This window comes from Singulisphaera rosea, assembly GCF_054877945.1.
The window spans coordinates 1-57671 of the sequence record NZ_JBTYIP020000043.1 but is presented as its reverse complement, the minus strand read 5'-3'; the positions used below and the strand labels follow the sequence as shown (position 1 = coordinate 57671).

Annotated in this window: 35 protein-coding genes (1 of these 35 running past the window's edge); 16 read left to right on the top strand and 19 right to left on the bottom strand. The window is 65.9% G+C overall.

What is annotated here, in order from left to right:
- Positions 1-11211, top strand: the 3' portion of a protein-coding gene (locus ACYOEI_RS38375) for a CARDB domain-containing protein (protein ID WP_462855790.1). It extends 4479 nt beyond the left edge of the window; only the last 11211 of its 15690 coding nucleotides appear in the window; the start codon falls outside the window, past its left edge; the stop codon is at positions 11209-11211.
- A 182-nt stretch (positions 11212-11393) separates the two neighbouring features.
- Here the strand turns inward: ACYOEI_RS38375 and ACYOEI_RS38370 are convergent, their stop codons facing one another.
- From ACYOEI_RS38370 to ACYOEI_RS38355, 4 genes are all read right to left on the bottom strand, one after another.
- Positions 11394-12746 carry a peptidylprolyl isomerase gene (locus ACYOEI_RS38370; protein ID WP_462855789.1) on the bottom strand — a complete coding sequence of 451 codons (1353 nt, stop codon included), beginning with the start codon at positions 12744-12746 and terminating at the stop codon, positions 11394-11396.
- Positions 12747-13251: 505 nt separating this feature from the next.
- Positions 13252-14265, bottom strand: a complete 1014-nt coding sequence (locus ACYOEI_RS38365; RefSeq protein ID WP_462855788.1) for a DUF1559 domain-containing protein — start codon at positions 14263-14265, stop codon at positions 13252-13254.
- A complete protein-coding gene (locus tag ACYOEI_RS38360; protein ID WP_462855787.1) occupies positions 14265-15092 on the bottom strand; it encodes a DUF1583 domain-containing protein in 828 nt (275 codons plus the stop codon). The genes ACYOEI_RS38365 and ACYOEI_RS38360 overlap by 1 nt, the downstream gene beginning before the upstream one ends.
- Positions 15093-15406: 314 nt before the next feature.
- Entirely contained in the window at positions 15407-15538 is a 132-nt protein-coding gene (locus ACYOEI_RS38355; protein ID WP_462855785.1) for a type II secretion system protein, read from the bottom strand.
- A 355-nt stretch (positions 15539-15893) separates the two neighbouring features.
- Between ACYOEI_RS38355 and ACYOEI_RS38350 the strand changes: the two genes are divergently transcribed.
- Both ACYOEI_RS38350 and ACYOEI_RS38345 read left to right on the top strand, forming a co-directional pair.
- A complete protein-coding gene (locus ACYOEI_RS38350) occupies positions 15894-18167 on the top strand; it encodes a glycosyltransferase family 4 protein (protein WP_462855783.1) in 2274 nt (757 codons plus the stop codon).
- Between the two features lie 67 nt (positions 18168-18234).
- On the top strand, positions 18235-19686 hold the full coding sequence (locus ACYOEI_RS38345; protein WP_462855781.1) for a glycoside hydrolase family 130 protein: 1452 nt from the start codon (positions 18235-18237) through the stop codon (positions 19684-19686).
- A 13-nt stretch (positions 19687-19699) separates the two neighbouring features.
- Here the strand turns inward: ACYOEI_RS38345 and ACYOEI_RS38340 are convergent, their stop codons facing one another.
- Both ACYOEI_RS38340 and ACYOEI_RS38335 read right to left on the bottom strand, forming a co-directional pair.
- On the bottom strand, positions 19700-20767 hold the full coding sequence (locus ACYOEI_RS38340; RefSeq protein WP_462855779.1) for a glycoside hydrolase family 130 protein: 1068 nt from the start codon (positions 20765-20767) through the stop codon (positions 19700-19702).
- Positions 20764-21891, bottom strand: a complete 1128-nt coding sequence (locus ACYOEI_RS38335) for a Gfo/Idh/MocA family protein (RefSeq protein ID WP_462855778.1) — start codon at positions 21889-21891, stop codon at positions 20764-20766. Before ACYOEI_RS38335 ends, ACYOEI_RS38340 begins: the two co-directional genes overlap by 4 nt.
- A gap of 481 nt (positions 21892-22372) precedes the next feature.
- On the opposite strand from ACYOEI_RS38335, the gene ACYOEI_RS38330 reads away from it, so the two are divergent.
- Positions 22373-24901 (top strand): CehA/McbA family metallohydrolase, encoded by a 2529-nt coding sequence (locus tag ACYOEI_RS38330; protein WP_462855777.1) that lies wholly within the window; start codon positions 22373-22375, stop codon positions 24899-24901.
- A gap of 292 nt (positions 24902-25193) precedes the next feature.
- Here ACYOEI_RS38330 and ACYOEI_RS38325 read toward each other — a convergent pair whose 3' ends face one another.
- The 3 genes from ACYOEI_RS38325 to ACYOEI_RS38315 are packed head-to-tail and all read right to left on the bottom strand — an operon-like array spanning position 25194 to position 30870.
- On the bottom strand, positions 25194-26393 hold the full coding sequence (locus tag ACYOEI_RS38325; RefSeq protein WP_462855776.1) for a DUF1501 domain-containing protein: 1200 nt from the start codon (positions 26391-26393) through the stop codon (positions 25194-25196).
- A 60-nt stretch (positions 26394-26453) separates the two neighbouring features.
- Positions 26454-27803, bottom strand: a complete 1350-nt coding sequence (locus ACYOEI_RS38320) for a DUF1800 domain-containing protein (protein ID WP_462855775.1) — start codon at positions 27801-27803, stop codon at positions 26454-26456.
- 46 nt (positions 27804-27849) lie between these two features.
- Positions 27850-30870, bottom strand: coding sequence for a sigma-70 family RNA polymerase sigma factor (locus ACYOEI_RS38315; RefSeq protein WP_462855774.1), 3021 nt, complete (start codon positions 30868-30870; stop codon positions 27850-27852).
- A gap of 217 nt (positions 30871-31087) precedes the next feature.
- Between ACYOEI_RS38315 and ACYOEI_RS38310 the strand changes: the two genes are divergently transcribed.
- Positions 31088-32704: a lipopolysaccharide biosynthesis protein gene (locus ACYOEI_RS38310; protein WP_462855773.1), complete on the top strand. Its 1617-nt coding sequence runs from the start codon at positions 31088-31090 to the stop codon at positions 32702-32704.
- A 602-nt stretch (positions 32705-33306) separates the two neighbouring features.
- A complete protein-coding gene (locus ACYOEI_RS38305) occupies positions 33307-34671 on the top strand; it encodes a hypothetical protein (protein WP_462855772.1) in 1365 nt (454 codons plus the stop codon).
- A 142-nt stretch (positions 34672-34813) separates the two neighbouring features.
- Here the strand turns inward: ACYOEI_RS38305 and rsmA are convergent, their stop codons facing one another.
- Together rsmA and ACYOEI_RS38295 are read right to left on the bottom strand one after the other, a co-directional pair.
- Positions 34814-35809: a 16S rRNA (adenine(1518)-N(6)/adenine(1519)-N(6))-dimethyltransferase RsmA gene (gene rsmA / locus ACYOEI_RS38300; protein ID WP_462855771.1), complete on the bottom strand. Its 996-nt coding sequence runs from the start codon at positions 35807-35809 to the stop codon at positions 34814-34816.
- Between the two features lie 207 nt (positions 35810-36016).
- Positions 36017-36610 (bottom strand): riboflavin synthase, encoded by a 594-nt coding sequence (locus ACYOEI_RS38295; RefSeq protein ID WP_462855770.1) that lies wholly within the window; start codon positions 36608-36610, stop codon positions 36017-36019.
- A gap of 287 nt (positions 36611-36897) precedes the next feature.
- Between ACYOEI_RS38295 and ACYOEI_RS38290 the strand changes: the two genes are divergently transcribed.
- The 4 genes from ACYOEI_RS38290 (at position 36898) to ACYOEI_RS38275 (ending at position 40553) form a co-directional block, all read left to right on the top strand.
- On the top strand, positions 36898-37803 hold the full coding sequence (locus tag ACYOEI_RS38290; RefSeq protein ID WP_462855768.1) for an aldo/keto reductase: 906 nt from the start codon (positions 36898-36900) through the stop codon (positions 37801-37803).
- Positions 37804-38048: 245 nt separating this feature from the next.
- Positions 38049-38354: a DUF1016 N-terminal domain-containing protein gene (locus tag ACYOEI_RS38285; RefSeq protein WP_462855767.1), complete on the top strand. Its 306-nt coding sequence runs from the start codon at positions 38049-38051 to the stop codon at positions 38352-38354.
- A gap of 84 nt (positions 38355-38438) precedes the next feature.
- Positions 38439-39398, top strand: a complete 960-nt coding sequence (locus tag ACYOEI_RS38280; protein ID WP_462855765.1) for a DUF4351 domain-containing protein — start codon at positions 38439-38441, stop codon at positions 39396-39398.
- Between the two features lie 744 nt (positions 39399-40142).
- Positions 40143-40553 carry a YkvA family protein gene (locus ACYOEI_RS38275; RefSeq protein ID WP_462855764.1) on the top strand — a complete coding sequence of 137 codons (411 nt, stop codon included), beginning with the start codon at positions 40143-40145 and terminating at the stop codon, positions 40551-40553.
- Positions 40554-40584: 31 nt separating this feature from the next.
- Here the strand turns inward: ACYOEI_RS38275 and ACYOEI_RS38270 are convergent, their stop codons facing one another.
- The 4 genes from ACYOEI_RS38270 to ACYOEI_RS38255 all read right to left on the bottom strand — a co-directional run bounded on the left by ACYOEI_RS38270 (position 40585) and on the right by ACYOEI_RS38255 (position 48527).
- The gene (locus tag ACYOEI_RS38270) at positions 40585-43863 is read right to left on the bottom strand and encodes a sigma-70 family RNA polymerase sigma factor (protein WP_462855763.1); all 3279 of its coding nucleotides are present in this window, start codon (positions 43861-43863) and stop codon (positions 40585-40587) included.
- A 222-nt stretch (positions 43864-44085) separates the two neighbouring features.
- Positions 44086-46701, bottom strand: coding sequence for a glutaminase family protein (locus ACYOEI_RS38265; RefSeq protein ID WP_462855762.1), 2616 nt, complete (start codon positions 46699-46701; stop codon positions 44086-44088).
- A 342-nt stretch (positions 46702-47043) separates the two neighbouring features.
- Complete coding sequence (locus ACYOEI_RS38260) at positions 47044-47265, bottom strand: hypothetical protein (protein WP_462855760.1); 222 nt, start codon at positions 47263-47265, stop codon at positions 47044-47046.
- Positions 47266-47426: 161 nt separating this feature from the next.
- The gene (locus ACYOEI_RS38255) at positions 47427-48527 is read right to left on the bottom strand and encodes a DUF1559 domain-containing protein (RefSeq protein WP_462855759.1); all 1101 of its coding nucleotides are present in this window, start codon (positions 48525-48527) and stop codon (positions 47427-47429) included.
- A 462-nt stretch (positions 48528-48989) separates the two neighbouring features.
- On the opposite strand from ACYOEI_RS38255, the gene ACYOEI_RS38250 reads away from it, so the two are divergent.
- Complete coding sequence (locus ACYOEI_RS38250; RefSeq protein WP_462855758.1) at positions 48990-50282, top strand: XylR family transcriptional regulator; 1293 nt, start codon at positions 48990-48992, stop codon at positions 50280-50282.
- A gap of 83 nt (positions 50283-50365) precedes the next feature.
- Here the strand turns inward: ACYOEI_RS38250 and ACYOEI_RS38245 are convergent, their stop codons facing one another.
- Positions 50366-50641 (bottom strand): hypothetical protein, encoded by a 276-nt coding sequence (locus ACYOEI_RS38245; RefSeq protein WP_462855757.1) that lies wholly within the window; start codon positions 50639-50641, stop codon positions 50366-50368.
- Positions 50642-50973: 332 nt separating this feature from the next.
- The gene (locus ACYOEI_RS38240; RefSeq protein ID WP_462855756.1) at positions 50974-51195 is read right to left on the bottom strand and encodes a hypothetical protein; all 222 of its coding nucleotides are present in this window, start codon (positions 51193-51195) and stop codon (positions 50974-50976) included.
- Between the two features lie 467 nt (positions 51196-51662).
- Here ACYOEI_RS38240 and ACYOEI_RS38235 point away from each other — a divergent pair, with 467 nt between their 5' ends.
- Positions 51663-52235, top strand: coding sequence for a chemotaxis protein CheB (locus tag ACYOEI_RS38235; protein WP_462855755.1), 573 nt, complete (start codon positions 51663-51665; stop codon positions 52233-52235).
- A gap of 117 nt (positions 52236-52352) precedes the next feature.
- Here the strand turns inward: ACYOEI_RS38235 and ACYOEI_RS38230 are convergent, their stop codons facing one another.
- Together ACYOEI_RS38230 and ACYOEI_RS38225 are read right to left on the bottom strand one after the other, a co-directional pair.
- Positions 52353-52805: a hypothetical protein gene (locus tag ACYOEI_RS38230; RefSeq protein WP_462855753.1), complete on the bottom strand. Its 453-nt coding sequence runs from the start codon at positions 52803-52805 to the stop codon at positions 52353-52355.
- Between the two features lie 125 nt (positions 52806-52930).
- A complete protein-coding gene (locus ACYOEI_RS38225; protein ID WP_462855752.1) occupies positions 52931-53188 on the bottom strand; it encodes a hypothetical protein in 258 nt (85 codons plus the stop codon).
- Between the two features lie 1188 nt (positions 53189-54376).
- Here ACYOEI_RS38225 and ACYOEI_RS38220 point away from each other — a divergent pair.
- The 4 genes from ACYOEI_RS38220 to ACYOEI_RS38205 all read left to right on the top strand — a co-directional run bounded on the left by ACYOEI_RS38220 (position 54377) and on the right by ACYOEI_RS38205 (position 57497).
- Positions 54377-55330: a WD40 repeat domain-containing protein gene (locus ACYOEI_RS38220; protein ID WP_462855750.1), complete on the top strand. Its 954-nt coding sequence runs from the start codon at positions 54377-54379 to the stop codon at positions 55328-55330.
- Between the two features lie 948 nt (positions 55331-56278).
- On the top strand, positions 56279-56653 hold the full coding sequence (locus tag ACYOEI_RS38215) for a hypothetical protein (RefSeq protein ID WP_462855749.1): 375 nt from the start codon (positions 56279-56281) through the stop codon (positions 56651-56653).
- Positions 56654-56962: 309 nt separating this feature from the next.
- A complete protein-coding gene (locus tag ACYOEI_RS38210) occupies positions 56963-57334 on the top strand; it encodes a response regulator (RefSeq protein WP_462855748.1) in 372 nt (123 codons plus the stop codon).
- Positions 57335-57347: 13 nt separating this feature from the next.
- Positions 57348-57497 carry a hypothetical protein gene (locus ACYOEI_RS38205; protein ID WP_462855746.1) on the top strand — a complete coding sequence of 50 codons (150 nt, stop codon included), beginning with the start codon at positions 57348-57350 and terminating at the stop codon, positions 57495-57497.
- Positions 57498-57671: the final 174 nt, after the last annotated feature.

The following is a 57671-nucleotide window of genomic DNA, read 5'->3' as shown; positions in this document are numbered from 1 at the left end:
ACCAGCGCCCCGACGACCCCGCTGGCCCCGGGCGCGTCGTATACGATCACGCAGCAGGTCGTGGTCCCGTCTACGGTGGAGGGGGCACGCCACCTGGTCTTCCTCGTCAACTCCAACCAAGAACAGCCCGAGGCCGACCTCGGCAACGACACCTTCGCCCTGCCGGTCCAAGTGGGCACGTCCGACCTGGCGGCGTCGGGGATCATTGCTTCGTCGCAGGCGTTGTTCGGCCAGGCGATCGACGTCTCGTGGGTCGACAAGAACCTCGGCAACACGGCGATCTCCCTGCCGTGGAGCGACTCGATCTACTTGTCGTCGTCGACGTCGATCGACGCGACCGCGGTGCGGCTGGCGACCGTCTCGTCTGACGGCGTCGGGACGCTCGACGGCGGTGCCTCGGCGAACCGAAGTGCCAAGGTCACGCTCCCGCTCGGGCTCAACTCGACGGCGGGCTCGTTCTTCATCATCGTCCGGGCCGACGCGCTCAATCAGGTCCCCGAGTCGGACGAGGACAACAACAACACGAGCCGGGCGATCGCCCTCACGCTGCCGGCCCTGCCCAACCTCGTGGCCACGGCCCTCACCGTGCCCGCGAGCGGGCAAACCGGCCAGTCGTTCCGGTTCTCCTGGACCGACGTCAACCGAGGGGACGCGGACGCGACGACCGCCTGGACTGACACCGTCTACGCGACCCTCGACGGCACGCTCAACCATGCCGTGAGCTTGGGGTCGTTCTCGAACCCCGGCCCGCTCGCCGCGGGGGACTCGCTCGACCGGTCGATCTCGCTCGTCGCCCCGGGGACGGCGGGGACCTACACGCTGATCGTCGTGACCAACGCCAATAACGGCGTGGTCGAAGGGCCCAACGCCGCAGACGACACGACATTCTCGTCCTCGAAGATCGTCGTCACGTTGACCCAACTCCCCGACCTGGTCGTCACCGCGATCACGCCGCCGACCGACGGCGTCCGCTCGGGCCAGGCGGTGCCGGTGACGTTCACGGTCAAGAACGAGGGGGACGTCGCGACCCAGGTCCCCGTCTGGCGAGACTTCGTGATCCTCTCCCAGGACCCCACCCTGACGTTCGACGGCAGCACCGACCAGGCCCTGAACAACCAGCCTGTGCTCGCCCAGTTCGACAACCCGTCGTACCTCGACGCGGGCCAGAGCTACCAGCAGACGGTCGACGTCTCGCTGCCGATCGACGCGACGGGGACGTGGTACGTCTACGTCGTGGCCAACGGGTTGGGGAGCCACTACCCCTTCGCCCTGCCCGAGTCGGACCGCACCAACAACCTCCTCGTCAGCGCAGGGTTCGACGTCCAGTTGGCGCCGCCGCCCGACCTGGCGGTGACCAACGTCGCCGCGCCGCTCCAGGCCTTCTCCGGCCAACCGACCACGGTCGGGTGGACCGTGTCGAACGTCGGGAACGGTCCGACGTTCGCGAGTACCTGGAGCGACGAAGTCTACCTCTCGCCGACCCCGACGTTCGACCCCGCGACCGCGGTCTCGCTCGGCACGTTCGCCCATAACGGGGCCATCGCGGCGGGCGGCGCGTACACGCAGTCGGCGATCGTCGACCTGCCGATCGGCGTCGGCGGCCCGTTCTACTTCATCGTCCAGTCCGACCAGGCGCGACAGGTCTTCCAGGACGGCCTGACCGCGAACGACATCGCCGCGCAGGCCTCCCCGACGACGATCAACCTCACGCCGCCCCCCGACCTCGAGGTCGACTCCGCCACCGCAACGCAATCCTCGGTGCTCGCCGGGCACAACCTCGCGGTCAGCTACACGGTGACGAACGCCGGCTCCACAGCCACGCCTAACGGGAACTGGACGGACACGATCTACCTCTCCACCCAGGCGACGTTCGACCCCGCCCGCTCCACCGTCCTCGCCGACGAGACGCACTCCGGAGTGCTCGACGCCGGGGCCTCTTACACCAACACCTACAACGTCAAGATCCCCGACGGGCTCAACGGCACCTACTACGTGTTCGTCGAGTCCGACAGCAACGACGTGGTCTTCGAAGTCGACAAGACGAACAACGTCAAGGGCCTCGCCACACCACTCGACGTCACCTACAAGCCGGTCGACCTCGCGGTGTCGTCGGTCACCCCGCCGGCGCAGGCGGCGGCCGGGACGGTCGTCAACGTCACCTGGACCGTCGAGAACCAGGGGACCGGCGACACGGTGGCGGCCGTCTGGAGCGACCAGGTCTACGCCTCCATCAACGAGGATCTCTCGAACCCGGTGCTGCTGGGGACCTTCGACCACGTCGGGAACCTGGCCGGCGGAAGCTCTTACACCACGACTCAGCCGGTGATGATCCCGGTCACGTTCCAGGGGACGTCCTTCCTCTTCGTCGCCACCAACCCGGTGGTGAAAGACCCGGGCACCAACGCGCTCATCAACGCCGTCTACGAGTCCGACTACACCAACGACACCTCCGACGCGACGCCCGTCGATGTGGTCCAGTCGCTGGCGGACCTCCAGGTCTCGAAGGTCACCGCCCCGACGATCCCGGGGACGGGCACGACGGCCCTGATCACCTGGACCACGACCAACGCGGGCGTGGGGACGACCTCGGCGAACTCGTGGTATGACGACGTCTGGCTCTCGACCAAGCCCGACGTCGGCCAGGGGGGCACCGACCTCTACGTCGGGAGTTCCTACCACCTCAACGCACTAGCGCCGGGTGCGTCTTACGTCGGCTCGGCCTCGGTGACGCTGCCCCAGGCCATGGCGACGGGCACGTATTATGTCATCGTCCGTGCGGACCGGCCGGCCCAGGTCGCTATCCCCAACAACTTCAACACCTCGACCGTCAACCGGGTCTATGAGTCGGACGAGTCGAACAACGACGCCGCGTCGAGTTCCGTCGCGGTGACGGCGGGCCCGGCGGCCGACCTCGCGGTCTCGGGCGTGTCGGCCTCGTCGACCGCCGTCACGGGCCAGCCGCTCGCCGTCACCTGGACGGTCACGAACGTCGACGCGGCGACCGGGAATCAGCCCTGGTACGACGCCGTCTACCTCTCACTCGACACCGTCTTCGATCGCCAGTCCGACACCTACCTCGGCTTCGTCGACCACGCCGGCGGCCTGGCCGCGGGCGCGAGCTACACCCAGACTTCAGAGTTCACGGTCCCCGCCGGCCTCTCGGGGTCGTACCACGTGTTCGTCGTGACCGACGGCAACAACAACGTGTTCGAGCGGGGCCGGTCGGCCAATGATGTCGACATCTCGGGCGCGGCCGTCTCCGTCTCGGCCCCGCCGCCGGTCGACCTCGTCGCCGGCACGATCACCATCCCCGCGAACGCCTCGCCGGGCGACAACATCACCTTCTCCTACACCGTCACCAACCAGGGGAACAACGGCGCGATCGGCCAGTGGACCGACTCGCTGTATCTGTCGGCCGGCGGGACGTTCGCCTTCACCGACCCGCTCCTGGCGCAGAACCTCCACAAGGGGGGACTGGCCGGGGGCTCGAGCTATACCACCACGCTGACGGTCCCGTTGCCCGGCGTCGCCCCCGGCACCTATTACGTCATCCTCCGCACCGACGTCCTGAACCAGATCCCGGAGACCGACGACACCAACAACATCGGGGTGTCACTGACACAAGCCTCGGTCGACGCGAAAGCCCTGACGCTGGGGACGCCGCAGTCGGGCTCGCTCGATGAAGGGCGCTCGGCCTATTACAAGGTGGATGTCGCGGCCGGCCAGACGTTGCAAGTCGCCTTCAAGAGCCAGGTCCCCGGCTCGGTCAACTCGCTCTACGTGAGCTACGGCGCGATGCCCTCGCGAGGGCAATATGACTTCACCGACCAGTCGCTGAGCGCCAATAGCCAGGTCACGGTGCCGACCACGCAGGCCGGCACGTATTACATCCTCGTGTACGGCTCGAGCGTGCCCGGCGGGCCGGAGTCCGACACGATCACGGCGTCGCTCGTCCCGTTCTCGGTGTCGGGCGTCGCGCCCGGCCAGGTGGGCAACGTGGGCCCCTCGACCATCGAGATCGACGGTGCCCGGTTCGACGGCGGGACGACGTTCCAGCTCGTGGCCCCGGGCGGAGCGGTCGTGTCGGCGACCGCGACCGTGCTCCAGGACGCGAGCACCGCGTTCGCGACCTTCGACCTCACCGGCTTGCCCGTGGGGCACTACACGGTGCAGGCCAAGTCGTCGGGGGGCACGGTCTCCAAGCTGTCCGACGCGCTCGACGTCGTGCCGGGCCTGGGAGCCGACATCGACGTCGAGGTGAACGTCCCGCCGATCACGCTCGCGGGACGCATCAGCCAGTTCATCATCACCGTGACCAACCGGGGCGATTCCGACGCGGCCGCCCCCTGGCTGACGGTGACCTCGTCGACCGGCACGCCCTACGGTTTCTCGCCCGACCACTTGCAGTCGACTTATCCGCTCAAGTTCCTCGCCCTGAGCCCGACGGGGACCGCGGGGGTGATCCGGCCCGGCCAGCAATACACGATCGCGGTCAACTTCATCAGCTCGACCACGGTCGGCGCCCCGTACGAGTTCCTGGTGACCCCGGTGACGACCGACGACCAGACCCCGCTCGACCTCTCGCAGGTCCTGGGCGTGATCTCGTCGCAATACCAGCAGGCACCCGGCTTCGCCGCCGCGTGGGCCGTCGTGCAGCAGGACGTCGGGACGACCTACGGCAGCTATGTTGCCTTCCTCGACAAGCAGGCCAGCCTGCTACCCCCCACCGTTCTCATGAGCGGACAGGCGACCAACACGCAGGAGGGCGAGCTCCTCGACCTCGACATCCGCCGGGCCTTCGCCGCGCTCGGCACCTCGCTGAGCGGGTCCGTCGTCTCCTCCGACCCCTCGCTGAAAGCGGCGGGCGACACGGTGTATGCGACCGACCGCTCGACCAATCAGTCGTACTCGACCCAGGTGCTCCAGGACGGGAGCTTCATCTTCGACCGGATCCTCCCCGGGAACTACACGCTGAGCTTCCCGGACGCCGTCATCGCGTCGAGCTCGACCTCGGGGACGACCCTGCCCCCGGTCGTCTCCGTCGCCGACGGACAGGTCGTCACCGGTGTCAGGCTCGACGTCGAACGCGGCGGGTCGATTATCGGCTCGGTGGTCGCACAGGGGAGCCAGGCGCCGATCGCCGGGGCGAAGGTGATCGCCGTCGACCCGTCGGGCCACCAGACCTCCACGACGACCGATGCCTCGGGCCACTACGCGTTGCCGGGCCTCGTGGGCGGGACGTACACCCTGTATGCGGACGCGGACGGCTACGCCCGGCAAGCCCTGGGCGGGGTCCTCGTCACGTTCGGGCAGGCCTCGTCCGCCAACATCGCGGTCTCCCACGAGGCGACGATCGTGGGGACGGTCACCCTCGGCGCGGGGGGGCCGTCGAGCGGGTCGGGCATGGTCTCCGCCGTACTCGAAGGGGCGACGGGTCCCGGGCGCGTCTACACGACGGCGCTCCCTGTCGGCGTGTCGACCGGCTTCACCCTCAGCGGCCTCCCCGCGGGAACATATGATCTGACGATCTCGCTGCCGGGCTACGTCTCGACGGCGATCGCCGGCGTGGTCGTGGCGGCGGGGGCCGATGTGCCGATCGCGGCGGTCGAGCTCCAGGCCGCGTCGGGCGTCAGCGGGACGGTCACGTCCTCGAACCCGCAGATCCCCGTCGCCGGCCTGGCGCTCGCGGCCTACCAGGGGACGACGTTCGTCACCGCCATCACGGCCGACATCGCGGGCCATTTCAACTTCACCGGGCTCGCCCCCGGCACGTACTCGATCCAGCCCCTCGACGATTTCGACTTCGTGACCCCGGTCACGGTGACGGTCACCGCCGGCCAATCCCTCGCCAATGTCGCGGCGCAGGTCCCCTCCGGTGGCTCGACTCAAGGGCTCATCCAGACCTTCGGTGTGATCTCGCCGACCGCCAAGGCCGCTCCCACCCCTCCCCCGGTCTACGTCGCCCCGCTGACCGACCCGCTGAACCCTTCGGCGGGGTGGACCAACTCGCAGTTCGAGCCGTCGATCGCGGTCAATCCGCGGAACCCGAACCAGATCTTCCTCGTCGGCGCGAACGAAGGGACCATCGAGAACACCGGCGGTTTGTTCACCGCCTACAGCACCGACGGCGGGCAAACCTGGACCCAACGCCTGATCGCCTCCGGACCGGGCGGCGACGGGCTCCCGCTCGCCTCGAACAACGTGAAAGTCGCCTTCGACAACGCCGGCAATCTCTACCTCGTGTATCTCGAGTTGGGGACCTACGCGGTCGATCTCCTGCGCACCAGCGACCCGAGCCAGCCCTGGTCGACGGCGAACCTCATCTACAAGACCATTCACGGGATCGACGCCTCGGCCTCGGCACACTTCGACTACCCGGGCCTGGCCATCGGACCCGATAGCATTTGGATCGCCTACAATGGCCCTGAGGGAGTCGAGGCCACCGGCGCCTCACTCGATAACGGCGTCGTCGGCTCGTTCCGGGACCCGGTGATCGTCGACCCGGATGGCCACTATTCAACCATTGCGATGGGGCCGGACGGCCACGTGGTGGTTGCCGACCTGAACGGGTCCGGCCGAATCGTCGCCGCGAACATCGATCCCAATGCCCCTCCCGGTACCGGATTCGCCCTCTCGGAAGCGGCGGCCACCAACGTGAAGGGAGGGGCCTTCGACATCCCGGCGCAGGAGCAGATCGACACCGTGCCCGGGCTCGCCTGGGACACGAGCACCCGATTCGGGCCGCAAGGGCGGCTCTACCTCTCCTACACGGACTCGCCCGACGACATCAGCACCGCCACATTCGTCGTCGTCATCTCCTCGGACGACGGCGGGGCGACGTGGAGCAGCCCGGTACCCGTCACACCGGTCAAGCAGGCGAACAGCAGCCAATTCCTCCCCAGCATCGCGGTCGACCCGTCGACGGGCAACGTCGCCGTAAGCTGGTACGACACGAGCATCGATCCAGCGGATCACACCCTGACGCAGGTTGCCGTGGCTATCAGTCAGGATGGCGGCCAGCACTTCACGACCGGACTCGCGAGCTCCAACGTGAGCGACCCGATCTGGGGCCAACTCGATCAGCATAGCCTGAACGTCCAATACGGCGACTGGGCCGGGCTGGCCTTCGTCAATGGCGTCGCCTACCCAGCCTGGGTGGAGGACACCAAGCCCGGTGGCGGATTCACCGGCCAGTTCAACATCAACATCGCCAAGGTCGGCATCCAGGGCCTCTCGACCTTCCCGACCGTCCGGGGCCAGGCCTGGTTCCAGGCGATCATCGACGACACGTTCGCCCTCTTCGTGATCCCACCGCTGCCCGACGACGAGAACTGCGACGACTGCGACTACCAGGACGTGCTCGACGCCGAGCAAGAGGCGATCGATGCGGCGAGGGATGCCGTCTTCGCGGCGGGGGTGCTGGTCGCCGACGCCCGCCAGGCCCAGTCGGCCTTCCTGCGAGAGACGGCGGAGTTCATCAAGGACCTGAAGGACCTCGAGACCACCGCCTTCGCCGCCGCCAACGTCGCGGTCGCCAGCCTCGGTAGCGACGCCGACGCGGCGAACCAGTTGACGCAGCTCGTCGACATGGTCAACCAACTCGGCGAGGCCATCGTCGCCGTGGAGGGGGACGACAACCCCGACGACCTGGGCGACGACCTCGACAACCTCGATAGCATCACCGACAACCTCGTCACCTTCGCGAGCAACCTCGCGGACTCGTGGTATCAGGACATGGTCACCGTCGGGACGTCCGACCCCTCGACGATGGGCGACCTGATCGCCGCGTTCAAGACGGCGATCGCCGCCCTCTCGCCCAGCCCCTATGCGGACCTCGCGGGCGAGATCGATGAGCTCCAGTCGGACATCGACGACTTCCTGGAAAAAGGCGAAGAGGCCTTCGACAAGATCGACGACTACATCGACGCCATCCAGGAATACGAGGACTGCGTCGACGCCAATTGCGGCGGCGGCGGCGGCGTCGGCCCGCCCCGCCCCGGCGGCCGTCGTAGACCGCCTAGCGGCGGCGGCCACTCGGGCTCGCCCCACGACCCGAACCAGATCATCGGCCCGGCCGGCTACGGAGACGCGGGGTTCGTGGCCAAGGACGCCACCCTGCCCTACACGATCGACTTCGCCAACGAGGCGACCGCCACGCTCCCCGCGCAGCAGGTCGTCATCACCGACCAGCTCGACACGAACCTCGACGGGCGGAGCTTCCGCCTCGGCAGCTTCGGGTTCGGCGGCAAGACCTACCAGGTGCCGGCGAATTCGGCCTTCTACCAGACCCAGATCGACCTCGAGGCCCAGTACGGCTTCGACGTCGACGTGACGGCCACCATCGACGTCCGCACGGGCGTCGCCACCTGGACGTTCACCACCATCGATCCGGCCACCGGCGCGATCCCGAGCGACCCGAGCATCGGCTTCCTGCCGGCCGACAACGACGCCGGGATCGGCGAAGGGTTCGTGAGTTACACCGTGCTCGCCGGGTCCTCGGCCCCGACCGGCACCGTGATCGGGGCGCAGGCGAGGATCGTCTTCGACACGCAGGAGCCGATCGACACGCCCAGGATCACCAACACCCTCGACGCCGGCGGGGCGACCAGCACCGTGGCCCCCCTGCCCGCCAGCACGCCCGACACCGACATCCCCATCAATTGGGCCGGCACTGCCGAGCCGGGGAGCTCCGGGGTCGGCACCTTCGACGTTTATGTCTCCGAGGACGGCGGCCCCTTCACACCCTTCCTGATCGACACCACCGCGACCTCGGCGACCTTCACCGGCATCCCCGGCCACACGTACTCGTTCTTCAGCGTGGCCTCCGACAACGTCGGCCAGCGCCAGCCGCGGCCCTCCGACGCGCAGGCGACCGTCACCGTCACGGCCCCGCAGCTCACCGAGGTCACGTCCATCTCGGCCTCGGGCACCTTCGGCGGGCCCGGCGGAGTCACCGCCACCCTGACTATCGGCGGGGCCCCCTTGGCCGGGAAGGAGATCACCTTCCTCCTGGACGCCGATGGCGTCAGCCGCGCCCTCGGGACGGCCACGACCGACGACAACGGCATCGCCACGCTCTCGGGCGTGAGCCTCGACGGCATCGACGCAGGGACCTACGCCGACGCCATCCGGGCCACGTTCGCCGGGGACAACACCGGGATCGCCAGCAGCGCGACCGGCCCACTGGTCGTCGCCCAGGCCTCGGCGACGCTCTCCCTCTCCGACCTGGTCTACAGCTACGACGGGAGCGTGCACGGGGCCACCGTGACGACCGCCCCTGGGGACCTCCCCGGCGTGGTCCTCACCTATACCCAGAACGGCACCACCGTCGCGGCGCCGACCGCCGTGGGCAGCTACACCGTCACCGCCTCGCTCGAGAACCCGAACTTCTCGGCGGCGGACGTCGTCGGCACCCTCGTCATCAACCAGACTACGCCGACGATCGCCTGGGATACCCCAGCCGACCTCACCTACGGCACGGCGCTCGGCACGGCCCAGCTCGACGCCACGGCCTCGATCCCCGGCACCTTCAGCTACTCCGTGGCCGCCGGCACGGTCCTGCACGCCGGCCAGGGCCAGTTGCTGTCGGTGACCTTCACGCCGACCGACGCCGTCGACTACAGCCCGACGACCGCCACCGTCCGGATCAACGTCACCCCGGTGGCGCTCGTGGTGACCGCGCACGACGAGACCAAGGTCTACGGACAGGCCAACCCCGCCTTCACCGTGACCTACGACGGATTCGTCAACGGCGACGCCGCGGCTGTCCTCGGGGGCACGCTCGGCTTCTCGACCTCGGCTACCGCCGCCAGCCCGGTCGGCTCCTACGCGGTCACCGCGAGCGGCCTGACCTCGACCGACTACGCGGTCTCGTACGTCGACGGGCATCTGGCGGTCACCCCGGCCGTCCTCACGATCACGGCCGACGACAAGACCAAGGTCTACGGACAGGCCAACCCCGGCCTGACCGCGTCCTACAGCGGCTTCGTCAACGGCGATACCGCGACGAACCTGACCACGGCCCCGGTCCTTTCGACCTCGGCGACGAACACCAGCCACGTCGGTTCGTACGCCATCAACGTCTCGGGGGCGGAGGCGGCGAACTACACCATCACCTATGTCGCCGGCAACCTCTCGGTCACACCCGCCTCGCTGACGATCACCGCCGACGACAAGACCAAAGTCTATGGGCAGGCCAATCCGACCCTCACCGCCTCCTTCAGCGGCTTCGTCAACGGCGACACCGCGACGAAGCTGACGACGGCTCCCGTCCTCTCAACGGCCGCGACATCGGCGAGCCACGCCGGGTCGTATGCCATCAACGCATCCGGGGCCGCGTCGGATGATTACACGATCACCTATGCCGCCGGCAAACTCTCGGTCACGCCCGCGGCGCTGACGATCACGGCGGATGACAAGACCAAGGTCTATGGACAGGCCAATCCCACCCTGACGGCCTCCTATCGCGGCTTCGTGAACGGCGACACGGCAGCGAGCCTGACGACGGCCCCCACCCTCACGACCGCTGCGACGACGGCGAGTCACGTCGGCACATCGGCAATCACCGCGTCCGGGGCGGCATCGGGCGACTACACCATCACGTACTTGGTGGGCAAGTTGGCGATCACCCCGGCGACCCTGACGATCACCGCCGACGACAAGACCAAGGTCGCCGGCCAGGCGAATCCGGCGCTCACGGCGACGTACTCCGGATTCGTCAACGGCGACACGGCCGCCAGCCTGTCGAAGCCGGTCGTGCTCTCGACCTCGGCCACGGCCGGAAGCGGAGCGGGGAATTACGCGATCGTCGCCTCGGGCGCGACGTCGTCGGATTACAGCATCAAGTTCGCCGACGGCACGCTCACCGTGACGGCGGCGCCGGTCGCCCCGACGACGTCATCGCCGATCATCAAGGGGGCAACCGCGGCGGTGATGATCCTCTACCGAGAGTTGCTCGGCCGCGATCCCGAGCCCGCCGGGCTCCGGTACTGGCTGAGTCGACTCGCGACGGAATCCCCCCGCCGCTTGTTGCGGCAGATCGCCGCCTCCCCCGAGGCCCGCGAATATCGCCAGAGTTCGCGAGGCGCCGCGATCCGCCCCGAGGTGGTCCTTCGCGACGTCCTGCGGGCCGAGCGTCAAGGGATCTCCGAGCTCGTCATCCCCCCGAGCGGCCCCGACGCCCTCTTCCCGAAGGCACGGACGAGGAAGTAACCCGGCCCGGACCTGTCCACTCGAGGTCTATCCCGAAACTCGGATGGCCCCATTCCACAAAGCGATCCACGAGAATTTGTACCTGGGTGCCACGGATTCCGTCTTCGGACCCCGTGATATTCACACACATATCCCCATAACTGACATTGAACCGCGAGGCACCCAGGTTTCGGGAGAAGGACTCACCGCTTCGTCGCGCGGGTCGCCTGGGCGGCCGTGACCGTCAAGGTCCGGCCGGTGTCGACGGTCGTCTTCGCGCCGTCCGGGTCGGTGACGGAGACGAGCACGTGATAGGTGCCGACGGGCACGCTCGCCGAGACCTGCTTCGCCGAGAGCGTCACCCGGGCCTGCTTGCCCGGCTTGGTGAGCTTGACGTTCGTGGTGGCCCCGGCGATCGTCACGTCATCCGACGAACTGGTGGTGTCGGTGGAGAGGCTCAGCGCGACCATCTCCTTCTGGGAGACCGTGCCGCCCGTGCTGCTCGTCAAAGACACGGTCTGCTGGATCCTCGCCTTCTTCCCTGCGACGACCGAAGCGGGCAGCGCCCCCTTGGCCATGGGCGTCACGTCCGACGGGGGTGTCGTCGGGGTCGGGGTCGTCGAACTGCCGGACGGAGGGGCCGCCGCGAGCTTGGCCGTCGAATCGACGTTCACGGCGAAGGTCTCGGTCACGGGCGTCCCGTCGGAGCCATAAGCGGTGACCGTGATGTGCGCCGTCCCGACCCCGAGCGGCGTGACCGTCAGGGTGTTCCCCTGGACGGTCGCGACCGCCACGCCGGGCGCATCGCTCGACGTCAGGAAGAGGTCATTGGCCGTGGTCACGTCCTTGATCAGCACGAGGTTCGAAGCCTGGACTGTCGACCCTTTGGTATAGTTCTGCAGGGGGATCGAATCCAGCGGAGAGCTGAGCGGCCCCGGTGACGGCACGGGCACCGCCGCGACCGCGTCCATCACCGCCAGGCCCGCGGCGCCAACGACATGCCCGAAGACCGTGAAGCCCCCGTTCTGGTTGTCGAGGTTGGACGCGTTGCTGTCACTCTCATTGAAGAAGAACTGGCTCGTCGCGCTATTCGGGTCGCTGCCGAGCTTGGCCATCGCGATCGTCCCGCGCACGTTCGACGCCCCGAATTCGTTCGGCACCGCCGCATCCGCCGGGATCGTCGCGAGCTGCGAGCTCGACGAGAGTTGGTATCCGCCCGCCTGCCAGATGAACCCGGGGACCGAACGATGGACGACAGTGTTCGTGTAGCTACCCTTGTTCACATAATTCAAAAAGTTCGTGACGGTCTTCGGCGTCGTCGAAGGGGTCAACAGCACCGGGATCGTCCCCAACGACGTGTCGAACATCGCGAAGTCGGTCGTCGCGTTGGGGTCATTGAAGTAGGAGTTCAGATTCACCGGCGCCACGTCGGCCCCCGCCGTGAAACTCACAGCCGGCAACGGCGCCGTCGCGGCCATGGTCAACAAGGCGCGAGATTCGAGGGACTCGACAACATTCCACGCAAACGGCCGACGGGGACGATGGGGCCTCGTCATTCAATGACCTCCAGAATGCGTAACTTCCCACGCAACCAAGGAATTGGCGCCAATCCGGGGGGACGGATCACGACGAGGTGCGGCGGATGATCATCGATGGGGAAATGCACACGAAGCGAATGGTGAACCTGCACCGCCCCTCTCGGGTCGGCTCAGGTCCCTTTTCTTACTCGCGATCCGGTTCGATTGGTAGGCCAATTCTCGGACAGCCGAGGGAGGGGAACCGGTTCGGGAGTCTGCCGCCAAAAGCATCCGAGCGAGCCATCCCGGATCCCGGGGAGTGGAAATCCGGCGTATTCTGTGATTTCGCGTCTCGTCAGGAAAGTCATGCCCGAGGACGCGGGAATTCGATGGCGTATTCCAGGCTCTTCGAGAATCTCTGGGCGCCGTCGGCCGACGCCAATTCGTCGACCATCCTCGCGTCGAACTCGGTCGCTCCCCTCGGGACATCGCCACGCAATCCACAAAAGACTACCAAATCCCATACAATCATTATTAAATTGTATCAATAATCCCCAACAATTTCGCCGCCAGCGATCGTGGCAGTGGCACTCCAAACGGAGGCATCGACTGACGACTTGACGAACCGGGTCGACCCGTCGCCGAGGAGCAGGTTGACTCCCCCGGGGTGCCAACTCGTGGCCGTCATCGCGACGCCGTTCCAGGTGAGGCCGTTCTTGCAGGAGGGAGAGCCGGGAGGGAGGACGTGGTTGTACCGCGTCCAGTTCATGTTACCCTCCAGCCAGTTCTGTCCCCCGTCGACGTCGTGATAGAGCGTGGCAGCCTGGGCATCGGACAAGGTGATGCACCATTTGCTGAAGGTGTCCTGGGTCCAGACGCCCGGGTTGGCGTAGAGGTCGGCGAGACGGTCGAGGATCTTGGCGTCATTGGTCCCCTTATTCCTCTCGGAGAACGCCGCGGTGTTCGAGAGACCGTCGGTGATGTTGGCGTAATGCGTCGAGCTGATCTGCCCGAACATGCCATTCCCCGACCGCCCCGACCACGTGGCCCCGTTGCAAGAGCGGTAGTTGTCGCGTCCCCAAGGCTGTCCGAGCCGGTCCTCGTCTGACGGACAGAGAAACACACTAACAACCGTGACCGCGGCCGTGCCGTTGACGCCCACGCTGCCGTCGTGCGGGGACACGCTGGAGGTCATGGGGTGGAAGGGGGCCACCATGAAGTTGAGCGCGTTGAAGAGCGACTCGAGCTCGAGGTAGGGGAGCAACTGCGATTGGCAGGAGTATCGCCGAGCATTCAGGCTGCCTTGCGTCGCCACGACCTTGTCGTCGTCCAAGCCCACCCCGAAGGGCAACATGTTGTTCGTGCCATGGTAGGCATGGATCGCCAGGCCGATCTGCTTCAGGTTGTTCACGCAAGTCGCCCGGCGGCTCGCTTCCCTCGCCGCCTGGACGGCCGGTATCAACAGCCCGACGAGGATGGCAATGATGGCGAGGACGACCAACAATTCGATCAGGGTAAAGCCCGAATCCCGGCGTCGCCACGAGCGAGTTGTCGCCATCAGCGTACCCTTCCTTTCGCGAGGTTCGAGAGGGCGGCCGGATATCGTTTCCACGTCGCCAGCGCAAGAAGCACTGCGGCGAAGCCGAGAAAAATGGAGAAGAACCAGGGCCCTGACTCAAACGTCGGCCGGGCCTGCGTCACGGTGGGCTCGAACCACTCCTCCGCACGAATGGTCAGGGATTTGAGGAGGGCTTCGGCGCGACAGGAGCTCGATCCGGTCTGGACCCCGAGCCAGGTGATCCGCGCCTCGGCGGCACCCACGTCCTGCTTACGGAGGAGCACGAACGCCCTATCTCCGTCGGCACAATCGGCGCGGATTGTGGACCCAGTGCGGGATAGCCGGAGCTTGCCCGTGCGCGACCGGGCCTGTACCTGACTCATCCCAAGGCCTGCGTTTCCCACGGTGGATCGCGGGGACGCCCAGGTAAACCAGTCGCCCCCAGCGGGGATGGCCAGCCTTCCCAAAGTGATCGGGCCGATCGGCGCCGTCGGGAACTCGACCTCCAGCACGACGCCAGCCCCAGAGCCCTCTCGCGGCCGGTCATATCGCAGCAGTTCAAACTCCGCGACGATCTCGAAGTCGCCGCGGATCATCTTCCGGGGGGCCAGCCCCACCGGCCCCACGATCCCCTCATTCGGGGGGATCCGGAGGAAGAGGCCGCGCTCGCCCGGCTTGACGAGTTGCTCGGCCTCCAGGCCGACGAGTTGTAGGGCGTCGTTATCGAAGCCCTTGTGCCTAAAATCGACGTGCAACTCGTCGGCCCACGTCGCTCCCTGGATCATCAGGGCGATGCAGGTCAGGACAATGTCAACCCTCGTTCTCATTCGGATCCGATCCAGGAAAGGGCCGTTTCGGACATGATTCGGCCGATTCACCATTAATCCGGCGGGAAGTCCTTGTCTTGAGAGTCGATATCCACAGCATTTGGAAGGATCCTTGATCGATGGCTTCACGGCCGTTGCGAGTCGCCAAGGCCCGTGAGACCGTCGGATCGACACTCGACATAATCACACATACCGAAACATCGACCATCACGAACTGCGTCTGGCCGGAGGGTGGGTCGCCGTAGCTCGAAGGAGATGGGCTCTCGGGGTTCTCCCGTCATTTGCCGGGAGGTCGATCGGCAGGTTGACGTCCATTACTCCAACTCCCGGGCCGACTGGACCGACGACGGGATCAAGGCGACCGGCACGCCGATGATCGCGATGACCGACAGCAGCCCGATCCGCGTGAAACCTTCTCGCCAGTGCCTCGGAAGTGGCATAGGCATGGCTCTCCCTGTCTCCACCAAGGGCAGCGACAAGCAGGACACGAGACATCAACCAGAACAACGCCCTAAGATTTGAACGATTGGCATCCGATGCAGGTTGCTCTTCGACGCTTGTTTGGGGAGGCTAGCAAATCGAGACGATCGTCACAATCCCTTGTTTACGATATGTGTGTCACCCAGGTGGCCGGCGACCCGAAAGGAAGACGCGATCGACGAGGAATCGGCCTGGGCCCGGAGTGCGGCGGGGCTCCCGTCGCGATTGGAGGCGAGGTTGTGGTAGGATTGAGGGTGTGGCGGAGCCGGCTCTCCCCAAATCTTGGGGCGAGCCCGGGTCGACTCGCCACGGAGCCATGCTTTGATCAATTCCGACATTAAGAAAATTGCAATTATTGGCGATTACCTGCCGCGGAAGTGCGGGATCGCCACGTTCACCCACGATATGTACACATCGCTGGCGGCTCGGTTCCCGGAGACCGAGTGCTTCGTCGTACCGGTCAACGACAACCCGCGAGGATACGACTATCCCCCGGAGGTCCGGTTCGAGATCGACGAGCAGGACCTGAACGGATATCTGCGGGCGGCCGACTTCCTGAATTTCGCGAACGCCGACATCGTCTGCCTCCAGCACGAATATGGGATCTACGGCGGCGCGGCCGGGAGCCACATCCTCGGCCTGCTGCGCAACCTGAGGATGCCGATCGTCACGACCCTGCACACCGTCCTGCGAGAGCCGGACGCCAACCAGCGGCGGGTCCTGGCACGCCTGGCGGACCTCTCCGCCCGCGTCGTCGTGATGACCGAGCTCGCGAAGACCTTCCTACGCGAGATCTACGGCGTGCCCGAGGCCAAGATCGACCTGATCGCGCACGGCATCCCCGACACGCCTTTCGTCGACCCGAATCCCTACAAGGTCCAGTTCGGCGTCGAAGGCCGGCTGGTGGCGCTGACGTTCGGGCTACTCTCGCCCAATAAGGGCATCGAGCACATGCTGCGGGCCGTGCCAAAGATCCTCGAGACCTTCCCCAACTTCGTCTATATCATCCTCGGGGCGACCCACCCGGAGCTGGTGCGCCACCAGGGAGAGAGCTACCGGCTGGGCCTCGAGCGCCTGGCGCGTGACCTGGGTATCGAGGATCATGTGATCTTCTATAACCGTTTCGTCGAGCTGGACCAGCTCACCGAGTTCATCCGCGCGGCCGACATCTACGTGACCCCGTACCTGAACCCGGCCCAGATCACTTCGGGCACGCTGGCCTACTCGTTCGGATGCGGCAAGGCGATCGTGTCGACGCCGTACTGGCACGCGGAGGAGCTCCTGGCCGACGGCCGCGGGGTACTCGTACCGTTCGCCGACCCGAGGTCGCTGGCGAGGGAGATCTGCGGGCTCCTGCGCGACGAGCCGCGTCGGCTCGCGATGTGCGGGAGGGCCTACGAGCTGGGCCGCGAGATGATCTGGGAACGCTCCGCCCATCACTACATGGAGTCGTTCCAGCGGACACGCCTCGGCCAGCAGGACCAGCCGTACAAGCCGCTGGCCGTCCGCACGCTCGCCGAGCAGCAGGCCGAGCGTCCCGCCTGGCGGCTCGACCACCTGAGCCAGATGACCGACGCGACGGGGACGTTCCAGCATGCCACCTACACCATCCCGAATTACGCGGAAGGCTACTGCACCGACGACAACGCGCGCACCTTCCTGCTGACGACCCTCCTGGAGGAGCTCGGCCGGGACGGGCCGGAGGTCCGTCGTCTCGCCTCGACCTCCGCGGGGTTCCTCCAGTCGGCCCTCGACGGCGAGCGGAAGCGGTTCCGCAACTTCATGAGCATCGACCGCCGCTGGCTCGAAGACGTGGGCTCGGAGGACTCGCACGGGCGGGCCCTCTGGGCCTTGGGGACGTGCGTCGGCCGCTCGAGGAGGCTCGACCTCCCGGCCTGGGCCGCCATGCACTTCGAGCAGGCCCTGCCGCCGGTCCTGGAGATGACCTCGCCCCGGGCCTGGGCCTTCTCCCTGCTGGGTGTCCATGAATATCTGCGCAGGTTCGGCGGAGATCGCGTCACCGGGCAGGTCCGCGACGCGGTGACGGCCATGCTGGTCGACCTGTACGAGCGCACGGCGACGCCCGAATGGCCCTGGTTCGAGGAGATCCTCTCCTACGACAATGCCCGCCTACCCCACGCCCTGATCGCCGGGGGCCCCGACGGCGGCGATGCAAAGGCCCGGGAGATCGGCCTGACCGCCTTGGACTGGCTGGTCAAGGTCCAGCGGGCTCCCCAGGGGCACTTCCGCGCGATCGGCTGCCACGGCTTCTATCGCAAGGGGCACGAGCCCGCCCGGTTCGACCAGCAGCCGATCGAGGCCAATGCGACGGTCGCCGCCTGCCTCGAGGCCTACCGGGCCACCCAGGACCGGCGATGGCTGGACGAGGCCCGCTCCGCCTTCGAGTGGTTCCTCGGCCGCAATGACCTCGGCCAGGAGTTGTACGACCCGAGCTCCGGCGGATGCTGCGACGGCCTCCAGGAGGATCGCATCAATCGGAACCAGGGGGCCGAGTCGACCCTCGCCTTCCTCCTCTCGCTCGCCGAGATGAACCTCCTCGAAAGCTCACTGGCGGCATTTCGCCAGGCGTGTTAGTGTCCTGACGTTGCTCCTTCTCAAGGACGGGCCGCCACTCTTCGTAATGAGGTCGTAACTCCCCAGCATGGATGTCAAGCGGACAGGCATCATCCTCAAGCCCTCCAACTCGCGCGTCGTGATCCGACCCTTCGAGGTCTCCAGCGAGAATCGGGTCGAGAGGATCATCGCACGCGTCTCGTCGCTCTCCGAACCGGAAGTCGAATACCTGCTCGAGAAAGTGATGCGGGAGTTCCGCGAACGGCACCAGCGGACCCGGGAATTCCTCCTCCATCGCTTCGACCAGGTCCGCGACCACCTGCTGACCGACCAGCCGATCAGCGAAGCCAGGCGGCTGCTCATCGGCTCGTACTTCACCCAGGAATACGCGCTCGAGTCCGCGGCCCTGTTCAACCCCTCGATGGTCTGGCACCCCGACCAGTCCTCCTTGCCCGACGGCTCCCGCCGGTTCATCCTCAGCCTGCGGGCCACCGGCGAAGGGCACATCTCGTCGATCACCTTCCGTTCCGGCGTGATCGACGCCGAGAACCGGATCCGGATGGACGAGCCGACCCGGTTCGTCGAGGCCCCCGAGGTGGTGCCCAACGCCCTCTACGAGAAGGCCCTATTCTACCGCAAGCTGACCGAGCTCGGGATCAACGGCCCGCTGACCGAAGGCGTGATGGGCGCGCTGAACGACCAATTCACGCTCGGCGAGCTCGAGCAAACGATCCAGAACATCCTGCGGCGCAACCGGTCCGTCCAGCGTGAGCTCGAGCCGATCGCCCAGACCATGCTGATGCTGGCCAAGGCCAACTACGAGATCCGCTTCGGCCCCGAGCTCAACGTCTCGGAACGGATCATCTTCCCCTCGTCTCCCACCGAGACCAACGGGATCGAGGACGCCCGCTTCGTCCGATTCACCCACGACGACGGCCGGGCCAGCTACTACGCCACCTACACCGCGTTCGACGGCAAGGTGACCCTCCCCCAGATGCTCGAGACCGAGGACTTCCTCCACTTCAAGGTCGGCACCCTGAACGGCCCGGTGGTCAAGAACAAGGGCTTCGCCCTCTTCCCCCGCATGGTCAACGGCCAGTACGCGATGCTCTCTCGCCAGGACAACGAGAACATCTACCTGATGTACTCCGACATGCCCCACTTCTGGTACAGCAAGGAGTTGATCGCCAAGCCGACCTATTCCTGGGAGTTCGTCCAGTTGGGCAATTGCGGCTCGCCGATCGAGACCGAGGCCGGGTGGCTCGTCCTGACCCACGGGGTCGGGCCGATGCGCAAGTACGCGCTGGGCGCCTTCCTGCTCGAACGCGACGACCCTTCGCACGTGATCGGGCGGCTGGAAGCACCTCTCCTGGAGCCGAACGCCAACGAACGCGAAGGGTACGTGCCGAACGTCGTCTATAGCTGCGGCGCCCTGCCCCACGGCCGCGAGTTGATCATCCCTTATGCGATGGCCGACTACGCCAGCACGTTCGCCACCGTCCCGATCGACGACGTGCTCAACGCCATGACCCGGGCCTGATCGACGACGCCGGTCATCCCTCGTCGACCATGGCGTCGAGCAAGGCCTCTTCCGAGAACTCGGCGACCGCCGAACAGGTATCGGCGGCGCCGTAGTAGACGAGGAGCGTCCCCCGGTCCCGGACCACGCCGGTCGGGAAGACGATATTCGGCACGAAGCCGGAGACCTCGAAATCGGCCTCGGGCACGAAGAAGGGGTCGGGGGAACGCCGGAGCACCCGGCTCGGGTCGTCCGAGTCGAGGAGGATCGCCCCGGCGTAATAGGCCCCGACCTCGCCGGGCCGGCTCGGACGGCGATTGCCGTGATAGATTTCGAGCCAACCTCCCGGGGCGCGGAGCGGCGGGGCGCCGGCCCCGACCCGGCCGGACTGCCACTCGCCTCCCGGGACGGCCAGGGGGGCATGTGCCCCCCAGTGGATCAGGTCGGGCGAACGTGCCGTCCACATCTCCGGCCGGGTGAACGGGGTCCCGCCCACGGGCCGATGGAGCGCCGCGAAGCTCCCTCCGACCCTCTCCGGGAAGAGCACCACGTCCTTGTTCTCCGGGCAGAAGACGATCCCATGTCGCTCGAACGAGCGGAAGTCGACCGTGGACGCCAGCGACGACGACGCACCGTGCCGCGAGACGGACACGTAGGAGAAGAAGAACCGGCCGTCGAGCGGGGTGATTCGCGGGTCCTCGACCCCGAACTCCTCCACCTCGGATTGGGGCCGGAAGGTGACGTCGGTGATCTCCCGAACCGCCCGACCGTCCCCGCAGCGGACTACCCGCAGGTGCGAGGTGAAGGTGAGCCGGACCAGGCCGTCCGCCTTGCGCCGGACCACCCTCGGGTCGACGAGGTCGAGCTCCGCCTCGGGGACCCAGTCGACCGTCAATCCGAGGGCCGGATCCCATCGCGGAAGGCCGGTGAACCCCGCCCGGCGCTCACGAGGCCGCTCGGCCACCCGGACGAGGAGCACGACCTCCTCTCCCGCCCGGACCGCGCCGGGGTTGAACACGCTGACGACCTCGAAATCGTCGCGGGAGGGGGGCACGTCCCCGGGCCGGAGCAAGAGCCGGGTGGAGAGTCGCGGGAGGCTCATGAGGACTGCCCCGCCCGTTGATGCGCCAGGGCATCGGCCCGGCAGGCCACCGCGAGGGAATCTCGGCCATTGGCCTCGGTCACGACCCGACGATGGTTGCGGTCCCGGATCCAGGCGACCTGATCCTCCATCATCGACCGGAGCAACCGGCAGTAAAGCGGCGACTTCGCCTGACCGTCCCCGAACGAGAGATCGATGGCCTGGTAGACGTCGAGCTCCTTGCCTCGGCCCCGGCACGCGCGATCCTTGCCGGCATAGGAGGCGATCACGTCGAGCCGGGCGCCCGGGAAGAGGTCGCATAGCTCCTTCGTCCGACGCTCGTCCGCCAGCGCATGGATCCGGGCCCGGGTCGGCACCCAGTCGTAGAGCGTCACGTCGCCACGCTCGAACACCAGCCGGAGTTCTTGCCGGTCCATCCGGCCGACCTGGTGGAAGCCGTGGTAGAAGTTGACCAGGGCCTCGCCGTAGCAGACCGTCGCGTGGACGTGCTCCTCGATCGCGGTCCCGGGCCGGACCCCGACCTGCGCGGCCTCGACCCGCCCTTGCCCGAGCCAGCCGGCGAAGAGGTCGAAGAAGTGGACCCCGTGCTCGACGAAGATCCCGCCGCTCTTGGCGCGGTCCCAGAACCAGTGCTCGGCCGGCAGGCCCTCGTCCGAGGCGTAGTTCTCGAACGACCCGTGGAGCAGGTCGCCCAGCAACCCGGCCCGGACCAGCTCGGCCACGGCGCCGAAGAGCGGGTTGTACCGCTGCATGAGGTTGGCGACCACCAGCCGATCGCGTCGACGGGCCTCGGCGAGCAGCTCGTCGGCCTGGCCGACGGTCATGGCCAGCGGCTTCTCGACGATCACGTGCTTGCCGGCCTCCAGGGCGGCCATGGCCTGGGAGTGGTGGAGGAACGGAGGCGTGGCGATGTAAACCACGTCCACGTCGTCCCGTCGAAGGAGCTCTCCCACGTCGTCGACATTCTCGATCCCGAACCGATCGGCGGCGGCCAACGATGCGGCGCGGTGGGTGCCGGCCATGCCGACGGCCTTGACCCCCGGCACCTGCGTGAACTGCTGGAGCGCGAACAGCCCGAACCCTCCGCAGCCGATCACCCCCAATCCGATGAGGTTGTCGTCCATGTTTGTCGGCCTTTTTCGATCTGAAGAGCGGACCGCAACTCGCCTTCGAGAAGACTCGTCGAGTCCCGAGGAAGGGCTATGTCTACGGGCATTGTAACCGAGGGGAAGCGACGAATTTGCATAAATGGCAACCAAATCCCAAAAAATCGAAAACTTTGTACCTTTCCCAATCCGACGACACTCCGGGCCCAGGCCGAAACTCGCAATTCAATATTTTTTAAATGTTAGTATTTTTATTTTTTAATTTTACTTTGGAAGGATGAAATCCTCGTCTGCCACCCCATGGGAGCCGCGAGGTGCGAGTATGGTGCGGTCTTAACGGAAATTTTACTGGACCGCGGCCCCGATGAGCGGTCATGCTCCAGGCCTCCCCGAAATCCGAGATTTGCGAGAGAGGCCCGGGCGGGTACGCGGCATTGATCCGAGGCGCGAGCTCGGGGCGCGTGGCCCTTTGTGCGAGGCGATGGAGATCGACACGAACATGAGACCGATCCATACCCTTTGTGCGTTCGCGCTGCTGGCCGGCACGGCCGGGGCCGCCGACCTGGTGGCCCTCTCGCCGGAGACGTGGGAGCGCTACGCGCCCCACGGCAAGGAAGCCGACGCGATCTACGGGGACTTCGCCCTGGTCAATGACAAGATCGTCGCGGTCGTCGGCCAGCCGAAGCCGAAGCGGAACGCCAACATGACGGTCCGCAAGGTCGGCGGCGGCCTGATCGACCTCACCCGTCGCGACCAGCAGAACGACCAGCTCTCGGCCTTCTACCCCGGGGCGCACATCCGAGACCTGCGGTTCGCCGGCATCGACGTCGACGCGCCCGAGGTCTACGAGGTTGCCGAGCTCGAACGGGCCTTCGTCAAGGCCAAGCGGATCACGCTCCGGTTCGTCGCCGAGCCCCGAGCGAAGACCCCCGACGTCACGGTCGCGTACACCCTCGAAGACGGCTGGCCGTACGTCCTCGTGACCACGACCTACGCCAACCACAGCAAGGTTACGCTCGGCGACGAGCTGCTCGACTCCGTCCGCGCCGACCATTCGTTCGACGAGGCCCCCGCCGGGTCGACGGACCTCTTCTGGGTCGACGACCGCTGGTTCGGCCAAACCTACGGCTGGGTCGCCGAGGGGCACGAGGTCCGCGCCTCCAAGGGCCGGGAATTGCTCCTGCGATACGCCGGTCGCGACGGCAAGGTCCGCGTCGAGCTCGCCCCGGGCGAGTCGTACAAGCTGACCCGTCGCCTCATCCCCGGCGCGAACATTTTCGACATTCGCCGCGTCGCCGACCAGATCGCCGGCCGCAAGGACCAGCCCATCCGCCTGGAGGTCAAGGAACAGTCGGGCAAGCCCGTGGCCGACGCCGAGGTCGCCCTCAAGGTCGATGGCAAGTCGCAGGCCCGGGGACGCACCGACGAGAAGGGGACCCTGGTATTTGGCGTCCCCGGCGCCCAATCCGAGCTGACGGTCACGTCCCCCTCGCGGGGCACGGCCACGGTCACGGTCGCACGCGAAGCTAAAGACGTCGTGGCCGTCGAGTTGCCCGACGGGGGTGCGGTCGCCGCGAAGATCTCCGACGCGCAGGGCGGGCCGATCCCGTGCAAGGTCCAGTTCATCGGTAAGGGCGGGGTCGCGAGCCCGGACTTCGGGCCCGACTCGGGCGAGTTCGGCGTCAAGAATGTTCAATACAGCAACGACGGCCGCTTCCGCCGCGAGCTCGCGCCGGGGTCGTATGACGTGATCGTGAGCTACGGCACGGAATACGACGCCGTCTTCACCAAGCTCGACGTGGCGAAGGGCAAGGACACCCCGCTCGAGGCAACCCTGAACCGATCGGTGCGGACCCCCGGCTGGATCAGCGCCGACTTCCACAGCCACGCGAGCCCCTCGGGCGACAACACCTCGAGCCAGCTCGGCCGGGTGCTCAACCTGCTCTGCGAGCACATCGAGTTCGCCCCCTGCACCGAGCACAACCGGATCTCGACCTACACCCCCCACCTCCGCCGACTCGGGGTCGAGGCCCTCATGGCCACGTGCAGCGGGATGGAGATGACCGGGCAACCCTTGCCGATCAACCACCAGAACGCGTTCCCGCTCGTGATGCGTCCCCACACCCAGGACAACGGCGCCCCGCCCAATGACGAGGACCCCGAGGTCCAGATCGAGCGGCTCGCGCTCTGGGACGCGCACGCCGAGAAGCTCGTGCAGGTGAACCATCCCGACATGGGCTGGATGTTCTTCGACCGCAACGGCGACGGCACCCCCGACGGCGGCTATTCGGGGATGCACAATCAAATGGATGTCATCGAAGTCCACCCGCCGCACACGATCTTCGAGAAGGCGTTGATCCAGTACGAAGGGCGGACCCACAACAACCCGATCCTCAACTGGCTCCAGTTGCTGAACCAGGGGCGGCGGATCCCCGGCGTGGTCAACACCGACGCGCACTACAACTTCCACGGCTCGGGCTTCCTCCGGAACTATCTCAAGAGCCCGACCGACAACCCGGCCGACGTCGAGACGCTCGACATGGTCCACGCCGCCGAGCAGGGCCACGTCATCATGACCAACGGCCCCTACCTCGAGGTCAAGCTCCGCGCCCGGAACGGCTCGGGCTCCGAGGCGAACCCGGGCGACGACCTGGCGATCTCCGGCGGCAAGGCGAGCGTCCGGGTCCGCGTCCAGTGCCCGAACTGGTTCGACGTCGACCGCGTCCAGGTCTTCGTCAACGGCCGGGCGGTCGAGTCGCTCAACTTCACGAGGGAGAAGAACTCCGATCGGTTCTCCACCGAAGTGGTGAAGTTCGAGCAGGACATCCCCTTCACGCTCGAGAAGGATGCCCACGTCATCGTGGCCGCGATCGGCGAACACTCGAAGCTCGGGCCGGTCATGGGCCCCGACCACGAGAAGGACCTCCCCGTCGCCGTCTCCAACCCGATCTTCGTCGACGTCGACGGCGGCGGGTTCACGCCCAATAAGGACACCCTCGACGCGAAGCTTCCGGTCAAGGCTCGCTGAGTGTGTATCCCGAAACCGAAACCCGGTGTTTTCTTCAACACCGGGTTTCTGAGCCGCTCGACGCCGACATCCCCCCAGTCACTGAGCTGAACGATCGATGATGCGTCCTACCACGCGGCATGACACTCGAATGACAAAACTCAAACCCCGCGGTGGCCCTCGATGCGGAGGACCATCGCGGGGTTTGATCGTGGGACGTCAAGGTTACCCTCCTGGACGACCTGGCGGACGCAACGTCTCCTGGGACAGAATCCCGGTGTTGAAGAAAACACCGGGTTTCGGGAACAGGGAATCAGGCTCGGAACAGAGGCAAGGGGTCGGAGGAGGCACCGAGGGCAGGCTCAGCGGGGAGCCCCAGCCAGTCGCGGAGGACCGCGGCATAGACGCTGCGAAAGTCGACGGTCATCTTCAGGTCGCCGTCATCAAGGTCGCTGAGGCTGGGATACCTCGACGCCAGGCCCGGACGCACCCCTGACCCCGCGAGGAAGACCGGCCCGGCAGTCCCGTGGTCGGTTCCTTGCGAGCCGTTCTCCTTGACCCGACGCCCGAACTCGCTGAAGACCAGGACGGTGACGCGGTCGGCGAGCCGAGAGGCTTCGAGGTCATCGAGGAAGACTCGGATCGAACCGAAGAGGTCTTCCAACAGATCGCCGTGGCTGGCGAATTGCTGGCCGTGGGTGTCATAGCCCCCCTGGTCGAGGTAGTACACCCGCGTCCCTAAGCCGGCCTTGATGAGCGTCCCGGCGAGGCGAAGCTTGCGGCCGAGCTCGGAGTCGGACGAGGATCCGTCGGTGTCGCGACCCCCGGCTACGGAGTTGAGCCGGTCGGCCGTGGCGTAGGCGTCGAGCAAGCTCCGTCGCAGGAATTGGCCCAGCCCGTCGTCGTCTGTGGTCGTGCGTGGGATCTCCGAACGGTCGGCCAGGACATAGTCGTCGAGCCGATCGAGGGCCGCGCTCACAGATCGTCGCCCTCGGATCGCGGCCGGAGGTTCCTCGTGGCCGATCAGGAGTGCCCCCGGCGCCCCGGCGAGGGGAGGCGGGCCGTCGTCAAGGGCCCGGCCGATCCAGCCGAGCCCGTTCTGCTCGAGCGGGTCGAACCGGGCCGACTGCCAGATCGCCTGACTCCGGGAGTGGGAACGGTCCGGGTTCGGATACCCGACGCCCGGGATGATCGCCAACCGCCCCGAGTCCAGGAGGCTCGCCGCGTCGCGCATCGACGGGTGTAGGCCGATCTCCGAGGTGACCTTGTGGAGGCGTTTCTCGGGCAGCCGGAGCACCTTGCGAGACCGCGCGTACCCGTCATCCCGGAACGGGACGACCGTGTTGATCCCGTCGTTCCCCCCGTCGAGCTGGATCACGACCAGGATCCGGTCGTCCTTCTTCGCCTCCGCCGCCCGGGCCGTCCGCTCGAGGAACCTCGGCAACGTCGGGGCCAGGGCGATCAATGACGACCCCCGCAGGCCATCGGCGAGAAACGTTCGTCGCGTGCTCATAGCAAGGAGTCCTCTGACGTTATACGAAAGACTCGTCAGAAACCGGGTTTCAAGAGGCGTTCAGCCCCGTTGTGCCTCGGGAGAGGCCAGAAGCCGAGAAACCACCTGGCGGACGGAGGCCCCGTCGCCCTTCATCGGGACTGCCGGGGCGTCGATGCCGAAGAGGAGTTGGGCGAAGAACGACGGGTTGCTCGCCTGGCCGTGGTGTTCGGCGAGGGCGATGAGGTCGGGGACACCTGGCAGTCCAACCTCGACCCCGCCGACGAGTGCCGAGGCGAAGTTGGCGCGGCCGATGGCCGAGCGGGTCGTGATCCAGGACCGGCCGCCGGGCCAGCCGGAGACGTTCGGGGGATAGAACAAGTCCTGACCGAGCCGGCCGCACCAGTCGGCGAGGACGGGCGTGCTCGGGGGCGGGTCGAGCCGTTCGAGGGCGCGGGCCGTGCCGATCACGAACTCGGCGGGGCCCACGACGCGACGGCCCAGTTCACCCTCGGCGAAGAAGGCAAGGGAGCGGAGCACTCGCGCCACGCCCCAGCCGATGTCCAGGTCGTGGGCACGCAGGTCCTCGGCGAGTGCGTCGATCGCAGCCACCGATACGCCCCCTTCGCCCAGGAACTCGCGGCAGAGCCGCCAGGCGAGTCGGCGCGAGGTGGACGGGTGCTCGACCAGCCTCCGGCCGAGCGAGGTGGCGTCGAACGCAGAGGATTGGCCCATGACGGTCTTCGGCCCTGCGTCGTGGCGAGTCGGGACGAAGCGGGCCTCCTCGCCGTCGACCTTCCAGCCGGTCAGGGCGCGGGCGCATTCCTTCACGTCGGCTTCGGAGTACGGGCCGACGCCGACGGTGAAGAACTCCATCACCTCGCGCCCGAGGTTCTCGTTGGGATGGCCCTTGGTGTTGGCGGAGGCGTCGAGCCAGACGAGCAGGGCCGGGTCGCGGAGCATCGCGTCGAGCAGCCGGCCGAACGGGGCGCGGGCCTGGGCCCGGAGGGTCTCGTTCTGCCGGAGCATCAGGACGAGGTCGTTGACCTTGAGGTTGCTGGTGGCGAAGTGGTTGTGCCACATCAGCGTCAGCCGTTCGCCGAGCGCATCGGGCCCGCAGAGCATCCGATACGCCCACCAGCCCTTGAGCCGGCCCGGGTCGGGGGTCGCCAGGGCCAGCTCGGCCAGGCGGTCGGAGACCGAGGCGAAGTCGTCGGGGACGCCTCGGAGCCTCGACGTCCCCTCCAGCACACGGCGCACGCTGGCTTCCGGCCCGTCCTTCAGATCACGCTCGATCTCTTCCCAGGTCGCGGCGAAGCCGGCCCGGCGGTGGAGGTGGACGACGCGCCTCCGGTCCCAGGGGGCGGAATTGTCGGGGACGTAGGGCGCCCAAGGGTCGCCCGACGCCGGCTTCTCTCCAGGGGATCGCATCGGCAGTCTCCATCGAGCGAGAGGGTCGATCAGCCGTCGAGGCCGATCACCGGTCGGGGCTGTCTTTCACCGTGAGATCACCCAGGTCCCGCACTTCCTCGGGGCGTTCGAGGATCAGGTTCCGGAGGACATTGGGTGCCTCCAGCTCGTGATTCGGTCGGCTCCTCTTCTCGACGCCGATCATGCTCTTGATCCCCGGCTTCAGCCCGACGATCTCGAACCGGCCCTCGGAGTCAGTGGCATAGGGCGAGCTCTCCCAGAAGCCGCCGTCGGGCCAGAGGCTGTCCCGCCTCGCAGCCGGCAGGTTGTTGCCGTCGAGGCCATAGCTCATCACCCAGAGCTTGGCGTCCGGCAGCGGTGTCCCATCCTCGTCGACGATCCGGCCCTTGACCGTCCCGGCGGGGACCAGGCGGACCTCGAGCGGTGTCGAATCCCTTGCAGCGTCACCCGCGATAGTGATCGAGCCGACCAGTCGGCGGCCTTCGTGGGCGAAGATCAACTGACGAGGGTGCTCCGGCTCCAGGCCGAGCGCCTCGAACGTGTCCCCCTCGAGAGTCTTGAGCTGCCCCCAGGTCGAGAGCAACCCGTAGCACCGCGCCCCGTTCACCGGCTGGCCGTCCGGGCCGACGACCCGCCCTTTGCGGGAGAGGCCGCGGGTGACCTTGAGCTCGATCGAGACGGGCTTCCCGGTGTTGGAGATATCGAAAATCTTGCAGACATGATAGGAACCCAGAGAGGTCGTCGTCACCTCCCCGTCGCCCTCGCCGCCGATCCCTTTCCCCTTGTCGTCCTTGCTGAGCCGGGCGCGGGCGTAGGGGGCATCAGGCCCTCGGGCCGAGGCCAAGAACATCCCTTCGCCTGGCGGGACGATCATTCGGAAGGATGGTTCGGTCGGGCTCAACTCGGCCGAGTAATTGTTACCCCCATCGTTCTTGTTCGACGCCAGCTTGAAGTAGCGGATGTCGGAATTCGCCCAGACAGGGAGCCCGGTCTCCGCATCCACGAGGCGTCCGATCACGAGGACACCGACCCGTTTCGGCAGGTCGAAGTTCGTCTCGATCGGCGTGAGGCCCTCGGTGTCGGTCACCATCGTCGAGGCGCCGAGGAAGGGCTCGAGATCCGACCTGGGACCGGCCCCCACCTGGTACACCTCGCCCTTGGGCAGCCCGAGGAGGTGGAAACGGCCCTCCGCGTCGGTCGTCGTCGACGCTTGCGTCCATGTGGCCGACTCGGATCCGCTGACTCTGATTCCGGCCAGCGGCTTGCCGGTCTCCTTGGATCGGACGACGCCGGTGATCGGCTTGGTCGGGCCGACGACCTGCTCGAACGTCGCGCCGACGAGCGGCGGGACGGGGGGCGGCCCGTATGAGGCGTTCAACCTCATGGAGACGGGGAGCTGTTTCGGCCGACGCCTCGGCTTTGGGGGGACCTTGGCCGCGTGGGTCATGGCGTAGAGGTTCAGATTCGCCAGCCCGGGACCGTGGATTTCCAACTCCGCGAGGCGGTCGCGGCCGATCCCCCGGATCTCGAACCGGCCGTCGGCGTCGGAGGTCCAGGTGTTCCGGCCCTCCGCCCAGACCGCGCCGGTGCCGAAGCCACCGTCCCAGTTAGTCGCCACCGAATCCCAGAATTCGTCCGAGGCCAGGAGCTTGTCGAGGTCGACCCCGGGCTTGACTGAAGCGACCCGGGCGAGCCGGATGGAGGCACCGGCGATGGGGCGGCCCTGGGTGTCGAGCACCCGGCCACGAATCGGCACATCGTCCCGGGCCAGCCGGAGGTCCGCCTCACCCCCTCGTACCAAGGACCCGACGTCGACCCAGGCCAGGCCGAACCCGGGCGCCATCGCCGCGACCTCGGCCTTGTGCCAGGGGGGCACGCCGTCACTGTCGGGCGGCCAGTTGCTCGAGGCCTTGTCGAGATCGAATCGGAACCGGCCTTCGGCGTCGCAGGCTGTCACGCGGCCCGACGACTGGGAAGGCGTCGCTTCTTCGGAGAGCCGGTTGGGGTTATAGATATGGCGGAGGTAGATCTCAGCATTGGCGACCGGCTTGCCGTCGGGGTCGAGCACCCGCCCCCGGACCGGGAACGTGCCGACGACGTCGGGCATCCCCGGCAAGGCCTTAGGCACGGACGCAGCCGCGACCTGGCGACCTTCGGGGGGCGACTCGGCCGGGACCGGAGCCTTCGAGGGCTCCTGCCCGAGCGAGACCAACGCAGCGGACGCCCCCCAGCCCACGAGGCCGACGGACAGGAGCGCGGCCGAGACAAGTTTGAGTTTCTGGAAGATCATCATCCGGAGCACCTCTCGGGTCAGGGTCGCCGCCGCCGTCGAGACCGCCACGTTGGCGGTCGTCGGGTCGAGGGTGGCCAGGGCCGCGCGGAGGGTGGAGTCACCCCAGCCCGAAGGCAAGGCCGCCCGGGATTCGCGGAGGAAGGCCGCCGAGAGGGCACCCTCACCTGCCAGCCCTCGACGGTTCAGGCCGGCCTTGAGCCGCTCTCGCCCCTCGCTGAGCCGGCGTCTCAAGGTGCGTTCGCTCAGGCGAAGTTCCTCGGCGGCCCGGTCCTGGGAGAGGCCCTCGAGGTCGCAGAGGACGACCGCCAGGCGGAGCGTCTCGGGGAGCCGGGCGATCGCCTCGTGCAAGGCCCGCAGCGAGTCGTCCCGGTCCGCGGGCCCCGAGGTGGACGTCGTCGACGCCATCTGTCCCGCCCGCCTTTCGTATTCGCGCCGCCGGGAGGCGGCGGCGTTGGCCCGGACCGCCACGCGATGGGCGACCTGGTAGAGCCAGCCCCCCAGGGCGTGCTGGTTCCGCAACGTGTCCGCCTTCTTCACCAGGACGAGGAACGCCGCCTGGAAGGCATCCTCGGCGTCGTCGGGGTCGCGGAGGATCCCTCGGCAGACGCTCAGGACCATCGACCCGTGCCGGGCCACGAGGGCCTCGAACGCCTCGGGGTCGCGCCTGGCGACGAAGCGGTCGAGGAGTTGGGCATCGGACAGCCCCGCGACGCCCCCCCCGGCGAAGAGCCGGTCGATCAGCCTCAGCGCGGTCCCCATCGTCTCGTCGGCCATCGCTCGAAACTCCTCCTCGGCCTCGCATCCTCACGGTAAAAGAGACCCGACCGGGGGACGACCGGCCAACGAAATTCGAGGGCCCCGCGACCGGGCGTCTGGGGCCGGCGACCCGGCCGGGAAGGTCAAGTTGGCCTTTGGCGGGGAGTCTGCGGCCGCTATGATGGAGGCCCGCACCTCTGTGGAGTGAACGGACGCACCGCGAAGGAACGTTGATGTGACCTCGGCCACCGCTCCCCCCCCTCCCCGTCCGCTCCCGCCGGTCCTCGGCCGATTGATGAGTGGGACCTTCTGGCTCGCGTTCCGCACGCCGATCCAGGTCGTCCTCACCTTGTGGCAGACGCGCCTGATCCTCGAAGCCTACGGGGTCAAGCAGTCCGGGGCGTACGGCTTCGCGTGGGGGTTCGGCTTCCTCCAGTTCCTGCTCGAGTTCGGCATCGGCTCGGCGCTCCAGCGGCATATCTCCGACACCTGGACGCGAGGCGATCGCGAGGCCGTCGACCGCACGATTGCCTGCGGCATGAACTTCTACGCGGCGATGGCCGTCTTCCAGGTCGCCGCCCTGATGGGTGTCGCCTACTGGGCCCTCCCGCATCAACACTACACGGGCGATTCGTATCAGCTCGTCGTCAAGCTCCTGTGGCTCCAGGCCGTGACGGCCCCCTGCTACGGGCTCACGATGGTCGTCTCGAGCGTCTTGCAAGCGGCGAGGCGATACGACTTCATCCCCAAGATCGAAGTCTTCGTGGTCCTCCTCCGGTTCGCCCTCCTCTGGGGAGGCGTCCGCGTAGGCCTCGACTTCTTCACAGTGGTCGTCCTCCAGACCGCCGCCCAGGTCTTCCTGTCGCTCGGGCCGGCGATCTGGATCATGGCGAGGGAGTTGGGGCACATCCCCCACTTCCGGGGGGCTCGGCTCGCCGACTTCGCCGCGTTGTTCCATATCAGCTTTTACATGTTCCTGATCCAGTTGAGCGTCGTCCTCGCCGACAAGATCGACACGACGATCCTCGGGTTCGCCCTGACTCCGGAGGTTGGGCTCGAGGCGAACGGGATCTATTTGGTCATCAGCAAGCCGTTCACCCAGGTCCGCCAGACGGGTTGGATGCTCGCCTCGATGGTGATGCCCGCGGTCGCGAGCCTGGCCGCCGCGTGCGACGAACGGGCACTGGACCGGGTGAAGTATGACGGCCCCAGGCTCCACATCGCCGGCCTCGTGCCGGTGGCGCTTTTGGGCTGGATCTACGCGGCCCCGTTCCTCTCGCTCTGGATCGGCAAGGACCTCGGCGGCGACGCGGCGAGGGTCGCCTGGCTGATGCGGCTCTTCCTCGTCGGCGTGCTCCCGCTATTCATCGCCGTGCAGGTCCAGATGGCGATCGGCATGAACCGGATCTCCGTGATCGGCATCGCGGCCCTGGCGGGCTCGCTCGTCAACCTGCCGATCAGCTATATCCTGACCCGTCGGCTCGGCGTCCACGGCGCGGAGTGGGGGGTGGCCGGCGTGATCCTGGGCACCGTCCTGACGACCCTCTTCTCGAACCTGCTCATCCCGGGCATCTACGTCTTCCGGGTCCTCAACATCCGGTTCGGGACCTACCTTGTGCGGACCCTCGCCCCGCCCTTGACCGGGGCTCTCGTCCTGATCGGGGCGACCTGGGCCTGCCGAGTCTGGGCGCCGATTAACTTAACAGGCTCGACCCTCCTCGTCCGTGCGATCCCCCTCTTCGCCCACCTGAGCGTCGGCTGCCTGGCCTACGCCATCGGCTATCTGGCCATCCCCTCCGGCCGCTCCGACCTGGCGATGATCACTCGAAGGTTCCGGTCCCGCACCACATGACCCGGATCGGGCCTCCCCCGATCACAACGACCGCCCTCCTACCAATCCGACAGATCCCCATCCCCGCATCGGGATCCCAGGGCATCGGGCTTCTCCGACCATTCCAGCCGAACCCATCAACAAATCCACACTTTTATATTTCCAAGTCAAACAAACCCCTCTCGGAGCCGCCACGACGCCAAATCGAGGCTCCGCAAGCATTCATAGATTCTTTGTTTCTCGTAATCTTAGAAGAGGTTACGTACGCAGGAAACAATGACAGGCGTAGGACAAGGGGTGTCTGGAAAAATAATCAACCTGGGAAGATTGAGCAAAATTTTATGACAGACTCTTGACAGTTTGCAAGTTCGCGACGATTTTACTTCTTGTGAGATTATTCGGAATTTGGACGATTTCGCGACTTTCAGGGCTCTAGAGAGACTGAGGTGGACAGGCGATCCACGTCAAGTCTCCGGGGGCCTTTGTCGCCTGGGGCATCGTCTTCCGAACGGAACGAACCGGACCAGGTTTCGGCGGCATCGACGTAAGGGCCATCCCCGTCGCGCGTCGGGGATCGCTCTCCGCGCTTTCGCATCATGACTATCCGCAGGAGTACCGAAGCCATGACTCTGCTGGTGAAATCCCTCAAGCTGTCGGCGGCCGCCCTGGCCTTCTTCAGCGCCGTGCCGACGGCCTTTGCCGGCCATGGCCGGGCCGGACACTGGTGCTCGCCGGCCGCCCAGTGCGCCCCGACGGCGGTCGCCTGTTACGCCCCCACGCCTTGCTACACGCCGACGATGGTCCCCTGCTACGAGACGGTCTACCAGACCATCTACGAGACGGTCTTCGAGAACCAGCCCTACGTCGAATACCAGACCCGCTACCGCACCGAGTATCGGACCGAGAACTACACGATCTGCCGCCCGGTCTACGAGACCGTGAACCAGCAGCGCACCTACACGGTCACCAAGGCCGTCCCCCAGACGACCTACCAGCAGCGCACCTACACGGTCACCAAGGCCGTCCCCCAGACGACCTATCAGCAGCGCACCTACTGCGTCACCAAGGCCGTCCCCCAGACGACCTACCAGCAGCGCACCTACTGCGTCACCAAGGCCGTCCCCCAGACGACCTACCAGCAGCGCACCTACTGCGTCACCAAGGCCGTCCCCCAGACGACCTACCAGCAGCGTTGCTACACGGTGATGAAGCCGGTCACGCAGACCAGCTACGTCAACCAGTGCTACACCGAGAACCAGGCGGTCACGACCACCCGCCAGGTCGTCGAGCAGGTCCCCGTCGCCAGCGGCCAAGTCGCGCCGAGCGGCCAAGCGACCGCGAGCGCGCAGTCGCCCGCCCCGGCGTACAAGACGGTCGTCCGCAACGTGACCGAGACCCACTACGTCCCGGTGACGAAGACCCGGCAGGTCCCCGTCCAGACCACCTGCTACGTCCCCGAGCAGAAGGTCGAGACCATCCCCGTCCAGACCGTCAGCTACGTGAACGAGCAGAAGGTCGAGACCGTCCCGGTCCAGACCGTCAACTACGTGACGGAGCAGAAGGTCGAGACCATCCCCGTCCAGACCGTCAACTACGTGACGGAGCAGAAGGTCGAGACCATCCCCGTCCAGACCGTCAACTACGTCACCGAGCAGAAGGTCCAGACGATCCCCGTCCAGACCATCAACTACGTGAACGAGCAGAAGACCGAGACCTACCCGGTCCAGACCATCAACTACGTGAACGAGCAGAAGACCGAGACCTACCCGGTCACGACGGTGAAGATGGTCAGCGAAGTGGCCTCCCGCCAGGTCCCGGTCTGTGTCCCCGAGCAAGTGCCGGTGACCTTGAACCGGACCGTCTGCCGGGTCGTCCCCAAGCAGATCGCCGTGCAGCAGGTCCGGATGGTGCCGGTCGCCCCGGTCTGCACCACCCCCGTCGCGGCCCCCGCGCCCGTCGCCTCGCCCCAGGCCAGCGCCCAGAAGTAATCCCTTGATCGAGCGAGGCCCGAGGTTCTCCGCATGAGAAGCCTCGGGACACGATCCTGGCGCGGCGTCCCCACCTCGGGACGCCGCGTCGGCGTTTTCCTACCCCTCGGTTCGCCCCCACTTCCGCCGATCCAGGCGGTACTTATTCCTCGACCTCTGACGGCTCTTCTTCCTGATCCTGATCCTCATCCTCACCCACATCTTCGTCGACATCCGGCGCATCGCGGTCGGGGTTATCGCCCAGGCGTTCCTTGATGGCTGTGGCGAGCGAGAGGAACTCCTCGACGTTCATGGTCTCGGCGCGGATCAGGCCGGTTAGGCCCAGGCCTTCGAGCATCGCGTCGACCTCGGGCTTCGTCCAGCGGCCGCGCCAGAGGCTGTAGAGGACGCGCCTCAGGTTCTTCCGGCGGTGGAGGAACACCTGGCGGACGACCTTGTGGAACCATTCGACGTCGCCGATCGTGGCGCGTTTGGCGGGGTCGGGGATGATCGAGATCACCGCCGAATCCACCTTCGGGCGTGGCCAGAAGACGCTCGGGGGCAAGGTCCGCACGAGCGTGACGTCGGAGAGGGCGCTTAACAGGACCGACAGCGCCCCGTATGCATCGGTCGCCGGCTCGGCGCGCATCCGATCGGCCAGTTCGAGCTGGATGGTGACGACCATCGCGGTCGGGCAGAACTCGGGATGCACGAGCAGGTTGCTGATGATCGGGGTCGCGATGTTGTACGGGAGGTTCGCCACGAGCTTGAGCCGCTTCTCGGGCCCGATCGCCAACCCCGAGCGTACCGTGTCGAGGACCTGCGGGTTGAGCGTGTTCTTGTTCGCCAGCGCGTCGATGTTCAACACGCGGACGTTGGGCCGGCCCTCGACCGCCTCGGACGTCAGCCGGGCCATCGCGGGATCGATCTCGACGGCCACCACCGCCGCCCCGCGCTCCGCCATCAACGCCGTGAGCGCCCCGGCCCCCGGGCCGACCTCCAACACCACGTCGTCCGGCCCCACCCCCGCCGCGTCGACGATCAACTCGTGGATGTTCAAATCAATCAGGAAGTTCTGCCCATACCGGTGCTGCGGGGCAAGCCCCCGCTTCGCGAACAGGTTCCGGAGATACGTCTGCGTCTGACGGCGGGGAGGCATAGTGTTCTCGGTCGCGATGGAGATGGATCAAAGGAGACGGATCCGAAGACGTTCGATCAACAGATGACGCAGATCAACGCAGATAAAAACAGAGATCAAAAATTACAATTTTAAAATTCTTTAACAATCATTTTTTATCATCTGCGTTCATCCGCGTCATCGGTTGATCAAACCTCTTGCTCTCTGAAGACCAACCTTCGGCAATGATCAGCGGTTGTGGGCCATGAGCTTGGAGACGTGGCGGGCGATCATGTCGGTCTCGATGTTGACGCGGTCGCCGGGCTTGAGGGTGCCGAGGGTGGTGACGGCCAGGGTGTGGGGGATCAGCATGACCGAGAAGCCGTCGGCCGTGACGTCGACGAGCGTGAGGCTCACGCCGTCGACGGCGATCGACCCCTTGGGGACCATCAGCGCCGTCCACTCGGGCGCGATCGCAAACGCGAGGAACTCCCATTCGCCGTCGCGCCTCCGCTCGACGAGCGAGGCGGTGGTGTCGACGTGCCCCTGGACGAAGTGGCCGCCAAGCCGGTCGCCGACGCGAAGCGACCGCTCGAGGTTCACCGGGGCGCCCGCCGCCTTGCCCCCGAGGTTGGTCCGCAAGAGCGTCTCGGGCCCGGCCTGGACGTCGAAGCCGCTCCCCTCGGCCGCGACGACCGTCAGGCAGCAGCCGTTGACCGCCACGCTCTCGCCGATCGACATCGCCGCGTCGAGGCCCGGCCACTCCAGCGCAAAGAGACGCCCCGAGCCTTCCTCTTCCACCCGCACGACGCGGCCCAGGGCCTCGACCAGACCTGTGAACACGATGCATGATCCTTACGACGGGACTGCCGGCGTCTCCCGGCGCCCGTGAACGACACCATCCACGGGTCGACCGTAGGCCTCTCGTAGGGTGGGCATCGCCCACCGATCGGATCGCCGGAATGCGGTGGGCGATGCCCACCCTACGAAGGAAGTTTGGTTATGGTAGCACAGCGCCTTCCGCGTTAGAATCGGAGAAACCTCGGCCGGTCCCGCTGAAGAAGGCCGACGGCATCTCACTTGCACCCCATCTCGAAGACGAACGCAAACCCAACGGAGGCCCAAGCGCCATGACTCCGCCCCTGAACCGCCGCGACTTCATCGCCCAGGCGACTGTGGCGACCACGACCTTGGCCGCCGCGACGTCGGCCTCGACCGCCCAGGCCGCCCGGGCGAACCTGCCCAAGTCGCCGACCGACAAGGTCACGTTGGGCAAGACCGGCATCCAGGTCTCGCTCGTCGGCATGGGGACCGGCAGCGTCGGCAGCGGCCAGGCGAGCAACCAGACCCGCCTGGGGATCAAGGGATTCACCCGGGTCGTGCGCCACGCGCTCGACCGCGGCGTCTGCTTCTTCGACGTCGCCGACCAGTACGGCTCGCACACCTACCTCCGCGAGGCCCTCAAGGGGGTCGACCGCGACAAGTACGTCATCCAGACCAAGACTCACGCGACCGACTATGCGAACGCACGCAGCCACCTCGAGCGCTACTGCCTCGAGCTCGGGGTCGAATACATCGACATCGTGCTCCTGCACTGCATGACCAAGAGCGCCTGGCCCGCCGACCACACCGGGGCGATGAAGTATCTCCGCGAGGCCAAGGAAAAGCAGATCATCCGCGCCCACGGCACGAGCTGCCACGGCATGGACCCGCTCCGGACCTCGGCCAAAGATCCGTTCGTCGAGGTCGACCTCGCCCGGATCAACCCCGAGGGATTGATCATGGACGACAAGAAGCCCGACGAGGTCGCCTCGCAACTCGAGGAGATGCACGCCGCGGGTAAGGGCGTCGTTGGCATGAAGATCCTCGGCGAAGGCCGGATCACCGACCCCGAGCGCAAGGACGCCTCTCTCCGCTTCGTCCTCGGCCTCGGCACGGTCGACGCCTTCATCATCGGCTTCGAATCGACCGAGCAGGTCGACGACATCCTGACCCGCACCGCCAACGCCCTCACCGTCGTCGGCAAGCGGGGTTGAGATCCCCTATCGAAGATCATCGCAGACTCGATGCATGACGGCGATTGCAAGATCAGTGTCGGGAGTCTCAGGTCGGGGAATGCGAGACCCTTTGAGTCGATGGCGAAACGCAAGATCTCCTCAACGCCAAAGGCCCCCGACCTGATCCCTTCGGCCGATCCACTCCTCGGCGAACTTCGCGAGTTGATCGAGTCAGCCCGTTTGAGAGCCGCCACCTCAGTCAACGCCGAATCAACTCGGCTCTATTGGCGGATTGGGCGAAGCCTCCATTCCGAAGTCCTCTCTGGAGAGCGTGCCCCTACGGCGGGCCGATCATTTCGGCCAAATCGCGTCAGTTCGTCGCGGAATACGGGCGTGGGTTCACTTGCACAGCCTTGACTCGAATGATCGGCTTCTTCGAAGCATTCCCCGACGAACCGATTGTTGCGACACTGTCGCAACAATTGAGCTGGAGCCATATAACGAAGAGGGAACGGCGGAGTGGCTCCCGAGAAATCTTATTTATGAACAAATTTCACACCCTTGGCTATCTCCATTATCGATACCCATGAAAACCAACCGTGCTCATCCCGTGTCCATCAAGTCCGTCGGTTCGAGCGTAGACATCCTGCTCACCGCATTTCGAGGCTCGAGCCGTGGTGGACCACGACCAACGCTTTAAATCACTCCTGAAGACATTCTTCGCCGAGTTCTTCGAGACATTCTTCCCGGTCTGGGCCGATCGGTTCGACTTCTCCAGCGTCGACTGGCTCGAGCAAGAGGTCTTCACCGACCCACCGCGGGGAGAACGCCGGTCCCTCGACCTGGTCGCCCGGATGTCGCTGCATCCGGGCGTGCCCCCTCCAGTGCCGACGCAGGCGATCGTCGTGGATCGCTGCCTGACGTTGATCCACGTCGAGATCGAGTCGCAGGACACGGTGGCGCCGTTGCGCCCTCGGATGCTCTCGTACTACGAGCAATTGCGTCGCCAGCACGGCTTGCCCGTCTTGCCCATCGCATTGTACCTGCGGGTGGGCCTGGACGGGGTCGGCTGGGACGTTTATGAGGAATCGTACTGGGACCATCGGCTGGTCTCCTTCACGTATGCCTACGTGGGCCTGCCGGCCCTCGACGGAGAGCAGTACGTGGCCGGTCCTCATCTCCTCGGTGTGGCGCTGACGGCCCTGATGCGTGTGCCGGCGACCCGTCGAGCGGTGGTTCACGCGGAGGCGTTGCAGCGCCTGGCGGAGGCGCGGGAGAATGACTATCGCCGCTATCTCCTCCTGGACTGCCTGGAAGCCTACGCCAGGCTTGACGAGGAGCAGGCGGAAGAGTTGCAAACGCTGCTACGGACCGAGCGGTATCAGGGGGCCCAAGCCATGGCGATGACGACGTACGAGAAGGGCCAAGAGCAAGGGCTGCAGCAAGGCTTGCAGCAAGGCCTGGAGCAAGGCCAACGAGGTCTGCTCCGGAAACTGCTCGAGGGCCGGTTCGGACCGCTGAATCCTAGGGTCAGTCAACATCTAGACAGCCTCAGCTCCTCGCAACTCGAGGCAATTGCGCTGGCCGTGTTGACGGCGAGGTCGCTCCAGGAATTGGGCTTGGAGGATGTCTGACGGGACCTACCCTGGCGACGCTGGACGAGGTGCAGGTGGAAGAGTTGCCATCGGTACTGCGGACCGAGCGGTATCCGGGGGCCCAAGCCGTGGCGATGACGACGTTCGAGAAGGGTTTCAAGCAAACCCAACGAACCTTACTCCGGAAGCAGCTCGAGGCCCGATTCGGTCCGCCAAATCGCCTTGCCGAATCCCGAGACCCGCGGACCTCTGAATGCGCGATCATCCCAAGCCGACGAGTGCGGACCGACCTCGTGGCTCGAAGCCGGAGTGATCGTCATTCGCATGCCTGATTGCATGCTGCATGACCCCACACGTCCCGGAATTCGGCAAAGCTGTTTCAAAGTTAGATCGATCCTCAATCCATGTTGTGGAATACTTGACAACCCTGCCTTCGCGTAAAGTGTTAAGTGAAAAGTTGCACCTGGCTGCCCTCCGAGCCAGGCAACAGTTGAATAATCACGTCTTTTCACTTGGTGTCGAGGCGCAAACGACTGAAGATCGCATCAGAGCACCCAAAGGTGCGAAGAAGAGAATCATTCCGAAAGAAAGTCGATCCCTCGTCATGGATCCTTCCCCAAAGCCAATCTCTTTGCTTGGCCCGAGCTTTGCTCAGGATGATAAAAGCAACGCACCCCACAACCGGGCGGTTTCGCCGAAGATTCCAGTCGTGACTGAACATTTCGAACGCTCGTGCGAAGTCCTTGATGTGGGGAACGTGATCTCGAAGGGGGGGGACGAGGGATGACGAACCGACTCTCGCGGATGTGGGGCAAGGGTGAAGGGTTCCGGGCCGAGGACTACGTCGGCGCCGACGAGGCGAAGAACGAGCGGATCGTTCGCGACGGGTTCGGGGCGAAGGCGAAGCGCTACCTCAACCGGCTCCCGCTGGCGCAGGAGACGGTGGCGATGTACTTCTGCCTGCTCGACCCCAAGACCCCCATCTGGGTCAAGGGGGCGGCCGCGGCGGCCCTGGCCTACTTTATCCTGCCGGTCGACGGGATCCCCGACTTCCTGCCGGTCGTCGGCCTCGGCGACGACGCGAGCGTCCTGGCCGGTACACTCGCCGCCGTCTCGACGCACATCACCGAGGAGCACCGGGCCCGGGCCCGGGCCTGGATGCAGGAAGAGATCGTGATCCCCTCGGCGACCTGATTCAAATACCACCGACGCCCTCCGGCCGGGTTCAATCCCGGCCGGTCGACGACCGCAGCCAGGCGGCGGCGGCTTCCACGACGGTGTCCTTGCCGTCGGCCAGGTCCTTGGCGCGACACCGGACCGCGACGTCGGGCTCCAGGCCTCGCCGCTCGATCGGCCGGTCGAGGAAGCCCGTGTAGGCCTTCACCGGGACCACGACCCGGTAGAGGCCGTTGCTCATCGTGTAGTTGGCCTTCCGCGACGAGGCCCCGGCCGTGGCCGTGCCGAAGAGCCGGGCACGCTTCGTCGCGACGAACCACGACGCCCATCCTTCGCCCGCGCTGATGGTGCGCTCGTCGATCAGGAGGGCGATCGGCCCTCGATAGCGAGGCCGCTCCGGCTCGGCCCTGTTCTCGGGCGACGGGTCGAAGTTGCGGACCGCCGTGCTCGTGTCGAACCCGCCGCCGCTGTTCCCCCGGACGTCGATGATCAGGCCCTTCACGTCGCCGAGTTCCTTGAGCGCCCGGTCGAGCGACCCTTCGAGCCCCCCCTGGATCCGTCGGACGTAGATGTAGCCGAGGCCGTCGTCCAGGCGAGTCCACGAGACGTTCGCCGAGTCCGCGATCCCGGACCGGAGGACCGGGAGCCTCGGGAGGTAGCGTCGACGGAAACCGGCCGGGACCTCGACCGTCTTCGGCGAGCCCTCGACGTCTTCCAGCACCAGGGTGACCTTCGCACCCCGTCCCGGGTGTTGGAGGAACAGTCGCGCCGCGTCGTACTCGAGGGTCCGGTTGCTGGAATAGCCGTAGTAGGTCCGCTGGCGCGTCATCCAGCGGTCGATCAACTCCCGGGCCGGCGTCCCGTTGGCCGAGACGACGGTCATCCCGGGCCGGACCCCGGCCTTCTCCGCGGCCGATCCGCGCTCCACCGCGTAAACCACCGGCCGCCCTTGGTCGTCGATCAGGCAGGTCAGGCCGGGCTCCCACTCCGGCAGTGACGGTTGGGGAGGGTTCACGCTCCCCGGTTGGACGACCGCGTGGCTGTCCTCCAAACGAGCCACCAACTCCAGGACCAGGAGGCCGAACTGGTCCTCGGACTTCGCCTCGTCGACCCGAGGGATCAACTCGCGGCCGACCTTCGGCCAGTCGATCCCTTTCATCTTGAAATTCGGATAGGCCTGCCCGAGGTAGTCGAACAGATCCTGAAACGCCTGGACATCCTTCGCCCGGGAGACCGGCTCGCCCTTGGACTCGAGAGGCGTATTTCGACCGGTGATCTCCCGGTAGTGCTTCCGCGCGGCCTTGGCGGCCGAGAGATCGTCGCCGGCCAGGTATTCGTCGAGGACCTTCGCCGCCGCATCGCGGTCCTGGCTGAGACCCCAGGCAATGCGACTCCAGTCCACGAAGGGGTCCGAGACCACCATTGCCATGAGCCTGCGAACGACGTCATCCGTCTTGTCGACGACCGTGGACAGGCCGTAGTAGACGGTGGTATTGCGGACCTCGCGGTCCTCGTCCTTCGAGAGTCGAAGCTCGAGTTCGATGGCCTCGGGCTTCTGGGGTTGGGCGCCCCAGATCCAGCGTTGGCCGACGAAGCGGGCGACCCCCTCGCGGACCCTGGCGTCAGGGTCGTCCGCGGCGGCCTGGAAAGCATCGAAGTCGGAGTCGTCGATGAGCAGAATGACCCCGTTGCGGCCCACGAGGGTCAGGGCGTCCCTCCGTTCCCGCGAGGTCCCGGCCCGGAGCACCCGCCTGGCCTCGGGGAGTCGGGCGCCGAACTCGGCCTGCGCCCGCTTCTTGTTGCGTGCGGCCATCGCCGTCATGGCGTCGGGGGCGTCAACGAAGACCTTCTCCAGGATGCCTGCCCGCTCGCGGAGATCCGGGTCGGTCCCTTCGGCGAGATAAGGTTTGAGGTACGCGAGGAGCTCAGTCCGTTGCGTCGCCGCACCCCAGGCGACGCGTCCCCAATCGTTGTAGTCGTCGATGCGCATGCACAAATCGACGAGCGTGCGCAGGATCGCCGGGGTCTTGGGCTGGACGACCGAAAGGCCGAAGTAGACGGCGTAGTGCCGGGTTCCGTAAGGGTCGGCGTTCGGGCCTCGGGAGTCGGCCGCGTGGTACATGAGCTCGATCGCGTCGGGATTCTGGGGCGACTTGTTCCAGACGAAACGGTTGCCGATCCAGGCGAGGATCAGCGTCCGATGCTGCGTCGTGCGCCGCAGGCCCCGGCGGACGGCCCGGAGGACCTCGTCGTCCGGCCGACGGTCCTTGTCCTTGTCCCCCCAGAGGGCATCAAGGGCCTTGCCCCCATCGAGATCATCGGGGAAGAACCGCTCGAAGTCGGGGGCTTCGTACGGGTCGGCGCGTCGCCAGGCATACGGGTCGGCCTCCTTGGCCTTTGCGGGCGTCTTCGCGGCCTCGGGCCCCGAAGCCGCGAAGACCTTGGCGTCGTCCGCACCGGGCCGGGCGAGTTGGGCCCCGCCGAAGGCGAGGCCCCCAAGCGCAAGGCCAACGCACAGAGTTAAAGCAGCCGTGGATTTCAAGTGTGTCAGAAACATAGACCTCAACACCCCCTGGACGATGGCAACGACGGTCGCGTCAGCGGTCGGAGGACCCAAGGCAGACCGGATCGTGATCTCCACCAGGGCTGCGGGGAGTGTCGCCCGGGTCGGGTCGAAGGCCGAGGCGCCGAGGTTGAACGCTCCAGGGGCGAGCCCTCGACGGGTCAAGCGTCCGCGGAGCCGCTCGCGGGCCCGAGACAGTCGGCTCTTGACCGTCCCGACGGGACACCCCAGCACCCGCGCCGCCTCTTCTTGTGAGCGACCCTCGAGCTCGCAAAGGACGACGGGGATCCGGTATCGGTCCGGGAGCCGGTCGATCTCCTCGTGGAGCAGCTCCCCGAGCCCATCGACGCTCGGGCCAGGTTCCTCCGAGGCCGTCTCCGCCATCTCGGCCGCCTTCCGCTCGATCGCCTTCCGCCGCCCAGAGACGCGCCGGGCGCGGGCCGAGGCGTGGCAGGCGACCCGGTGGAGCCAGGGGCCGACCGAATCCCGCACCCAGAGCGAGCCGCCCCGGCGCACCAGGATCAGGAAGGTGGCCTGGAACGCATCCTGCGCATCGTGCTCGTCATGCAAGGCCGCCCGGCAGGTGCGCAGGACCATCGGCCCGTGCCGATCGACCAGGGCCGCGAAGGCGAGTTCGGAGGCCTCCTTTCCCCCGGTCGCGAACCTTTCGAGCAACGGCCCGTCCGTCAGGCCGGCCACGGTCCCCCGGCCGAACAGCGTGCCGATCGGCCGGAGCCCGGCGTCGCCGCGTTGCGATGATGCCACCAGTCGGATCTCCCCGGGTGCCTCGTGTCCTCCTCCAGTAAAGCCGAGCCGGGGTCCGAGGGTTCCAATTTTTTCCCGTGCCCTGAAACCCGGTGTTTTCTTCAACACCGGGTTTCAGTGGGAGTTGACAGGGAGATCCCAAAGAGAGGATGGCAGCGACCGCGGCAGAAACCCGGTGTTGAAGAAAACACCGGGTTTCGGAGAGAGCGGGCGGCTACGACGTTAGCGAGGGCTCTGCTCCTTGACCTCGACGAAGCCGACATCGATGAACTGCCCGCCGCCGGTCTGGTGGCAGTGGACGGCGAGGTGGTTCTTGCCGGTGTGGAGCGTGGCGCGGGCCTCGGCGGTCATGGGCGTGGGGTCGTAATCCGTCGAGTAGCCCGAGACCTTGGCGGCCAGGACGCCATTGATGTACACCTCGGAATCTTCGTCATGGTACAGGGAGAGTTGGAGATCCGTGACGTCCCCTTCGGGGAGGGTGAACTCGCGGCGGATCCAGATGTCCGAGGTAGTCCAGTCGGTCCGCCGTCCCGGGGAGGTGTTCGGGGTCCCCTCGGAGCCGAAACCGCCCTGGGCCTCCTTCCAGCCCGCGTCGTCGAAACCCGGCCGGAACCAGTCATCCGCGGGGCGTTCCAAGGTCATCCGCCACGTGCTCGGCGCCCGCTGCGCGTTGGGGACGACCTCCTTGACGATCGGCGGCGGGGGAACGGCCGCCCAGCCGGAGGGTCGGGCCCTGTCACGGCCCGACCACTTCGTCCAGGTCGCGCGGTCGGACAGCAGCTTGATGAAGACGCCGCCGACGACGGATCGGGCCTGGAATCCCACATGCTTGGAATCCTTGGTCCAGTACCAGTCGGACATCGGGACGCGGTCGGGCGAGTCGTTCAGGAAGTCGTAGAGCGGCCCCACGATCGCCTCGAACTCGGCGCGGGTGTCGGCCATCGTCGCGGTCCAGACGGTCCAGTCGAGCTTCGCGTAAGGCTGGCGGTTGTCGAGCGGCAACCCATAGCGATCCTGGTTCTTGAGGTAGAAGGTCAGTTCCTTCCGGATCACCTCGGCCGGGAACAGGTCCAGGCCCAGCAGGCGGTCCCAGACCAGGTTGTACTTCTGGCTCCAGGTCCCCGATCGGTCGAAGGCGAGGCGAAAGTGATCGCCGTCATCGGCGGTTTTGGCCCACTTGCCGGCCAACTCCTTCGCCAGCTCGTGATATCGGGCCGCCTCCGCCTTCTCACCGCGGAGGTCGCAGAGCAGACCATACGCCCCCATCGCAAGGATGGCCTTGGCCGAGAGATTCACGTTGTGGGCCAGGTGGCCGGCGAAGTCGTCGGTGCAGAGCTGGTTCTCCGGGTCGAAGCCCTTCTCTTCCAGGTAATGCGCCCACTTCGACAACTGCGGCCAGTACGCCGACGCGAAGTCGGCGTTCCCTTCCAGCCGGGCGAGCGCCGCGACGAGGAGGATCATGTCGCCGCTCTCCTCGACGGGCATCTGGTTCTCCTCGGTCCGCTCGCCCCCGCCGTAGACCTGGCCGTTGGCCTGGGGGTAGGTCCCCAGATCATGCGGGGCGAACGGGAACTTCCAGCGCTCCGAAGCGGCGTAACTCAAGACGGGCGCGAGCGAGGCCTTGGTCAGGGTCGGGCTGAACAGGAGGAAGAATGGGTCCATCGGGAAGAGTATGTCGACCGTGGCGATGCAGCCGTTGCTGAAGTTCTCTTTAGGGAAGAGGAGCGGCTGACCGTTCGAGTCGGCCACCAACTTGTTGGCGGCCAGGCACTGGCGATACGCCAAGGCTGCGAGTTGGGCGTACTTCTCCCCCCCCGCTTGCTTCAGGTCGGCCATCAATTCGTCGTCGAAGGCCTGGCAACGGGTCCGGAGCGACTCGTACTCGGCCTCGCTCCGCCGGAGCAGGTCGGCGGCCTGGGCACCGGAGCGTCGCCAATAAGGACGCAGCGGCTTTCCGAAGTAGGTGATCGCATGAAGATCATCATAGGCGAGCACGACATGCCGCGAGACCGGCGTCCCGGCCACCGTCCCCAGATCGAAGACGAAGGCCATCACGGGCCGTTCGTCGTCCACGGCGCGGGGCATGCGGGTATCGTCCGCCTCGGGCAACTTGCCCCCCTCGTTGAAGGCCTGGGAGCAGGCCCGGTCGGAGCCGACCTTGGCGTTGGCGGTGCTCGAAGGGGCCGCGGCGTAGGCATAGCCCCAGTCGATCCGGAGGTCATCCCCCCTCTTCCGGAGGACGGCCTGTTCCTCCGAGCCCATCTGAAGCACCTTCAATTCACCCGAGGCCGGAGACGACCAGACGACACGCTGCGACGGCACGTCGACGGTCAGCTCGGCACTCGCGCCGAAGTAGATGCGAACCGCGTGCGGCTTCCCGTCGAGCGAGCGGACGTCCCAGGTCAGGTACGTGACCGGTCGAGAGAGGATGTCCAGGTCATGGGGCAGCGCCGGCGTCAAGAACGTCAGGCGGACATGCAACTGGGCCCCTTCGAAGTCGTAGATCGTCCGGGTCGGGAGGACGACGACCCCAACCTGGGTTAAGGCCGGGACGGCCTTCGGCTCATTCCCCATCAGCCGGTACGTCTTCTCGTCGACCCGGATCATGCTGGCGAGCGCCTGCGGCTTGCCCGTCCAGTGCCGGGTCACGTCATCGGTCAACCGATCGGCGAGGCTCCAGACGCTGAAGTACGGGTCACACGCGACCAGGGGCACCGCGGGGGGGCGGAAGGCTTTGGGCTTGGCCTCATCCGCCGCCGAGACACGACCCGGGTCCAACAATCCGAGACCCACGACGACGGCAAAGAACACAAGAATCACGGGGTCTCGTCGAGCCATCGATCCTCCAAAGGCTTTCGTGGGTGGCACGGTCAATGAGAGGTGTCTCGTGCTGCGGCCGAGCGAGGCCATCCCCCCTCCCCGACGGTGTGGATTGGGCTCGATCACGTTCCTTGATCGATCGAGCCTCCAGGGAGGACGGTCGCTCCCACGACGCACCGAGGGAAACCGCAAGGCTCGCCGGTTTGGTTCGTCGAGAGGGGCCGGAGCCGTCGCGCACGTCTTCTAATGAGGAGCGCCGAGGGCGCAAGGGTCGCCGTCCGGTGGCGGGCCGCGACCCTCGCCACTCCCCACAGTCTGCCCCCAGCCCCGTTGAACGACAAGGGCCTGGCGGAGGGATCGTCAATGCTTCTTCACGCCCCTGCGAGCCTTGTGGGCCGTCTTGTAGGTCAACTTGGCGTTGGCCTCCATGGCCTTCCGAGAATCATCGTTCCACTTTGCCTCCTCGGTAGTCACCCCGCCGTAGGACACGCTTTGCGGGCCGCAACCGCTGTTGAGCAAGGTCAGGCCGAGGGAGACCGCCAGGATCCGGCAAGCCATCAAAGCCCAAGCGATAGATTTCATGAAAATCTTCCAATTCTCTCAAAGGGTGGTGTAAAAGGAGAGGGCACGAAGCCCCTTGTCTGCCCCCAACTTCCGTTCTCCGGCCTGCGAGTGGAACCGGCCCGTCGCCTCGACGAGAACGCCGAGGGCGACGGGCGAAGGCCACCTCGGGTTTCGAGAGGTCAGAAACTGCTGGCGTCGATCACTTCGCCGCCGCTCCTGGTCCCGAGCCCCCACCAGGTTTGCGTGTTGACCGAATCCTTGATGAACCTGACGCTTCCGTCGGCCATCAGGACATTGACCCCGCCGGGGTGATAACTCTGGGCGTTGGAGTAGTCCATGCTCGCCCCGTCGCAACCACCGTTGCAGTCGGTCCGGCAGGCCGACCAGATGTACCGCGTGTTATTGGGCGTGACGATGGTGTTGAACAACGTGGCGCCCATGCTGCCGATACCCCAGTCGTGGCCGTGGCCGACGGAGATGTTGCCCGAATTGCTGGAAACGTATTGGTTCGAGCACGTCTGCAGATCCGAGAGGACCTGCGCGGGGTTCTGGAACGCGCTCAGGAAATACGCACTCCCCGACAGGCCGGCATTCATGACCATGTTGCCGGGGCTGACGGTCTGCGCCGCGTTCCCGGCCTTGCCCTCGGAGAACGCGATGGTATTCGACGTGCCGTCGGTGATGTCGCGGATGCCGTAGGCCACGCGGAACGCGAACACCCCGGACGTCGGGGTCGCGAAGCTTCCAGGGCCCGTGCATCCCGGGCTCGCATTGCGCGGGGGGACGTCGCCCCCGGCGTTGGTCGTGGGCCCGACGCTCCCGTAATAGCAGTTGTCGTTGATCCGGCCGCCATTCGTGTCCGAGGGGCAGAGGAAGACGGCAATCTTGGCGTTGTAGCCCGTGGAATTCGCCGCGCTCGCGTAGTCGGTCCCCCGGCCCTCCATCCCGAAGTTGATGGCGTTGTAGAGCGAGCCTTGTTCCAGGTAGTTGAGCATCAAGGCGTGGGCCGACCAGTTGTTCCAGGTCGTGCACGGCGATCCCCCGCCGTAATTGTAGTAGCACTGCGACGCGCCCATCGGGAAGACCTCGGTGGACGAGTGGTAGTTGTGCATCGCCAGGCCGAACTGCTTGAGGTTGTTGACGCATTGCGCCCGGCGGGCGGCCTCGCGGGCGGCCTGCACGGCCGGCAGGAGCAGGGCGATCAACACGGCGATGATGGCGATGACGACGAGGAGCTCGATCAGAGTGAATCCTTGACGAGTCGACGACTTCAATCTCATGTGCGGCCCCTTTTACGTACGAACGAACGTGCGACGACCGAAAATGAATCAAGAATCCGAGACGTGAGCGACCGAAGCGAGGGCACTCGCGGTGACCTGAGCCCACCCCAGTGGCTTCACTCGGCTTGTTCCGCGATCAGGAAGCGCGCAGCCCCGAATCGAAGTGCCCCGGGGCACCCCGCGTTCAACCGATCCAGGATCACATCAGCATAAAACTGCGTCGAAATCCCCCATCCGCTCGCCCGACCACCGCGCAACACGCCACCATGCCCCGAGAGGGGGGGGAGACTGACGTTCTTTTTTGGGGGGTGTTGACCGTGATGCCCGAGGCAGCGGAACCGACGCACAGCCGAGGATTTCGGCCCTAATCCATTTGACGCGCAAAACCCGGGGCCGCCAATGGCGATTCCGGTCAAAGTTTGTAGAATTAAGGTCAGAGCTTAGGGGTCGGAACGGGGCGGCATGGGGCCCGATCCCGCGGGTTGGTCGGGCCCTCGTGCCGCAGCGTCGGACGACGACGCCCGGGGGGAGCCGGTGAGGACTCGCAACAAGAATCGCCAGGTGAGGGCCATACCCCACATCGCCCTCGTGGTCGAGACGTCGCTGGCGTCGGGCCGCGACATCCTCCGCGGGATCGCCCGCTACGCGTGCGAGCACGGGCCCTGGTCGTTCTATCACGAGCCGAGGAGCCTCGAAGAATCCGTCCCCGGCTGGCTGCGCAACTGGGACGGCGACGGGATCATCGCGAGGCTCCAGAACGCCCGGATCGCCGAGGCCGTCCTGGCGGCGGGGGTCCCGGTCGTCGACGTCCTGGGGGTCGACCGGCGGCCCGAGTTACCGCTGGCGCACGTCGACAACGCGGCGATCGCGCGATTGGCCGCCAAGCATTTCTTCGAACGAGGGTTTCACCACTTCGGCTATTGCGGCCTCGAGGGGGTCAACTGGTCCGAGGAGCGGCGTGAGGCGTTCGTCAACGCCATCGCCGAAGTCGGGGGGACGTGCCCGGTCTTCTCGTTCCGCGACCAGGTCGCCTGGGAAGACGAGCAGGACCGGCTGGCGTCGTGGGTCCTCGCGCTGCCACGCCCCTGTGCCGTGATGGCCTGCAACGACCCGAGAGGCCAGAAGGTCCTCGAGGCCTGCCGACGAGTCGGTGTGCGGGTCCCGGACGAGTTGGCGGTCATCGGGGTCGACAACGACGAGCCGATCTGTGCGATCGCCCACCCGCCGCTCTCCAGCGTCGTCCCCGATCACGAGCGGGTCGGTTACGAGGCCGCGGCGCTGCTCGACCGGGTCCTCGCCGGCGAGGGCCAGTCGGGCGAAGCGGTCTTCGTCCCGCCGCTTGGCATCGTCGCCCGGCCTTCCAGCGACGCCATCGCCCTGGACGACCGCGAGGTCGCCGAGGCCATCGGCTTCATCCGGATGCACGCCTGCCACGGCCTCTCCATCGACGAGGTCTGCCGAGAGCTGGGGATGTCGCGGAGCACCCTCCAGCGCCGGTTCCGCGCCGTGCTCGGCCGCACCGTCCACGACGAGATCGTCCGGGTCCGCCTGAAGCGTGCCCAGGAGCTCCTCGCCGAGACCGATATGTCCATCGGGAAAATCGCCGTCCAGTGCGGGTTCGGCCACCAGGAATACCTCGGTGTCGTCTTCCGCACCCGCCTGGGCCAGACCCCCGCGAGCTATCGACGCTCGGTCGGCCGCATCGCCGCCGGCGACCAAGCCGCCCTTTCCCCTCGCCATCCCTCGGCGCTTTGATAGAACGTCATCCGGTGAAGAGACGTCTGCGATAGGAGGCCCCGGCGTTGGAGAGGGCGCCGGGGCCCAGAACCGTCCGGTCATCAGTCCTTGGCGGGGACGACGAACGGGGCGGGATCGTTGCGGGTCAGGAGGGCGCCGGCCTCGGTGTCGTCGATGAACGACTCGCTCGAGGGGTTGATCCGCAGCTTGCGGCCGACCCGGTAGGCGATGTTGCCCGGGTGGCAGAGGGCGCTCGAGCGGTGGCCGTCCTCGATCGGGGCGTTGAGCCGGCCGGGGTCGCGGGCCTTGACCGCCTCGAGGAAGTTGGCGAAGTGGTCGCCGCCACCGTCGCCGCCGGGGCCGGGGCCGGGCTCCATCTGCCCCTGGCCGGAGGGGAAGTAGGTCTGCTAGCCCTAAACCAAGCGTATCGAAAACCCTCTCACGCCCCTCCAACTTGGATTTAAGGGGTTTTGGCAACGGCACTTGCGCGAGCGTGTGCGTTTTCGAGTGAGCGCCTCTTCGATTTCCATAGTTTCGTGGCATGCCTTGTTTTATAGGGCGCAGACCGCTGTCATCCCTATGTCATCGTGTTGGGTACGCTTGTTTTAGGGCTAGCTCTGATGACACCCATTGGGTGTCAAAACGAAGAGGCCCCGGGCAGCGTCGCCCGGGGTCTCATGACCGAAATCGGTGTCGACTCGGCTCAGCATCAACGGGAAGATTCGGCAGCCGCTCCAGCTTGCAATAGAGCGACGATCTTGTGGGCGTCGTAGCTCTCGCGGAACCGCTCGGGTCGGGCCGCCTTCATCAGGAACATGAGCAGGGCGTCGGAGTACTCGCGGATCGCCCCGCACTTCTGGCCGCGGTAGAAGACGGGCTTCTCGACCCCATCCAGAGCTCGACGGCGAGCCTCGCTCTCGAGGGTGTCCACGGCTGCCTCGTTCGCGGCGTCCCACGCTTCGGCGAATTCGGGGTCCTACATCCGGTGATCGTACGCCGTCGTGTAATGGATCCCCGTTTGGATGCACGCCGCTCGGATGACACCGCAGTTGGAGAGGGCTTCGAGGAACCGGCCCTTCCAGGCGGGTTCCCAGACCTTCGGTTCGGTGAAGGGCGTCTCCGCGACTGCCGGCTCCCTGAGGAATTCCTCGACGACCTTGCGCTGCTTGGCGGTGGGGGGGTTCGCCTCGCCATCCTGGCCTCCTTGGCTCGACCTGTTGGCACTCGACCCCGCAGGCTCACCTTGGCCTCAACGGGACGCATCGGGTGCCTATCTCAGTATCGCTCCGGAGGCCGATCGTGGGTCGGTCGTCGCGACCCTCTACCCCCTCTGTACCGAATGCCATAGGATGTCGGTTTGGCAAAGAATGACATTCGCAAGAGGTGCTAATGGAGGCGATGGGTAACTTCGACGTCGTTTTGATTGGGGGATCGCTCGGCGGCATCGAGGCCCTGGGCGTCATCCTGGGGGCCTTGCCTGCCAACTTCCCGGCCGCCATCGCCGTGGTGTTGCACCGTTCCCCTCACGGACCAGGCATACTGGCGGAGATAATCGGTCGAAGGACGCGACTCAGCGTCAAGGATGCCGCCGAAGGGGATCATCTGGTGCCGGGGACGGTCCACATCGCCCCGCCTGACAGGCATCTCCTGATCGACCGAGGTGGCTCGCTTTCCCTCTCCAATGCGGCGAAGGTCCGCTTCTCCCGACCGTCAGTCGACCGGCTATTCGAGTCGGGGGCGGAGAGTCTGGGGGGGCGCATCATTGCCGTCGTCCTTACGGGCTACGACGGCGACGGGGCCGATGGGGTCCGAGCGGTCAAGCGGTGGGGCGGCATGGTTCTTACCCAGAACCGTGAGACCGCCGAAGTCTCCGACATGCCACTCGCAAGTATCGCGACGGGCACGGTCGACCTCGTCCTCCCGCTCGAGGCGATCGCGGGCACCCTACTATCGCTCGTTCGGGCGAATTAGGGATGGGTGAAGGGCGATTGTCGACCCGCCGAATGACCAGGCTACCCCGCGACGGCCGGTGACACCCAATGGGTGTCTTGTCCCGATGGGCTTGGCGTGGATGCGATCCTTGTCGTCTCAGGGAATAGTGACTAGCGCCTCGAATTGTTCAGCCAGAGAGACCAGTGCGGCAAGGCGGCCTCGATGCTGGGAGACGAGGCCGTCGAGCGTCGACTTGCCCAGTCGTTGCACCTGGCGGTAGAAGAGGACGTCGTCCGTGGAATTGTCTTCGTCGCGACAGTACATCGCCACCAGACACTCCGCTTCGGGTTCTGTCATCCACGGGTGGGCCTTGCGAAGCGACGCTTCCAGGATGGCCCGCAACGATTCGAGGCACTGTTCCAAATCCTCGACCACCAGGCTCTCATCCCGGCCTCCGCCTTGGATGAACTTCTCGATGCTCACCCGGAGTGAGCCCGCCATCGGAAGCAACCGGCCGCGATAGAGCTCATCAAGGTCCTGATGATCGAGCGGGGCGAGCCTGAAGGCCACGCCATCGACGAGCCAGGTCAGAGATCGTTTGGCATTCAATGGGGCCTCCAAGGCGGCGGAGTCTGGCCGGGGTCAGGGACCCAGATAGCCGCCGGCCGGTTGCAAACTGTAGTGAAGTGGGGAACGTACCTCGACCGTCTACCGGTAGGTCGAGGTGATACCGATCAGGTAAATTCCTTGGCCTCGGCCATGCCTCGGGCCCGGGCTCCTACGGATTGTTCGGCTTCGTCGGCGGTGTCGTGGGGGTTGCTCCCAGGCCCGGCTTGAGAAACCATCAAGGGGTAAGGTCTCGTATACCACTTGCCGGGGACGTGTCCGGACGGATCACCCATCACCAATGCGTTGTAGATGAGATATCGACGTCCGTTCTCACCCTCGACCTTATACAGTAAGCGAGGCGACTCGTCGGGATCGGGAAGCATGGGCGGGCTCCAAGGTGGAATGGATTCAAACGGAATCATCTGCAAGGAGTGTCTTTACGATCCGAAGCAACCGTTCGCCTCGGGGAGTCGGGCTATAGACAGCGGCTCTACCGACTGTCTGTCTCTCGACCAGCCCCGGGAGCCTCATCTTGGTAAGGGCATGGCTGATTGCGCTCACATCGACATCAATATCGCTCCACGAGTCAGTGACGCACCGTCCGCCTGTACCAAACAGCGAAAGGATCGATAAGTTTGTAGGGCTCGAGATGATCTGAAATGCCGCGGCGGCCCGTGAGAGGGCCTCGACGGGGTGTTTCTCGGATTCTTGGGATCCCGAAAGATCCGGCATCATGCCCCCGATGCGCAAGGACGCGGTCCGATGGTGTGGGGGGGGCTCGGGTCTGATCGAGGCTAGACGGAGATCAGAGGGAACCGACGACACCACTTCCGCCGAATCATCAGCCCAGATTGTCCGTCGAGGCCGAGCAAGACTGTATCAGAATTTACAAAATAATATTTCAAAAATATTTCCTTATTTTTTATTTGTATTCCCATTTGCGTTTCAATCTCGCAGGTGATTCACCTTCCCCTCCGATTGGCAAACCTCGACAGCGAGCGAGCCCGACAGGATGGGAGCGGGCTCTTTGCACGCCAGACCAACCCCTGATACCCCGTAAACCGACACGACCCCGGCATGCCCTTGCGGAGAGGCCGAGGTCGTGAGGGAGGAGTGATAGCCGGCGAGCCGCTCCCAGTATCGCCCACTCCCCAATACGTAACCCGACTGCCTCAGGCGACAGCAGCCTCAACGGCCGGGACAGGCTTGCCCTTGTTGCGGGCGATCTTCGGCAGGTCCTCGGCCATCTCCGTCAGGTCCCACCGGTCGAGGCAGTACGCGGCGAACGTGCCTTGTTCCTCGGGGTACAGATCCCCGTCGCGGATCGTGGCCAGGGCCTTGGCGGACGACTTTGGACACTCTCCAGGCGTTGGTGTACGAGCCGTAATGCTTGCGCTTTTGAACTTTCCGGAAATCCCAGGGACCGTCGTCCGGGGGTTAGAGGATTTGGCGTTCCTGAATTGTTGCCATCGCGTCGGCGGGATGTGCTCGAAACCTTTCTGATCCCGGACAAACTTCAAGGGAGCGAGATGATGAGAAAGCAACTTCTATCGAAATCATCAACAATCCGAATGATTGTTTGCGCGATTGCCGTCGCCTGCGGGATGTCGGCGAGTGGCCAGGAGCCCGACGTTCCGATCCTCTTGACGCTGAAGATTGAGCAGCCTTGCTGGTCGTGCAGGTTTACTCCCGACGGAGAAGGACTGGTCGTCGCCGGACAAGATGAGAACGTCCAGTTCTGGGACTTGAAGGACCGTAAGGCCACTCGATTGCGGGGGCACAATCGAGGCCTATCTCGCGTCAGCATGGCCCCGGACGGTAAGCACTTCGCCTCGGCCGGTGAAGACACCCAAATCGTGGTCTGGGACGCGGAGAGCAAGGAGGAAGCCTTCACGTTGAAGAAGCACTCGAGAATCGTGAAAGGCTTGGAATACTCCCCAGACGGGAAATTCCTCGCCTCGGGCGGCAATGATTTTCTGGCTCTGATCTGGGACGTGCAAACCCGGAAGGTTGTTGCCTCGCTCGAGGGCTTCGGGCCGATCTCCTACCTCCGATATGCTCCCGACGGATCGACCATCGCCCTGGGGACTGAAGACGGCCGGATCGGGGTTTGGGACCTCGAGGAGCCGAGGAAGGTGCTTCACATGCCGATGCGCCACAGCGGCCAGGTCTACCGGATCGATTACTCGCCCGACGGCAAGACCCTCGCCTCGACCGACGATCATGGGACACTCGTCCTGTGGGATGTCAATACGGGCAAGGTGTTGCGGGAGCGACAGGAGATCGGAGCCGAGGGAGTCGCATACTCCCCCGATGGAGGAACCCTCGCCCTGGGACACAAAGACGGCATGATCCGACTCTGGGATGCCCAGGGCCGCGAGGAGAAGGGGACTCTCAAAGGGCACGAGGGTGAAGTCCTCATGCTCACTTTCACGAGGGACGGAAAATCGTTGGCCTCGGCGTCCCTTGACGGGACGGCGCGGATCTGGAACACATCAAAACTCGTCAAGCAAGGGGCGAAATGAGCCAGCTTGGATCGCCGGAAGTAGACCCGAGGTGCCCCGAGTTGGATACGCGGGGTGCACGGCGCGAACCGGCAGCTATTGGCCTCGGCGTCAGCTTCGTCGTTTGACACCCGTGGGTGCCATTTCGCCCATCGTCGGATCGTCGGGGTGTATACTGGAGTGTTGGTGGTGACCTTGCCGGAAAAAAACACCTCCTCCACGACCCGGTTTCCTCGCAAGAGGACGCCGGGTCGTGTCGGTTGACGGCCATGCTGAAATCGTGGGGGCGAAACTGAATTGGCGGGCAGAGGTGTCGGCACGGTAAGGTCACCGTCGCCTCACGGATGAGCATGCGGCAAAAACGCCCTGTCAAAGTTGGTCGGGTATCCGGGTTGGGGCCCGGTGGGCCGACCCACGGGTTTCCCTGGGCGATTTCCCCATCAGCCGCTCTCGTCTCCGAACCGCGCCTTGGCCCGATAGGGTCGGGGGGGTGTCAAGCAAGGTCCGGCGAGTCAGCCCACAGGCTCGCCGGTTAACGACCTGGGACGTGCGTCTCCATTCACCCAATCCAGGCAACGTCTTCCCCGGCGACCTGGGGGCCATGACCCGCATCGGCGGGCGAGACGTATCCAGGTCGGCTTAAGCGGTCTGAGGCGGAGACTGATCCCGAGCGGCAACGCCGGGAGCCGAAATATCCCTGGGGCCTGCCCCTGACCCTGACCCTGAGCGGCTATCATGGCCCGTAAGGGGAGTGGTTTGCGCCGGGCGAATCCAAGGCCAATGTAAGCATTTTATGCATTAAACTTTGGACAAATTTAAAAACAGCCTTAGTTGGTCCGCCCTGCCTCTGCTATGGTGAGCATGCCGCATCCCTCAAAGCACCCCTGCGGAGCAGAGACGGCAGCGAGGGCGACGGTGATTACCCCGCTCGAAGGCACGCATGGATGGCGAGTCGCAAGGGGCTCACTCATGGTCACCGAACAGCAGGTCCGAGGAACGATCGCTAGTTGCCTAGCCGCCCTGGACCGTTACCATGACACCGAACGGCTGTCACGCTCCAAGGCAATGATGGCCGCGGAGGTCGCGGTTGCCGTGGGATGGATCTCGGAATGGGGGATCCCGCTCTGTGACGCCGTGGAGTTAGTCGCCAGGCCAGTTGAGTGGGGGCTCCTGAACCGTTACGGCCATGAACTCGGCCGACGCCTCGATGCCGAGTTCATGGAAGCCTTCGAGTTCGCCTTGGCCGATGCCCGGCAGTCGAAGATTTCAGGATCGTCCGACCGGGGCGGAGCGAGTCCAATCGGCGGTGGCGTCGAGCCTGCCTCCACATCCCCGCGGATGTGATCCGGTCATTGCCCATGACACCCATTGGGTATCATGGGCAACTCGCCATCGGGCCAGGGTCGGCGTATCTGGCGGCCTCTCCCGATCGCACTCGCGGACCCTCCAAGCCTTCCGAGGTACCGCCCTCGCAGGTCTGCGGCCTTATAGCTCCCGATGCCGCGATGACTTGGGCTATAGCTTGAAAACCTGAGAATGCGACGATATGGCCTAGCATTTGCGAAGGTGTCGAAAAAGAAACGGTCGCAGGCGAGTTCACACGGGGTTCGCTCACCGAGATGGCCGATCTAAGGGATTATGGCGGCTCCCTCCATGCGACTCCTGCTGGCCGAGGATGAAGAGGACTTCCGCTACCTCCTCTCGAGATATCTCCGCTACAGGGGTTTCGTCGTCAAAGCCGTGGCCGATGGCCACGAGGCGTTGGAGGTTGCGTGCGAGTTTGGGCCGGATCTGGTCCTGACCGACTTCCGCATGCCGGGGGTCGATGGGATCGAGTTGATTCGCAGGTTGCGAGAGGCCCCAATCTTGCTCCGGGTTCCGATGGTCGTATGTACCGCGGAGGCGGGGGCGGATCTGGATCGGTTGGCCCGAGAGGCAGGTGCGTCGGAAGTCATCAGCAAGCCCGTCGACATCTTTTTTCTCGTGGATAAGCTCCTCCAGTGTCCAGGCGAAGCAGAGGTCTGAGCGGTATCGCCAGATGGTCCGGTCCGTCGGGAGCCTTTTCCTTGGCCGAAGGTATCGCCCCGAGCTCGTCTACGGCGTCCTGGAGGCCTGGCACGGGCATTACTCAGGTCGGAGGAGGACGAGCCTCGGCGCGGGCATGGCCGAGGTCGTGGACGTCATCTGAGGAAGGGCGAAGGAGCCGGCTCGATCGCCGGGGGGAGAACGTGCGTGCTAGCCCGGATATTTCATAGGCAGTTCGAAGGAATTGGTTGCGCGGCGGCCCTACTCCTTGTAGGATTTGGTGTTGCACAAATCCCTACCCTACCAGGAATCGAGCCGCCGCTATGACAGACTGTAC

What these genes read in the sequence shown, in the direction of transcription:
- ACYOEI_RS38370 (WP_462855789.1), bottom strand. Translation starts at nt 12,746, where the DNA reads ATGACGAGGCCCCATCGTCCCCGTCGGCCGTTTGCGTGGAATGTTGTC.
- ACYOEI_RS38365 (WP_462855788.1), bottom strand. Translation starts at nt 14,265, where the DNA reads ATGGCGACAACTCGCTCGTGGCGACGCCGGGATTCGGGCTTTACCCTG.
- ACYOEI_RS38360 (WP_462855787.1), bottom strand. Translation starts at nt 15,092, where the DNA reads ATGAGAACGAGGGTTGACATTGTCCTGACCTGCATCGCCCTGATGATC.
- ACYOEI_RS38355 (WP_462855785.1), bottom strand. Translation starts at nt 15,538, where the DNA reads ATGCCTATGCCACTTCCGAGGCACTGGCGAGAAGGTTTCACGCGGATC.
- ACYOEI_RS38345 (WP_462855781.1), top strand. Translation starts at nt 18,235, where the DNA reads ATGGATGTCAAGCGGACAGGCATCATCCTCAAGCCCTCCAACTCGCGC.
- ACYOEI_RS38340 (WP_462855779.1), bottom strand. Translation starts at nt 20,767, where the DNA reads ATGAGCCTCCCGCGACTCTCCACCCGGCTCTTGCTCCGGCCCGGGGAC.
- ACYOEI_RS38335 (WP_462855778.1), bottom strand. Translation starts at nt 21,891, where the DNA reads ATGGACGACAACCTCATCGGATTGGGGGTGATCGGCTGCGGAGGGTTC.
- ACYOEI_RS38330 (WP_462855777.1), top strand. Translation starts at nt 22,373, where the DNA reads ATGAGACCGATCCATACCCTTTGTGCGTTCGCGCTGCTGGCCGGCACG.
- ACYOEI_RS38325 (WP_462855776.1), bottom strand. Translation starts at nt 26,393, where the DNA reads ATGAGCACGCGACGAACGTTTCTCGCCGATGGCCTGCGGGGGTCGTCA.
- ACYOEI_RS38320 (WP_462855775.1), bottom strand. Translation starts at nt 27,803, where the DNA reads ATGCGATCCCCTGGAGAGAAGCCGGCGTCGGGCGACCCTTGGGCGCCC.
- ACYOEI_RS38315 (WP_462855774.1), bottom strand. Translation starts at nt 30,870, where the DNA reads ATGGCCGACGAGACGATGGGGACCGCGCTGAGGCTGATCGACCGGCTC.
- ACYOEI_RS38305 (WP_462855772.1), top strand. Translation starts at nt 33,307, where the DNA reads ATGACTCTGCTGGTGAAATCCCTCAAGCTGTCGGCGGCCGCCCTGGCC.
- rsmA (WP_462855771.1), bottom strand. Translation starts at nt 35,809, where the DNA reads ATGCCTCCCCGCCGTCAGACGCAGACGTATCTCCGGAACCTGTTCGCG.
- ACYOEI_RS38290 (WP_462855768.1), top strand. Translation starts at nt 36,898, where the DNA reads ATGACTCCGCCCCTGAACCGCCGCGACTTCATCGCCCAGGCGACTGTG.
- ACYOEI_RS38275 (WP_462855764.1), top strand. Translation starts at nt 40,143, where the DNA reads ATGACGAACCGACTCTCGCGGATGTGGGGCAAGGGTGAAGGGTTCCGG.
- ACYOEI_RS38265 (WP_462855762.1), bottom strand. Translation starts at nt 46,701, where the DNA reads ATGGCTCGACGAGACCCCGTGATTCTTGTGTTCTTTGCCGTCGTCGTG.
- ACYOEI_RS38260 (WP_462855760.1), bottom strand. Translation starts at nt 47,265, where the DNA reads ATGAAATCTATCGCTTGGGCTTTGATGGCTTGCCGGATCCTGGCGGTC.
- ACYOEI_RS38255 (WP_462855759.1), bottom strand. Translation starts at nt 48,527, where the DNA reads ATGAGATTGAAGTCGTCGACTCGTCAAGGATTCACTCTGATCGAGCTC.
- ACYOEI_RS38250 (WP_462855758.1), top strand. Translation starts at nt 48,990, where the DNA reads ATGGGGCCCGATCCCGCGGGTTGGTCGGGCCCTCGTGCCGCAGCGTCG.
- ACYOEI_RS38245 (WP_462855757.1), bottom strand. Translation starts at nt 50,641, where the DNA reads ATGGAGCCCGGCCCCGGCCCCGGCGGCGACGGTGGCGGCGACCACTTC.
- ACYOEI_RS38235 (WP_462855755.1), top strand. Translation starts at nt 51,663, where the DNA reads ATGGGTAACTTCGACGTCGTTTTGATTGGGGGATCGCTCGGCGGCATC.
- ACYOEI_RS38225 (WP_462855752.1), bottom strand. Translation starts at nt 53,188, where the DNA reads ATGCTTCCCGATCCCGACGAGTCGCCTCGCTTACTGTATAAGGTCGAG.
- ACYOEI_RS38220 (WP_462855750.1), top strand. Translation starts at nt 54,377, where the DNA reads ATGATTGTTTGCGCGATTGCCGTCGCCTGCGGGATGTCGGCGAGTGGC.
- ACYOEI_RS38215 (WP_462855749.1), top strand. Translation starts at nt 56,279, where the DNA reads ATGGTCACCGAACAGCAGGTCCGAGGAACGATCGCTAGTTGCCTAGCC.
- ACYOEI_RS38210 (WP_462855748.1), top strand. Translation starts at nt 56,963, where the DNA reads ATGCGACTCCTGCTGGCCGAGGATGAAGAGGACTTCCGCTACCTCCTC.
- ACYOEI_RS38205 (WP_462855746.1), top strand. Translation starts at nt 57,348, where the DNA reads ATGGTCCGGTCCGTCGGGAGCCTTTTCCTTGGCCGAAGGTATCGCCCC.